57 protein-coding genes (2 of these 57 running past the window's edge) are annotated in these 57,671 nt (G+C 39.6%); 27 read left to right on the top strand and 30 right to left on the bottom strand.

Translation table 11 applies throughout. The features are described from left to right. The 5 genes from H8S90_RS13120 to H8S90_RS13100 form a co-directional block, all read left to right on the top strand. Positions 1–1,230: the 3' portion of a peptide MFS transporter gene (locus H8S90_RS13120; RefSeq protein WP_187338325.1), read on the top strand. 408 nt of this gene lie to the left of the window's left edge; the window shows 1,230 of its 1,638 coding nt (coding positions 409–1,638); its start codon lies off the left edge, out of view; the stop codon is at positions 1,228–1,230. 39 nt (positions 1,231–1,269) lie between these two features. After that, entirely contained in the window at positions 1,270–2,985 is a 1,716-nt protein-coding gene (locus tag H8S90_RS13115) for a peptide MFS transporter (protein ID WP_187338324.1), read from the top strand. A 155-nt stretch (positions 2,986–3,140) separates the two neighbouring features. Further along, positions 3,141–3,863, top strand: coding sequence for a polyprenol monophosphomannose synthase (locus H8S90_RS13110; protein ID WP_187338323.1), 723 nt, complete (start codon positions 3,141–3,143; stop codon positions 3,861–3,863). 139 nt (positions 3,864–4,002) lie between these two features. Further along, complete coding sequence (ruvB, locus tag H8S90_RS13105) at positions 4,003–5,025, top strand: Holliday junction branch migration DNA helicase RuvB (protein WP_187338322.1); 1,023 nt, start codon at positions 4,003–4,005, stop codon at positions 5,023–5,025. A gap of 95 nt (positions 5,026–5,120) precedes the next feature. Next, positions 5,121–6,635: a bifunctional GNAT family N-acetyltransferase/carbon-nitrogen hydrolase family protein gene (locus H8S90_RS13100; RefSeq protein WP_187338321.1), complete on the top strand. Its 1,515-nt coding sequence runs from the start codon at positions 5,121–5,123 to the stop codon at positions 6,633–6,635. A gap of 3 nt (positions 6,636–6,638) precedes the next feature. Here the strand turns inward: H8S90_RS13100 and H8S90_RS13095 are convergent, their stop codons facing one another. Continuing rightward, positions 6,639–7,208, bottom strand: coding sequence for a hypothetical protein (locus H8S90_RS13095; RefSeq protein WP_187338320.1), 570 nt, complete (start codon positions 7,206–7,208; stop codon positions 6,639–6,641). An 86-nt stretch (positions 7,209–7,294) separates the two neighbouring features. Here H8S90_RS13095 and H8S90_RS13090 point away from each other — a divergent pair, with 86 nt between their 5' ends. Further along, positions 7,295–8,917 (top strand): ABC-F family ATP-binding cassette domain-containing protein, encoded by a 1,623-nt coding sequence (locus tag H8S90_RS13090; RefSeq protein ID WP_187343040.1) that lies wholly within the window; start codon positions 7,295–7,297, stop codon positions 8,915–8,917. A 57-nt stretch (positions 8,918–8,974) separates the two neighbouring features. Here the strand turns inward: H8S90_RS13090 and H8S90_RS13085 are convergent, their stop codons facing one another. From H8S90_RS13085 to holA, 3 genes are all read right to left on the bottom strand, one after another. After that, on the bottom strand, positions 8,975–9,631 hold the full coding sequence (locus H8S90_RS13085; RefSeq protein ID WP_187338319.1) for a TetR/AcrR family transcriptional regulator: 657 nt from the start codon (positions 9,629–9,631) through the stop codon (positions 8,975–8,977). Between the two features lie 541 nt (positions 9,632–10,172). Then, a complete protein-coding gene (locus H8S90_RS13080) occupies positions 10,173–10,733 on the bottom strand; it encodes a hypothetical protein (RefSeq protein WP_187338318.1) in 561 nt (186 codons plus the stop codon). Positions 10,734–10,743: 10 nt separating this feature from the next. Beyond that, positions 10,744–11,751, bottom strand: coding sequence for a DNA polymerase III subunit delta (holA, locus tag H8S90_RS13075; RefSeq protein ID WP_187338317.1), 1,008 nt, complete (start codon positions 11,749–11,751; stop codon positions 10,744–10,746). A gap of 203 nt (positions 11,752–11,954) precedes the next feature. On the opposite strand from holA, the gene H8S90_RS13070 reads away from it, so the two are divergent. Then, positions 11,955–12,425, top strand: coding sequence for a type I restriction enzyme HsdR N-terminal domain-containing protein (locus H8S90_RS13070; protein ID WP_187338316.1), 471 nt, complete (start codon positions 11,955–11,957; stop codon positions 12,423–12,425). A 57-nt stretch (positions 12,426–12,482) separates the two neighbouring features. Here H8S90_RS13070 and H8S90_RS13065 read toward each other — a convergent pair whose 3' ends face one another. From H8S90_RS13065 to H8S90_RS13055, 3 genes are all read right to left on the bottom strand, one after another. Next, positions 12,483–13,130: a hypothetical protein gene (locus H8S90_RS13065; RefSeq protein WP_187338315.1), complete on the bottom strand. Its 648-nt coding sequence runs from the start codon at positions 13,128–13,130 to the stop codon at positions 12,483–12,485. 160 nt (positions 13,131–13,290) lie between these two features. Beyond that, the gene (locus H8S90_RS13060; RefSeq protein ID WP_187338314.1) at positions 13,291–15,960 is read right to left on the bottom strand and encodes a valine--tRNA ligase; all 2,670 of its coding nucleotides are present in this window, start codon (positions 15,958–15,960) and stop codon (positions 13,291–13,293) included. An 89-nt stretch (positions 15,961–16,049) separates the two neighbouring features. Then, complete coding sequence (locus H8S90_RS13055) at positions 16,050–16,418, bottom strand: hypothetical protein (RefSeq protein WP_187338313.1); 369 nt, start codon at positions 16,416–16,418, stop codon at positions 16,050–16,052. A gap of 309 nt (positions 16,419–16,727) precedes the next feature. On the opposite strand from H8S90_RS13055, the gene H8S90_RS13050 reads away from it, so the two are divergent. Further along, positions 16,728–18,014 carry a serine aminopeptidase domain-containing protein gene (locus tag H8S90_RS13050; protein ID WP_187338312.1) on the top strand — a complete coding sequence of 429 codons (1,287 nt, stop codon included), beginning with the start codon at positions 16,728–16,730 and terminating at the stop codon, positions 18,012–18,014. Positions 18,015–18,123: 109 nt separating this feature from the next. Here H8S90_RS13050 and gyrB read toward each other — a convergent pair whose 3' ends face one another. After that, positions 18,124–20,082 (bottom strand): DNA topoisomerase (ATP-hydrolyzing) subunit B, encoded by a 1,959-nt coding sequence (gene gyrB / locus H8S90_RS13045; RefSeq protein ID WP_187338311.1) that lies wholly within the window; start codon positions 20,080–20,082, stop codon positions 18,124–18,126. 153 nt (positions 20,083–20,235) lie between these two features. On the opposite strand from gyrB, the gene H8S90_RS13040 reads away from it, so the two are divergent. Further along, on the top strand, positions 20,236–20,841 hold the full coding sequence (locus H8S90_RS13040) for an OmpH family outer membrane protein (protein WP_187338310.1): 606 nt from the start codon (positions 20,236–20,238) through the stop codon (positions 20,839–20,841). A gap of 52 nt (positions 20,842–20,893) precedes the next feature. On the opposite strand, the gene H8S90_RS13035 is transcribed toward H8S90_RS13040, so the two are convergent. After that, positions 20,894–21,037, bottom strand: coding sequence for a 30S ribosomal protein THX (locus tag H8S90_RS13035; RefSeq protein WP_187338309.1), 144 nt, complete (start codon positions 21,035–21,037; stop codon positions 20,894–20,896). Positions 21,038–21,118: 81 nt separating this feature from the next. Beyond that, positions 21,119–21,550 (bottom strand): META domain-containing protein, encoded by a 432-nt coding sequence (locus H8S90_RS13030; protein ID WP_187338308.1) that lies wholly within the window; start codon positions 21,548–21,550, stop codon positions 21,119–21,121. 179 nt (positions 21,551–21,729) lie between these two features. On the opposite strand from H8S90_RS13030, the gene H8S90_RS13025 reads away from it, so the two are divergent. Further along, entirely contained in the window at positions 21,730–21,966 is a 237-nt protein-coding gene (locus H8S90_RS13025; protein WP_187338307.1) for a hypothetical protein, read from the top strand. Between the two features lie 20 nt (positions 21,967–21,986). Here the strand turns inward: H8S90_RS13025 and H8S90_RS13020 are convergent, their stop codons facing one another. Beyond that, complete coding sequence (locus tag H8S90_RS13020) at positions 21,987–22,679, bottom strand: sphingomyelin synthase family protein (protein WP_255501598.1); 693 nt, start codon at positions 22,677–22,679, stop codon at positions 21,987–21,989. Positions 22,680–23,176: 497 nt separating this feature from the next. On the opposite strand from H8S90_RS13020, the gene H8S90_RS13015 reads away from it, so the two are divergent. Genes H8S90_RS13015 through H8S90_RS13000 form a run of 4 tightly spaced genes read left to right on the top strand, consistent with a single transcriptional unit; the run spans position 23,177 to position 28,069 of the window. Further along, complete coding sequence (locus tag H8S90_RS13015) at positions 23,177–24,493, top strand: CDP-glycerol glycerophosphotransferase family protein (RefSeq protein WP_187338306.1); 1,317 nt, start codon at positions 23,177–23,179, stop codon at positions 24,491–24,493. Between the two features lie 11 nt (positions 24,494–24,504). Then, a complete protein-coding gene (aepX, locus tag H8S90_RS13010; RefSeq protein WP_187338305.1) occupies positions 24,505–25,806 on the top strand; it encodes a phosphoenolpyruvate mutase in 1,302 nt (433 codons plus the stop codon). 2 nt (positions 25,807–25,808) lie between these two features. Next, positions 25,809–26,936 carry a phosphonopyruvate decarboxylase gene (aepY, locus tag H8S90_RS13005; RefSeq protein ID WP_187338304.1) on the top strand — a complete coding sequence of 376 codons (1,128 nt, stop codon included), beginning with the start codon at positions 25,809–25,811 and terminating at the stop codon, positions 26,934–26,936. Beyond that, on the top strand, positions 26,933–28,069 hold the full coding sequence (locus H8S90_RS13000) for a phosphonoacetaldehyde reductase (RefSeq protein WP_187338303.1): 1,137 nt from the start codon (positions 26,933–26,935) through the stop codon (positions 28,067–28,069). The genes aepY and H8S90_RS13000 overlap by 4 nt, the downstream gene beginning before the upstream one ends. Before the next feature lie 5 nt (positions 28,070–28,074). Here the strand turns inward: H8S90_RS13000 and H8S90_RS12995 are convergent, their stop codons facing one another. The 7 genes from H8S90_RS12995 to H8S90_RS12965 all read right to left on the bottom strand — a co-directional run bounded on the left by H8S90_RS12995 (position 28,075) and on the right by H8S90_RS12965 (position 32,826). Further along, on the bottom strand, positions 28,075–28,950 hold the full coding sequence (locus H8S90_RS12995; RefSeq protein WP_187338302.1) for a glycosyltransferase: 876 nt from the start codon (positions 28,948–28,950) through the stop codon (positions 28,075–28,077). Further along, positions 28,950–30,047, bottom strand: a complete 1,098-nt coding sequence (locus tag H8S90_RS12990; RefSeq protein ID WP_187338301.1) for a DegT/DnrJ/EryC1/StrS aminotransferase family protein — start codon at positions 30,045–30,047, stop codon at positions 28,950–28,952. The genes H8S90_RS12995 and H8S90_RS12990 overlap by 1 nt, the downstream gene beginning before the upstream one ends. Then, entirely contained in the window at positions 30,044–30,595 is a 552-nt protein-coding gene (locus tag H8S90_RS12985) for an acyltransferase (RefSeq protein ID WP_187338300.1), read from the bottom strand. Before H8S90_RS12985 ends, H8S90_RS12990 begins: the two co-directional genes overlap by 4 nt. Before the next feature lie 3 nt (positions 30,596–30,598). After that, positions 30,599–31,030, bottom strand: a complete 432-nt coding sequence (locus H8S90_RS12980; RefSeq protein WP_187338299.1) for an FdtA/QdtA family cupin domain-containing protein — start codon at positions 31,028–31,030, stop codon at positions 30,599–30,601. A gap of 2 nt (positions 31,031–31,032) precedes the next feature. Continuing rightward, complete coding sequence (locus tag H8S90_RS12975; RefSeq protein ID WP_187338298.1) at positions 31,033–31,443, bottom strand: FdtA/QdtA family cupin domain-containing protein; 411 nt, start codon at positions 31,441–31,443, stop codon at positions 31,033–31,035. 203 nt (positions 31,444–31,646) lie between these two features. Then, on the bottom strand, positions 31,647–32,525 hold the full coding sequence (locus H8S90_RS12970; RefSeq protein WP_187338297.1) for a hypothetical protein: 879 nt from the start codon (positions 32,523–32,525) through the stop codon (positions 31,647–31,649). Between the two features lies 1 nt (position 32,526). Next, positions 32,527–32,826 carry a hypothetical protein gene (locus H8S90_RS12965; RefSeq protein ID WP_187338296.1) on the bottom strand — a complete coding sequence of 100 codons (300 nt, stop codon included), beginning with the start codon at positions 32,824–32,826 and terminating at the stop codon, positions 32,527–32,529. A gap of 210 nt (positions 32,827–33,036) precedes the next feature. Here H8S90_RS12965 and H8S90_RS25930 point away from each other — a divergent pair, with 210 nt between their 5' ends. The 3 genes from H8S90_RS25930 to H8S90_RS12955 all read left to right on the top strand — a co-directional run bounded on the left by H8S90_RS25930 (position 33,037) and on the right by H8S90_RS12955 (position 35,463). Beyond that, positions 33,037–33,303, top strand: coding sequence for a transposase (locus H8S90_RS25930; protein ID WP_222852088.1), 267 nt, complete (start codon positions 33,037–33,039; stop codon positions 33,301–33,303). A 26-nt stretch (positions 33,304–33,329) separates the two neighbouring features. Next, positions 33,330–34,145: an IS3 family transposase gene (locus H8S90_RS12960; protein WP_222852336.1), complete on the top strand. Its 816-nt coding sequence runs from the start codon at positions 33,330–33,332 to the stop codon at positions 34,143–34,145. A 181-nt stretch (positions 34,146–34,326) separates the two neighbouring features. Then, entirely contained in the window at positions 34,327–35,463 is a 1,137-nt protein-coding gene (locus H8S90_RS12955; protein WP_187338295.1) for a glycosyltransferase family 4 protein, read from the top strand. Here the strand turns inward: H8S90_RS12955 and H8S90_RS12950 are convergent. After that, entirely contained in the window at positions 35,446–36,471 is a 1,026-nt protein-coding gene (locus tag H8S90_RS12950; RefSeq protein WP_187338294.1) for a glycosyltransferase family 2 protein, read from the bottom strand. The genes H8S90_RS12955 and H8S90_RS12950 overlap by 18 nt on opposite strands. Positions 36,472–36,628: 157 nt before the next feature. Between H8S90_RS12950 and H8S90_RS12945 the strand changes: the two genes are divergently transcribed. Next, positions 36,629–37,519: a glycosyltransferase gene (locus H8S90_RS12945; RefSeq protein WP_187338293.1), complete on the top strand. Its 891-nt coding sequence runs from the start codon at positions 36,629–36,631 to the stop codon at positions 37,517–37,519. A 71-nt stretch (positions 37,520–37,590) separates the two neighbouring features. On the opposite strand, the gene H8S90_RS12940 is transcribed toward H8S90_RS12945, so the two are convergent. Beyond that, positions 37,591–38,415: a DUF5672 family protein gene (locus H8S90_RS12940; RefSeq protein WP_187338292.1), complete on the bottom strand. Its 825-nt coding sequence runs from the start codon at positions 38,413–38,415 to the stop codon at positions 37,591–37,593. Positions 38,416–38,444: 29 nt separating this feature from the next. Continuing rightward, positions 38,445–39,206, bottom strand: a complete 762-nt coding sequence (locus H8S90_RS12935) for a glycosyltransferase family 2 protein (RefSeq protein WP_187338291.1) — start codon at positions 39,204–39,206, stop codon at positions 38,445–38,447. A gap of 86 nt (positions 39,207–39,292) precedes the next feature. Here H8S90_RS12935 and H8S90_RS12930 point away from each other — a divergent pair, with 86 nt between their 5' ends. Beyond that, positions 39,293–40,408: a glycosyltransferase family 2 protein gene (locus H8S90_RS12930; RefSeq protein WP_187338290.1), complete on the top strand. Its 1,116-nt coding sequence runs from the start codon at positions 39,293–39,295 to the stop codon at positions 40,406–40,408. An 8-nt stretch (positions 40,409–40,416) separates the two neighbouring features. On the opposite strand, the gene H8S90_RS12925 is transcribed toward H8S90_RS12930, so the two are convergent. The 3 genes from H8S90_RS12925 to H8S90_RS12915 all read right to left on the bottom strand — a co-directional run bounded on the left by H8S90_RS12925 (position 40,417) and on the right by H8S90_RS12915 (position 42,665). Next, positions 40,417–41,220, bottom strand: a complete 804-nt coding sequence (locus H8S90_RS12925) for a glycosyltransferase family 2 protein (protein ID WP_222852087.1) — start codon at positions 41,218–41,220, stop codon at positions 40,417–40,419. Then, positions 41,213–42,073 (bottom strand): glycosyltransferase family 2 protein, encoded by an 861-nt coding sequence (locus tag H8S90_RS12920; RefSeq protein WP_187338289.1) that lies wholly within the window; start codon positions 42,071–42,073, stop codon positions 41,213–41,215. Before H8S90_RS12920 ends, H8S90_RS12925 begins: the two co-directional genes overlap by 8 nt. Positions 42,074–42,260: 187 nt before the next feature. Then, positions 42,261–42,665: an RNA-binding S4 domain-containing protein gene (locus H8S90_RS12915; RefSeq protein ID WP_187338288.1), complete on the bottom strand. Its 405-nt coding sequence runs from the start codon at positions 42,663–42,665 to the stop codon at positions 42,261–42,263. A gap of 198 nt (positions 42,666–42,863) precedes the next feature. Here H8S90_RS12915 and H8S90_RS12910 point away from each other — a divergent pair, with 198 nt between their 5' ends. The 7 genes from H8S90_RS12910 (at position 42,864) to H8S90_RS12880 (ending at position 50,372) form a co-directional block, all read left to right on the top strand. Further along, positions 42,864–43,682: a 2,3,4,5-tetrahydropyridine-2,6-dicarboxylate N-succinyltransferase gene (locus H8S90_RS12910; RefSeq protein WP_187338287.1), complete on the top strand. Its 819-nt coding sequence runs from the start codon at positions 42,864–42,866 to the stop codon at positions 43,680–43,682. Between the two features lie 33 nt (positions 43,683–43,715). Further along, entirely contained in the window at positions 43,716–44,834 is a 1,119-nt protein-coding gene (locus tag H8S90_RS12905) for a glycosyltransferase family 1 protein (RefSeq protein WP_187338286.1), read from the top strand. Beyond that, positions 44,831–45,394, top strand: a complete 564-nt coding sequence (locus tag H8S90_RS12900) for an L-threonylcarbamoyladenylate synthase (RefSeq protein WP_187338285.1) — start codon at positions 44,831–44,833, stop codon at positions 45,392–45,394. The genes H8S90_RS12905 and H8S90_RS12900 overlap by 4 nt, the downstream gene beginning before the upstream one ends. A 258-nt stretch (positions 45,395–45,652) precedes the next feature. Then, entirely contained in the window at positions 45,653–47,071 is a 1,419-nt protein-coding gene (locus tag H8S90_RS12895; protein WP_187338284.1) for a CCA tRNA nucleotidyltransferase, read from the top strand. A gap of 151 nt (positions 47,072–47,222) precedes the next feature. Further along, positions 47,223–47,843, top strand: a complete 621-nt coding sequence (locus tag H8S90_RS12890) for a hypothetical protein (protein WP_187338283.1) — start codon at positions 47,223–47,225, stop codon at positions 47,841–47,843. 144 nt (positions 47,844–47,987) lie between these two features. After that, positions 47,988–48,890, top strand: a complete 903-nt coding sequence (miaA, locus tag H8S90_RS12885; RefSeq protein WP_187343037.1) for a tRNA (adenosine(37)-N6)-dimethylallyltransferase MiaA — start codon at positions 47,988–47,990, stop codon at positions 48,888–48,890. A gap of 378 nt (positions 48,891–49,268) precedes the next feature. Beyond that, positions 49,269–50,372: an outer membrane beta-barrel protein gene (locus H8S90_RS12880; RefSeq protein WP_187338282.1), complete on the top strand. Its 1,104-nt coding sequence runs from the start codon at positions 49,269–49,271 to the stop codon at positions 50,370–50,372. A gap of 51 nt (positions 50,373–50,423) precedes the next feature. Here the strand turns inward: H8S90_RS12880 and H8S90_RS12875 are convergent, their stop codons facing one another. The 6 genes from H8S90_RS12875 to truA all read right to left on the bottom strand — a co-directional run bounded on the left by H8S90_RS12875 (position 50,424) and on the right by truA (position 57,533). After that, complete coding sequence (locus H8S90_RS12875; protein ID WP_187338281.1) at positions 50,424–50,807, bottom strand: septal ring lytic transglycosylase RlpA family protein; 384 nt, start codon at positions 50,805–50,807, stop codon at positions 50,424–50,426. After that, positions 50,807–53,065, bottom strand: coding sequence for a GH92 family glycosyl hydrolase (locus H8S90_RS12870; protein WP_187338280.1), 2,259 nt, complete (start codon positions 53,063–53,065; stop codon positions 50,807–50,809). The genes H8S90_RS12875 and H8S90_RS12870 overlap by 1 nt, the downstream gene beginning before the upstream one ends. A gap of 250 nt (positions 53,066–53,315) precedes the next feature. Further along, positions 53,316–53,729 (bottom strand): methionine-R-sulfoxide reductase, encoded by a 414-nt coding sequence (locus tag H8S90_RS12865; RefSeq protein ID WP_370525645.1) that lies wholly within the window; start codon positions 53,727–53,729, stop codon positions 53,316–53,318. A gap of 237 nt (positions 53,730–53,966) precedes the next feature. Then, a complete protein-coding gene (gene sucD / locus H8S90_RS12860; RefSeq protein ID WP_187338278.1) occupies positions 53,967–54,848 on the bottom strand; it encodes a succinate--CoA ligase subunit alpha in 882 nt (293 codons plus the stop codon). A gap of 92 nt (positions 54,849–54,940) precedes the next feature. Continuing rightward, complete coding sequence (locus tag H8S90_RS12855; protein ID WP_187338277.1) at positions 54,941–56,704, bottom strand: ABC transporter ATP-binding protein; 1,764 nt, start codon at positions 56,702–56,704, stop codon at positions 54,941–54,943. Between the two features lie 61 nt (positions 56,705–56,765). Continuing rightward, on the bottom strand, positions 56,766–57,533 hold the full coding sequence (truA, locus tag H8S90_RS12850; protein ID WP_187338276.1) for a tRNA pseudouridine(38-40) synthase TruA: 768 nt from the start codon (positions 57,531–57,533) through the stop codon (positions 56,766–56,768). A 128-nt stretch (positions 57,534–57,661) separates the two neighbouring features. Here truA and H8S90_RS12845 point away from each other — a divergent pair, with 128 nt between their 5' ends. After that, positions 57,662–57,671, top strand: partial view of a DUF4293 domain-containing protein gene (locus H8S90_RS12845; RefSeq protein ID WP_187338275.1) — the beginning only. It continues 470 nt past the right edge of the window; only the first 10 of its 480 coding nucleotides appear in the window; its start codon is at positions 57,662–57,664; its stop codon lies off the right edge, out of view.

Genomic DNA, 57,671 nt, shown 5'->3' with positions numbered 1-57,671 from the left:
AAACCTCTTAAAGACGACGGCTATAATATCTTTTACATGAGCATCAATGTAGGTGCTTTCGTCTGTAATTTTGTAGCAGCTTATATGCGTAATGCTTATGGTTGGGACTATGCATTTGCGGCAGCTGGCATAGGCATGTTGCTGGGCGTATTGGTTTTTATGGGCGGAAATAAACACATTAAGTTTGCCGACGTTATCAAACCCTCCAACCCAGAAGATACTCCGGTAAAAAAGGTAGTTTGGCTAGTGCTAATACCGATGCTATTATTTGGTGTTTTGGGATGGTTCATTCCGGGAAATATTTTCGGTTCAGACTCAACCGACGCTTTTATTGTGGCTTGTGTACCGGTCATTGGGTTCTACGTTAGTTTGCTACTCAAATCAAAAAAAGAAGATAAATCGCGCATTGCAGCATTATTATCAATTTTTGCCGTGGTTATTGTTTTCTGGGCTGTCTTTAAACAGAATGCCTCTGCACTTACGAATTATGCGGAGACTTATACCGATCGGCAGATATCACCTACCGCTTCAGATTACCTAAAACCTTTTGGTATGGTACAGGAAATTTCTACTACACCAGAGATTTTCCCCAATTACGATGGTTATTTTAGACCGATAAGAAACGAGGCCGGGGAGCTGGAAACCGTTCTCTCTCCTCACCCTTACTTTCAAAATCTGCCCAAGGAGAACTGGCCTCCAAACGACCAACCCATACAACTCATCTCTACAGAAATCTTTCAATCCATCAATCCCTTTTTTATTATACTTTTTACCCCCTTAGTGATCTCTTTTTTCTCGTTCTTGCGACGACGAGATAAAGAACCTTCTACACCGGCCAAAATCGCTTGGGGCTTACTGATTACAGGTTTATCTACTGCTGTAATGGCTTTCGCCATTTACACAACCGACATTACCGAAGATAAATCATCTACCTGGTGGCTCATCAGCTCTTACGCAGTTGTTACCATAGGAGAACTGTTCCTTTCTCCCATCGGTCTATCGCTGGTGTCAAAGGTAGCTCCCGCGAGACTCACCTCTTTATTAATGGGCGGATGGTTTCTGGCTACAGCGATTGGCAACAAGCTCTCGGGAGTATTATCTTCACTATGGGATAATTATGAACAAAAAGCAAATTTCTTCTGGGTAAATTTCTTGGCATGTATGCTAGCATCTCTCATCATATTCTCCATGCTCAAATGGTTAAGGGAAATTATCAGGAAACATGCATGATGAACGATACGAAATAATAAATACCAAATTGAATAAATAATGAGTGAATCACACACACTAACACAAGAACCACCACAAAACCAAAAAGGGCATCCTAAAGGTTTATATGTGCTGTTTACGACAGAAATGTGGGAGCGTTTCAACTTCTACGGAATGCGTGCCCTATTGGCCCTATTTCTAATCAATGCTTTAGCTTTTTCGGAAAAAGATGCTTCTATTGTTTATGGGGGATTTTTAGGGTTAAGCTACTTGACTCCTATGCTGGGGGGATACATTGCCGATCGCTACTTAGGTAATAGAAACTGTATTATCCTAGGAGGACTGACTATGGGGGTAGGACAACTTTTGCTCTTTTTCAGTGGTCACGTTTATACGTCAAGCATTGACATTGCCACCTTTGCCATGTGGGGAGCTCTGGCAGTGATCATCGTTGGTAACGGCTTTTTCAAACCCAACATTTCATCGATGGTGGGCCAACTTTATAACAAAGGCGACAGCAGGTTAGATTCGGCATTTACGATCTTTTATATGGGTATAAACGTAGGCGCTTTCCTTGGAATGTCTGTGTGTCCTTTTTTGGGTGATGTTAAAGTGGGTGAAGTAAGGGTGGTAGAAGCATTTAAATGGGGCTTTTTAGCTGCAGGTACGGCGATGTTTTTAGGAACATTGCTTTTTATCTTCCTAAAGAACAAATACGTAGTATCACCTGAAGGTAAACCAGTAGGCGCCAAACCGGAGTTTTCGGAAGAAAATATCGTTGATAAAGCCACCGAAGAGGCCGAAAAAGCAAAGTTTACCAAGGGTTCTATCATTGCCTCTGTCGTACTTTTGGGTATTTTATACACGGTATTTCATTTTCTTTCGCTCGATCCCAACCCGATCAAGAGTTGGGTTTACCCATTTATTTATGCTTCGGCATTGAGCTTAGCATTTTTGATTCTGACCGATAAATCTATTACCAAGATTGAACGTGATCGGATTATCGTCATGTATATCGTAGCTTTCTTTGTCATCTTTTTCTGGTCGGCCTTCGAACAGGCCGGATCTTCATTAACCTTTGTTGCAGATAAACAAACAGACCTCAACTTCCTCGGTTTTCAGCTTCCTCCCAGTTTTATACAAAACGCCAATTCTATTTTTATTGTGGTTTTTGCTCTTCCATTCAGTTGGTTATGGCTCAAACTTCAACGTAAAAACTTAGAGCCGATATCACCTGTGAAACAAGCTATTGGGCTGTTATTATTAGCCGTTGGTTATTATATTATCGCCGTACAAATAGCAAAAATAGGTACTACTGGTAAATTAGCCGTACATTGGTTATTTGTAATGTACCTCTTCCATACCCTGGGGGAGCTTTGTTTGTCACCTATCGGCTTATCGTTGGTTTCCAAACTTGCACCCAAACGCTTCTCTTCCCTTTTAATGGGCGTTTGGTTTATTGGAAATGCTGCAGGATATGCACTTGCCGGCACATTAGGTGCGCTGATTCCCCCTACTGGCGATAAATTCGAGTTTGCCACCTCGAAAGGCATTGATTTACAAGGCATTCTAGACGGATCGATTAATCCCACTACCGAGCAGATAGCTATTCTCGCACAAGAAAAAATCGATATTGTCTACCCAACCTTCGTTGGTGTCACAATCCACAACCTTTACGAGTTTTTTATGGTTTTTGTAACGCTTTCAGGAACTGCTGCTATCATTTTGTTCTTAATATCTGGTATTCTGAAAAAAATGATGCATGGTGTTAGATAACCTGTCATCTCATATTTAGTTAACTCCTAAGCCCCAGACTTTTTGGCCTGGGGCTTTTCTAATTAGCAACAGCATATAATCCGGAGCTCACCATTTGCTTCCCGAAACATTATTATTTACTTTCGTATTTTAATGTAGATATTTACTTTTAGATTGTGTCAGACAGTATAGTTATTATCCCTACCTATAACGAAAAGGAAAATATTGAGAAAATCATCCGCAAGGTATTCTCTCTTTCTTTCTCATACCATATTTTGATTATCGACGACGGGTCTCCGGATGGCACAGCGAGCATTGTAAAAGCTCTACAAAAAGAATTCAACGGACAACTATTTATTGAAGAACGTCGCGGAAAATTAGGATTAGGCACAGCATATATACATGGATTTAAATGGTGCTTAGCAAAAGATTACGAGTATATCTTTGAAATGGATGCCGACTTCTCGCATAATCCGAAAGATTTGATCAGGTTAAGGCAGGCCTGTGTCGATGGAGCCGACTTATCCATAGGTTCGCGCTATATAAAAGGTGTAAATGTAGTCAATTGGCCTATGAAGAGAGTATTGATGTCTTATTTTGCATCGGGTTACGTACGCCTGATTACCCGAACAGATATTAGAGATGCGACAGCAGGTTTTGTATGCTACAAGCGAAAGGTACTTGAAACTATCCCGCTGAATAAAATTAAATTTGTTGGTTATGCCTTTCAGATAGAAATGAAGTTCACGGCGATCAAATATGGCTTTAAAGTAGTAGAAGTTCCTATTATCTTCACAGATCGCACGGAAGGCACCTCTAAAATGAGTACAAAAATTTTTCGGGAAGCCTTTTTCGGCGTGATACAAATGAAAATCAATAGCTGGTTTCGGAAGTATTAGCATAAACACTTCCAGCGACCAAACATTCATCATATGTTAATTTGCCTTTTGCAGGCAATAATTTGGCATATTTTATATCTATCCGTTATTTAGTACCTTTACAGGCCATTCGGTTAATCAGTGACCGATAATTTCTAACATGAACGAAAACTTAAATCCAAATGCCGACCACTTGAGTAAGGTGGATCAAGAAGTAGAAAAGGTGTTGCGTCCGCAGGCTTTTGAAGATTTTACAGGTCAACATAAAATCCTGGAAAATCTTCAGATATTTGTGCAAGCAGCAAAACTTCGTGGAGAAGCGTTGGATCACGTATTGTTACATGGCCCTCCAGGACTGGGAAAAACAACGTTATCACATATCATAGCCAATGAAATGGGCGTAGGAATTAAGATTACTTCCGGTCCTGTATTAGATAAACCGGGTGATCTGGCAGGCTTGTTAACGAACTTAGAGGAGGGCGACATACTATTTATCGATGAGATTCATCGCCTAAGTCCATTGGTGGAAGAATACCTGTATTCTGCCATGGAAGACTTCAAGATCGACATCATGCTAGAAACGGGGCCTAATGCACGCTCCGTACAATTATCGCTAAGCCCCTTTACTTTAGTTGGCGCCACAACCCGATCCGGATTGCTAACAGCGCCCCTGCGTGCACGTTTTGGCATCAACGCACGGTTACAATATTATGATGCAAAATTGCTTACCACCATCGTACTCCGTTCGGCAAGTATCTTACGTACCCCAATTAGCGATGAAGGAGCCTATGAAATTGCCCGTCGCAGTCGAGGTACACCACGTATTGCAAATGCGTTGTTAAGACGTACCAGAGACTTTGCACAAATTAAAGGGAACGGAAATATTGATACGGAAATTGCACAATATGCATTAACCGCGTTAAATGTAGATGAACATGGTCTAGACGAGATGGACAACCGCATCTTAATGACAATTATCGATAAATTCAAAGGCGGACCTGTCGGACTGAAGACTATTGCTACAGCGGTAAGTGAAGACGAAGGCACCATCGAAGAAGTGTATGAACCCTTTCTTATTCAGGAAGGTTATATCATGCGCACCTCTCGAGGACGCGAATGCACTGAATTAGCTTATAAACACCTCGGAAAAACAAACTATCCTAAAGGAAATATGTTATTTTAAATAGCTGCAAGCTCCTTTCGGGCAATATCCGCAGATAAAAATAAATACCCTCCTCCTGATAGCTATCGGGACAATGAGGAATCACAACGCATTATATGAATATAAAAATCAGAGCTTTAAGCTTAACGGACTACAACGACCTAAAAACTTCGATGAAAGAAGCTTACCTTGGAAACGCTGGCGGAGTGTGGACAAAAACCAGCATTAAAGATTTGCTCACGCTATTTCCAGAAGGCCAATTATGCGTAGAAGTTGACGAGCACGTAGTAGCCTGCGCCTTATCTATTATTGTCGATTCAAAAAAAACCGATAGAACGCATACTTACGAGGAAATTACAGGAAAATACACCTTCAAAACACACGATCCGGATGGGGATGTACTATACGGCATTGAAATGTTTGTACACCCCGATTTTAGAGAACTGCGATTGGGTAGGCGACTTTATGATGCTAGAAAAGAACTGTGCGAGCAACTCAATCTAAAAAGTATCGTTGCTGGCGGACGTATTCCGAAATACCACGAACATGCGGATTCATTAAGCCCTAAACAATATATTGAGAAGGTCAAACAAAAGGAAATCTACGACCCCACACTCACCTTTCAGCTATCTAACGACTTTCACGTTAAAAAAATTCTAAAGAACTATCTCCCTGATGATAAGGAATCTTTAGAATACGCTACGCTGCTGGAGTGGAACAACATCTACTATGAGCCTAAAACCAGCTCTATTTCTCCCACCAAGAAAACAATCCGCTTAGGGTTAATTCAGTGGCAGATGCGCTTGTTCAGCAATATTGACGCCTTTTATGATCAAGTGGAATTTTTCGTAGATGTAGTAAGTGGGTATGGTGCTGATTTCGCTTTGTTTCCCGAATTTTTTAATACGCCGTTGATGGAACCATATAACCATCTACCAGAGCGGGAAGCTATGCACGTCCTGGCACAGCATACAAAGGAAATTAAAGAGAAAGTTCAAGAACTGGCGGTCTCTTACAATGTAAATATTATCGCTGGTTCTATGCCTTATTTAGACGACGATGAGAAGCTATATAACACCACCTACCTTTGCCACAGAAGTGGTAAGGTAGATGCTTATAACAAAGTGCATATAACCCCAAATGAGCTGAAGTATTATGGGATGTATGGAGGTGATCAGGTAAAAGTTTTTGATACCGATTGCGGGAAAATCGGTATTCTTATTTGTTATGACGTTGAGTTCCCGGAACTCAGCCGCATCCTAGCAGATCAAGGAATGAAAATCTTATTTGTACCTTTCTTAACCGATACTCAGAATGGTTATACTAGGGTACGTAATTGCGCACAGGCTCGTGCCATAGAAAACGAGTGTTATGTAGCTATCGCAGGCTCTGTAGGAAACTTACCCAAGGTGAACAATATGGATATACAATATGCGCAATCTGCAGTATTTACACCATCTGATTTTGCTTTTCCAACAAATGGCGTTAAATCAGAAGCAACGCCAAATACAGAAATGGTACTACTTACCGATGTAGACTTATACGCCTTGAAAGAACTCCATGAATATGGAACGGTGAAAACTATGAAAGACCGAAGAAAGGATCTATATAATATTAGTTTACTAAAGTAAATACTATCGGCGGTTACTTATCTCACGAAGTAGCCGCTTACCTCTACTTTGCATGGCAGCAGTTCCATCTTTCATATAAAAATGAATTTGCGCTAGTAACTCCTCTTTTATCCACGGAAAAAACGGAATCATATAGCTCAATATTTCCATACAATTCACTCTAACAGCTATTGGTGTTCGCGGGGCTATCAGCCATTCAAAAACGGTTTCCACTACCTTTTCCTGTCGCATAACAGTCAAATCATTAAATGCATACTTCCGCATTTCCTTAGCTTTGGGCTGGGTAAAACCGATCAATATTTTAGTGAAATGCCTTTGACAACTGTCATATTGTTGCTCGGAAAGTCGGCTTATGAAATCACTAAAAATTGGCAGGAAACGTTCCGGGTATCGGTGTTCAACAAACTCCAGTATCCATGCTGCACGAAAAGCGATAGTTTTCTCCCGATGATAACAAAAATCCAAGAGCTGTAGCAAAGAAAAATCAGTTGAAACCGCAATCTCAGCTAGGTTTACTGCTTTTACTTTGTTTAACGTTTTGGATATTTCAGCTAATAGTTCTTCTTTTGTCATATGTACTTATTCGCTTACAACCCTCGTATACCTTAAAACTGGCGTCCATTAGCCAATTGGCTAATTATTTTATATCTTTGCCCCCTATGATCAGTGTTTCCAATCTTTCTTTGCGTTTCGGTAAACGCGTTTTATTTGACGAAGTTAATTTAAAATTTACACCTGGCAATTGTTATGGTATAATTGGTGCCAATGGCGCCGGGAAATCAACTTTCCTTAAAATAGTCACGGGCGACGTAGATCCGACTACAGGATCGGTTAGTATCACCCCTGGTGAACGTATGGCAGTACTTAGCCAAAACCACTATGCATTTGATGATTTTTCGGTAATTGAAACCGTCATGATGGGACATAAAGAACTGTATGACATCATGAAAGAAAAGGATGCCATTTATGCTAAAGAGGATTTTACTGATGCTGATGGCGAACGGGCTGGCGAACTTGAAAATCTCTTCGCCGAGATGGATGGATGGAGTGCAGAAAACAACGCTGCAACTTTACTGAGCAACTTGGGTATAAAAGAAAATTTACATTACAAACTGGTAAAAGAGCTGGATGGTAATCAAAAAGTACGCGTATTATTAGCACAGGCTTTGTTCGGTGATCCAGATATTTTAGTATTGGATGAACCAACGAACGACCTTGATATAGACACCATTGCGTGGTTAGAGAACTTTTTGGCTGATTATCAGGGTTTAGTACTGGTTGTTTCCCACGATAGACACTTTCTAGACGCTGTATGTACACATATCGTAGATATTGACTTCAGTAAGATGACTATTTATACCGGTAACTACTCATTCTGGTACGAATCCAGTCAGCTAGCGTTAAAACAAAGATCAGATCAGAATAAAAAACTGGAAGACAAAGTCAAAGAATTACAAGAGTTTATTCGTCGTTTCAGCGCCAATGCTTCTAAGTCAAAGCAGGCCACCAGCCGTAAAAAAGCCTTGGACAAGATCAATCTTGATGAGATTAAACCTTCTAGCCGTAAATATCCTGCCATCATGTTTAACGACATGAACCGTGAGCCTGGTGATCAGATTCTGCAAGTGGAAAACCTGGGCAAAATCGAAAATGGGGAGGTTCTTTTTGACCAAGTGAACTTCATGATGAATAAAGGGGATAAAATTGCAGTGATCGCCGAGAACAGTCTAGCCACGACGGCGTTCTATGAAGTTCTAACGGGAAGAGATAAAGATTTCAAAGGAGAGTTCAAGTGGGGAGTAACTATTAGTATTGCTGATATTCCCATGGACAATGCATCCTATTTCGAAGGTAAAAACGAGAACCTCATTGATTGGCTGCGCGAGTATTCCGACACTGATCAGGATGACCAGTTCGTGAGAGGTTTTTTAGGAAAAATGCTGTTTAGCGGAGAAGAAGTATTAAAAAAATGTTCTGTGCTTTCTGGAGGAGAGAAAATGCGCTGTATGTTTTCTCGCATGATGTTGCAAAAAGCAAACCTACTATTGTTTGACGAACCAACAAACCACCTTGACCTGGAATCGATCACCGCTCTGAACAATGGAATGAAAGATTTCAGAGGCCCTATATTGTTTACCTCGCGAGATCATGAATTAACCCAAACGGTAGCTAACAGAATTATTGAGCTAACGCCTAATGGTGTCATCGATAAACTGATGACTTATGATGAATACATCAACAGTGAAGAAATAAAACAACAGCGCGAGCGAATGCTTAAATAAAATTAAAATATATAAAAAGACTACTATAAAGGCCAGTTGGTATACACCAACTGGCCTTTACTTTTTCTTCTTTCTTTTAGCTTCTTCAAAAGCCCAGCCATTAATCTGTTCAATAGCCTTCTTAAGGCGCGATTTTCCCTCTTCTGTATTAATATCTATTTCGCAGAAAGTACTCCCGTTATGTTTGGCATGTAATACCAAATAATATATACCAGCCACCTGTAACGCAACAATACTACGTAAATCTACTTCAGAACCGGAAAATAGCGGATCGGTAATTTTGAAGAGCTCACTTCCTAAATGTTCCCTGACTTCGGCCACTTCCCGCATTAAATTACTGTTCTCGCTGATTTCCCACAACACAATATTTTGCAGTTCTTCCGCTGATAGGAAAAAATCAAATTGTTCTTTTAATAGTTCAGGCAAACCTACCTGACCAAAATCATCTCTACTTGTTTCAGCAATCTGTGCGTTGTCTACAAAGCTTACCCAATAGTCTTTTTCGCGGACATATTTTTCAATAAGATTGTCAACTCCATCAAAATAACGATAAATAAGCTTTTTATTTACCCCCGCTTGATGGGCAATTTTATTTACACCTAAACCCTGATATCCCTCCGTCCGTATAATTTCACCGACCGCATGGAGCAATTTTAATTTGGTCCGCTCCTTATCCCTAAACTCGCCTTGAGGTCTCTTTCTTTCCTTTTTCATGAGCATAAAGTTGTTTATTCACATTTTGTCTATTTACAAGGGTGTTCATGCTGCCTTCGGCGGTTTTTAAGACAATAACGCTTGTCTGCCTATCAACAAACCTGAGCTTTGTCTTGTTTTTCTCTTTTTTTACTTTGAACGGTGTTCAGAACGTCATTTCGCTAAGTCCGTATTCTTTTGTAAACACATCCCATAACTCACCTTTTTTGCCACTAAACAATGGCGCAGGCGTATTGCTACTGTATAGCCGAAAAACCACAGCCATTGCATGCACATTTACGAATAAATAACCGTATAAGTACTAAGTTTATAGCAAATAGTATTCCCTAAAGTTTAATCCTCAACGACGATTAAGTTTATAGAAGTTTTTTATATCCGATCCAAATGTCGTAAATATCTTACATTATTGAAATTTTTACAAGAATTTATTGGCGAATTTAGATCAATGCATTTTTCTCACAGGTGTTGGCTTTTGTGTTCAAGCTAGTTTTATTGGTTTTCCATCATTTGAAGGCAACAGCTCAATGCAAAAATTTATACGTCAATTAATGAAGAGGCCCAAGGTAAGTGAAATCGTTTGTTGTTGGAGGTTATTAGATTGATAAGGTAAAACTATTTGCTGCAGACCATACCCCAGCGTTAAAAATAAATCCGGACCATTGAAAGAGAGCGGATAACCATAACTAATGCCACCGTGAGCCAAAGCCCCCCTAAACAGATCATTCCCTATGCGAGGAGCATAACCTGCATTCGCTACCACGCTCAAAGTACCTGAAAGAAAATTATGGTGAAGAGGTACCCGGAAATCAGCCAAAAAAGGTAATATACCAAAACGTGAGGAAAAAGGGCCTGCTGATTCTGATGCACGGTACACCTCATTTCCAAGGCCTAAACCAAAGTAAAAACGATCATTAAAATTACGTCCGAACATCAAATGAAACTTATATCCATTTAATGCCTGATCATTAGCTAATGAACTTTGTCTGTTCAATCCTAACATCCCTCCTGCTTCCACAGCTACATAAACCCCTCTTCCTTGACCATATAATGCCACGGGGGCCAAGAGAAAAATGATAAAACTCGAAAATAAAACTCTCTTCATATATTATATCTTAATGCAATATTTTGAACATCAACTCTTTCATTAAGTCTTCCGGTTCCAGATTAATGGCGTCTACCCCTTTAGACTTTAAATCATACTCCTTCAAGTAGCCAATAATATGAAATAATTTCCCTCGTGAATAATTACGCACGGCCATTTCATAGTCTTTCAAAAAGAATGGATGCACGCCTAACTCGCGGGCGGCTGCCTGTTGACTTTTATCGGGCAGGAAATGGTATTTTAACAATTTAGAGAAATAAGCGTACAAAGAACCCATCAGTACAGGAAGCGGATTAGACTTAGGATTGGCAGCAAAATAATCAATAATTTGATTTACTTTGAAAACATCTCGTTTTCCAAGGGCCGTGTTCAGCTCGAATACGTTGAAGTCTTTACTTATACCTATATTATGCTGAACGTCGTTAACATTAATTTCCCTATCTTTTGGAACGTTCAGCATCAACTTATCAAGCTCATTGGCTACTTTAGAGAGCTCTGTGCCCAGATACTCTCCGATCATTGCTGTTGCCTGCGGATGGATGGTCATACCCCGTTCTTTTACATACTCATCGATCCATGGAGCTAACTTATTATCGTAAATTTTAGCGGACTCCAATACCAAGCCGTTCTTTTCGATAGTTTTATAAATCTTCTTCCGTTTATCAAATTTTCCATATTTATACGCAAAAGCTAGCACCGTGGTTGATAAAGGGTTATTTGCATAGGATTCAAAGAGCTCGGCAGCTTTATCCCATTTGAGATGTTGGGCTTCTTTTACGAGGATTAATTGATAGTCGCTCATCATAGGATAACGTTTCGCTGCATTTACGATGGTTATCCAATCGGTGTCCTTACCATATAGAACGGTCTGGTTAAAACCTTTTTCAGCATCACTCAATACTTTGCCTTCTAAATAATGACTGACCAAATCTATATAATACGACTCCTCCCCATGCAAAAGGTAGATTGGTTTAAGCTTTCTCTTTGATATATCCGATAATACAGTTGCTACATTCATTACTCGCGTTGACTTATAAGTTATCATGGCCATTCCACACGCGATATCTCCGGCCATGCCAACTTAGCCTGCAAAATAACAATAAATTTTAGCCTCCGCCAAATAAGTTACCTACGTATCACATACCCGCAAACTAAATATAACGATTCCCTGAGCTTTTACTAAATTGCAAATGTTCGCAAAATACTTGGTAAATTTGTACCATGCTAACACCCATAGCCCTTAATTTGCCACACTTCCCTTTTAAACTCGTTAGAGAAAAAGACAAATTGTTGATTTTCGACGAACTGAGAAAAAAACACCTGGTGTTAACTCCAGAAGAATGGGTACGGCAACATTGGATACAGCATCTAATTAGAGACAAAGCGTTTCCTAAAACACTAATCCAATCCGAAGGCGGGCTCAAACTTAATTCATTACAAAAGAGAACGGATATTGTGGTATTCGACCATGGTGGAAGAAGAATGCTTATAGCAGAGTTAAAAGCTCCCTCAGTTAAAATAACACAGGCGGTATTTGATCAGATAGCTCGTTATAATATGGTTCATAAAGTTCCCTTTCTTGTAGTAAGCAACGGTTTACAACACTACTATTGTCAGATCGATTTTGAGAAAGAGTCTTATATTTTTTTAAAAGAACTCCCTTCATATACGGAATTAATTCATGTTAAATAAAAGGCTTGTCTTTTCCAATACAAAGACAAGCCTTTTATTTAACATTTTATAATGGTGTTACTCAGCTGAAATGCTCAGTTCAACCACGTTTGCATATATAAAGTTCATCGCTTTATGGTTTGATTTTGCGGGGTTTTCCAGTTTAAACTCTTCCAATAAGCTTGTCTCTAAATTGTCGGTTCTGTCAATATCCAATACACCTCCCAAACACGGATATTTTTGCGCAAGATCACCATCATTAAAGCTTTGGATATAGGCAAATCCATCTTCCCTTGCATAGAAATTGGTAAATGTTACCGGTAAAAAATTATTTGCCTGTACCAACTCTTTTATGGTAGACCCCACGCGGATGCCTTCCTCCAATTGATACGGCCCCATCTCATCAGAAACGCTTAGTTTAGCTGCTTTACTGAAAGGAGCGCTATCTTCTGTCCAAGCTACAACCACTTCTTCTGCTGTTCCGGGGAATACTTTTGTAATATTCACCTCTTTGCCATCAATTTCTTCGGTACCGTCTTCCAGATTATCTGCACCAAACTCAGTTTCCAGATCTTCGTGGCTATAACTCAGTCTAACTTTGCCTATACTTTCACAGGTAATCAGGTTAGGGTCTAGCTCTTGCTGTTGACTATCAGCATTTTCAGAAGAGCCCCCACAAGAGGCCAACACAAACCCAATCAGCGCTAAGCTTAAAATTTTTTTCATGTCAAATAATTTGTTTTATAATTAATAATACCCACGAATATAACTATTATAGTGCGGAGTACAAAGTATCGGCAAACAGACTTCCAGTGAACATATTAATCTATTATTCCCAGCCGGTAAACTTATTACGTGAGTTGCATTTCCTTTTAGTGGGCCATGTCTACAGTGCAGCTAAGCTTTCCTCCAAAATTTTAATTTTCGCTTCCGCATCCGCCTGTTTATTTCGCTCATTCTGAACAATTTCAGGCTTAGCATTTTGCACAAACCTTTCATTAGCAAGCTTGGCATTTACAGCCTTCAAAAATCCCAGTAAGTATTGAATCTCGCTCGCAATACGCGCCTTTTCTGCTTCTACATCAATGTTTTGTGTAATAGTAATAAAAAACTCATCTTTCCCCGCCATAAAAGAGACAGCACCCGATGGTTTTTCCTTTACGAAGCTTACATCTGATATATTCGCCAATTTCTTCACGTTATCCAAATAAGGTTTGTACAACGTTGAAGTATTAACTTTTACGGCGAGAGGCAATGCGTCTTTCGGCGATATTTGTTTGGTATTCCGTATATTCCGTATTTCCGAAATAACTTGTTTAATAATATCAAAATCTTTTAAGAGCGCATGATCTACTTCGCTGGAGATAGGATATTTTGCTACTATACAGCAATCCAATGCTTCTCTACTACCAAAAAGTTCATCATGCCACAGTTCCTCAGTGAGAAAAGGCATAAAGGGATGCGCCAAAGCTAAAAGCTGCTCAAAAAAGTGCTTAGTACGGTCATAAAGAACCGAGGCTATCGGCTGCTGATAAGCCGGCTTCACCAGCTCGAGGTACCACGAGCAAAAGTCGTCCCATATCAATTTATAAACTGCCATTAGTGCGTCAGAAAGACGATAAGCAGCGAAGTGCTCATCGATATCAACTATGGCTTGATTAAACCGGCTCTCAAACCATTCAACTGCTTTTAACTCTGCCTCAGTCGCATCTTTATCTGTCGCCTTCCAACCCTTAACAAGACGGAAGGCATTCCATATTTTATTCGCAAAATTACGGCCCTGTTCACAGTAGGCAACATCAAACATCAAATCATTTCCCGCAGGTGACGATAGCAACATGCCCACTCTAACGCCATCCGTACCATATTGTTCCATTAAGGCAATCGGATCCGGCGAATTACCTAAGGATTTAGACATCTTTCGGCCCAGTTTATCCCGAACGATACCTGTTAGGTAAACGTTCTTGAAAGGCGCTTCACCTCTGAATTCATGCCCTGATATCATCATACGGGCAACCCAGAAAAACAGAATTTCAGGCGCGGTAACTAAGTCATTTGTCGGGTAATAATAGTTGATATCTGCTCCATCTGGATTCTTAAAGCCATCGAAAACAGATATAGGCCACAAACCTGAAGAAAACCAAGTATCCAGCACATCCTCCTCTTGATAAATTCCCTTTATCGACAAACCGGCCTTTTCAAATTCTTCAACAGCTTCTTCCGTTGTTTTGGCTACCACCCATTCTTGATTTTCATTAAACCAAGCAGGAATACGTTGCCCCCACCAGAGCTGTCTGGAGATATTCCAATCTTTCACATTTTCCATCCAATGGCGGTAGCTATTAATAAATTTATCAGGTATTAACCTCACCTCACCACTGAGCACGTAATCCAAAGCCGGTTTGGAAAGCTCATCCATTTTACAGAACCACTGCATGGACAGCTTCGGTTCAATGGCAGCATCGGTACGCTCTGAAAAACCTACCTGCGACTTATAATCCTCCACTTTTTCCAATTGCCCGGCTTCTTCCAATAATTTAACCACTTTCTTTCGGGCAATGAAACGGTCCTCTCCCACTAAAATTTCAGCCTTTTCGTTCAACGTTCCGTCGTCGTTTAAAATATCAATGATTTCGAGTTTATGTTTTTGCCCCAGTTCATAATCATTTAAGTCGTGCGCCGGTGTCACCTTTAAGCAACCGGTGCCGAAATCCATCTCTACATATTGATCTTCGATTATCGGAATTTCCCTATTGATTAAAGGCACCATTACTTTCTTACCTTTGAGGTATTGATAGCGCTCATCGCTGGGGTTAATACAAACAGCCGTATCCGCCATAATGGTTTCCGGACGGGTAGTTGCTATTGTGATATATTCATGATGAATCTGATCTAGGGGAACCTCTTGCGTCTTACTACTAGTGCCGGGTATCGTTTCGGGAACTACCTGGTATTGCACGTAATACAGTTTTTGATTCACCTCCTTACGAATCACTTCTTCATCGGAAACGGCAGTTTTTCCCTGCGGGTCCCAGTTTACCATCCGTATCCCACGGTAGATATACCCCTTCTTATAGAGGTGGATGAAGGTATCGATCACCGCATCACTTAAATCAGGATCCATGGTAAAGCGTGTGCGGTCCCAATCGCAGGAAGCACCCAGTTTTTTTAACTGTTCTAGAATAATACCACCGTATTTCTCTTTCCACTCCCAAGCGTAGGTCAAAAATTCTTCACGCGAAAGATCTTTTTTACTCATCCCCCGCTCCTTGAGCATTGCTACAACTTTAGCCTCTGTTGCAATTGACGCATGATCGGTACCGGGCACCCAACAGGCATTTTTACCTTGCATACGGGCACGGCGGATCAATACGTCCTGTATCGTATTATTAAGCATATGTCCCATATGCAACACGCCGGTAACATTAGGCGGAGGCATGACGATGGTGTAGGGTTCCCGATCATCTGGAACGGACCGAAAAAATTTCTTTTCCAGCCAATAAGAGTACCATTTATCTTCAGCTTCTTTGGGATTATAGGTCTTCGCTATGCTCATTATAGTAAAATTCAGTATAATAGATAAAGAGCTGCAAACTTAGATAAAAAGCCTTTTATATGCAATTTATAAAACGGCATATATGGGCACTATAAAATTCGCTTATTTTGCAGCAACATATTTCCGATCAGCATTGTTTTATTGCTAATTTGCTTTGACGCTAACTTAATTAAAGTCAATCCTAAGTCAATTAAGTTGACCTTATTTTTAATCGGGTTTAAGATCACCTTAACCAGTTTCAACGCTATACTAATTAATATAGCGTCTAACCCGATCAAGTTGAACTTCAGTATAACCGGGTTGAGGTCTAAGTCAATTAAGTTGGCCTCCTTTTTAATTGGGTTTAAGATCGCCTTAACTGGTTTCATCGTGATACTGATCAAGATGAGGTTGAAACTAACTTGATTGAAGGCTAAGTCAATTAAAATGACGGTATTTCCAATAAGATCTGACCCCATGTTAACCGACTTAAGGGCTATGCCAATAAGAATGAACTTCAACCTAAATTGATTGGGCTTCAATTTAACTTGTTTACGTTCTAAGTTGATTAAGGAAAACATCAATTAAATATGGTCTGTCGCTATCTCAATTCGGTTCAGCGCGAATCCAATTAGCTTAGCCAGGGATTTTTAAGCTTTTTAGATACGCCACACAAATGTAACGCTCGCGCCACAAGCTTGCTTATGTACATCTAAAAAGCCCCTGATAGCTTTTGACCCTGTATTTATCTTCCATATTATTCTTATCTTACCGAAAAAAATTACGCTATGATCCGTATATATACTTTTATCATATTATTCCTTGCAATGGGCAGAGGCTCAGCAGTAAACGCACAAACCGCGAACCATGCGGCAACTGCGCAATCGTTCATTTCCAACCTTGCCGCGGCCGATTATGAACAAGCACTTGATCTGGCAGCTGCAGCGTTTAAAGCAAAAGTAAGCGCCGAATCCATCAGCAAGATCTGGCAACAGCTGAATCAGGCATATGGTCCTTACGAAAGTGTTAGCCTCCCTGATAGTATTGATCAAAACGCGTCGCCACTTACCATTCACACTACCTTCAGGGATTACGTAGTGCCTCTTACCTTTCACTTCAATAGCGAGCATGAAATTGTAGGTTTCTTTGTGCAGCAAAGTCCTAGAGTACGGGGAGACGTAAAAAAAAGCCCCGCCAATTTTCCAGAAGAAGAAATAAAGATAAAAGTGGATGGTGGGGTAATCAGCGGCAACTTAATGACCCCTAAAAACCCACAGACAGGTATGCCTATAGCATTGCTAATTGCGGGGAGCGGGCCTACCGACAGGGACGGCAATAACGCATATGGCCTTCAGGCGAACAGCTATTTATTGTTAGCGGAAGCATTGGCTGACAATGGCATTGCGACTTTCAGATACGATAAGCGTTTGATAGGCGAAAGTGTAAATTTTGAAACCAGTGCCAATAAAGTCGTTTTTAATGACTTCGTGCAAGATGCTGTTACCCTTGGTCAATTTTTAAAGGGACGGAAGGATTTCGGAAAATTCTATATAATTGGACATAGTGAAGGTTCCAATATCGGAATGGTTGCCGCCCAACAACTACACCCCGATGCTTTTGTTTCCATTGCCGGCCCTGGCGAAAACCTAGCTGAAATTTTAGAGACACAATTGCTACCCGATCCCAATTTAGCTAAACAGGCAAAGCCCATTATAGCCAAACTTGTCAAGGGCGAGTTTGTTGAAAATGTTCCCGAAGAATTAAATGGTCTATTTGATCCATCGATACAAGCCTTTATTATTTCGTCATTTCAAGTTGAACCTACGGAAGAAGTAAGTAAATTAAACGTGCCGGTGTTGTTAATCGGCGGAACTGCCGATTTGCAGGTTCCCACGATAAATGCAGAATTACTGAAAGAAGCCAATCCTAATGCTAGATTGTTACTCATAAAAGGTATGAACCATGTATTGAAGGCCGTAGGTAGTGGTAAAGAGGCAAATTTGGCAACTTACAAAAGCCCGGGGTTACCTTTGCACAGTGATCTTGTGATCGGCTTGGTGAATTTTTTAAAGTAAAAAATTTAAGCTGCGAGCATAATAATTCATATATAAAAAACGGCCCATTGGAGGCCGTTTTTTATTTTATATTTTCCATAATGGAAATCAGTATGCTACATAAATTATGTTATACATCTATGTTAGCGTATTTTGCATTGCGTTCGATAAACTCTCTACGTGGGGCAACTTCATCGCCCATTAGCATAGAAAATACTCGATCACATTCAGCAGCGTTTTCGATACTTACCTGACGTAAGGTACGTGTATCCGGATTCATCGTCGTATCCCAAAGTTGTTCAGCATTCATCTCCCCCAAACCTTTGTAACGCTGCACATGAACACTATCTTCTTTACCGCTGCCTTTTAAGCGCTGAATGGCAGCAAGGCGCTGGGTTTCATCCCACGCATATTCATGCTCTTTACCTTTTTTTACCAAATAAAGCGGAGGTGTGGCAATATATACATATCCTCGTTCAATCAGTTCTTTCATATAACGGAAGTAGAACGTCAGGATAAGTGTAGTAATATGCGAACCGTCAACGTCGGCATCCGTCATAATAATAATCCGGTGATAACGCAATTTATCCAAGTTAAGTGCTTTGGCGTCCTCGGGTGTACCAATACTTACACCAAGTGCTGTGAACATATTCTTGATCTCTTCATTTTCATAGATCTTATGTTCCATAGCCTTCTCAACATTCAATATTTTACCTCTTAGCGGTAAGATTGCCTGAAACTCACGGTTGCGCCCTTGTTTGGCTGTACCACCTGCAGAATCTCCCTCTACAAGGTATATTTCACATCTTGCCGGGTCATTGTTTGCACAATCTGCCAATTTACCTGGTAAACCGCTTCCTCCCATCACGGTTTTGCGCTGCACCATATCACGGGCCTTCCGTGCCGCTGCCCTTGCCTGAGCCGCAATAATAACTTTTTGCACGATAGCTTTCGCCTCACGAGGATTCTCCTCCAGGTAAATACCTAAGATTTCGCCTACCGCAACGTCAACAGCCCCCATAACCTCGTTATTTCCTAATTTCGTTTTTGTTTGCCCCTCGAATTGAGGCTCTCCTACTTTTACGGAAATTACAGCAGTTAATCCCTCTCTAAAATCATCACCAGTAATATCTACCTTTAAATTTTTAAGCAAGCCAGATTTATCGGCATAAGCCTTTAAAGTCCGTGTAAGTCCTCGGCGGAAACCGGCCACGTGCGTTCCTCCTTCAATAGTATTGATGTTATTGACATAAGAATGCACATTTTCAGAATATGTATCGTTGTACTGCAAAGCAAGTTCTACAGGAATACCCTGCTTCACTCCTTCTACATGTATTGGGTCTGGAATCAAGGCTTGACGATTGCCGTCCAAGAATTTTACAAATTCACTCAAACCACCTTCCGAGTAAAACTCGTCATGACGGAGCGAACCATCCGCTTGTTCTTCACGCTCATCCCTCAACGTTAATCGGATCCCTTTATTCAGATAACCGAGCTCACGGAGCCTACCTGCTAAGATATCATAACTGTAAACCGTTGTCATGGTGAAGATGCTGGTATCGGGATGGAAAGTTACCTTTGTCCCTGTCCGGTCGGTCTCACCGATAATCTTTACATCGTACATTGGTTTACCCTGCTCGTACTCCTGCTTGAAAATTTTCCCTTCTCGATGTACTTCTGCTATAAGTAAGGTAGAAAGCGCATTCACACAGGATACCCCAACGCCGTGTAAACCTCCAGAAACCTTATAGGTATCTTTGTCAAATTTACCTCCGGCATGCAGCATCGTCATCACCATTTCCAAGGCAGATTTATTTTCCTTTTTGTTGATACCGGTCGGAATTCCACGACCGTTATCTTCTACTGAAATGGAATTATCTTTATGAATAGTTACGTGGATGTCTGTACAGTAACCTGCTAGCGCTTCATCAATGGAGTTATCAACTACTTCATACACCAGGTGGTGCAACCCCTTAACTCCAACATCTCCGATATACATCGAAGGTCTTTTTCTTACAGCTTCTAACCCCTCTAGTACCTGTATATTATCTGCAGAGTAATTGGATTTGTTCTTGTTTTCTTCGCTCATGTATAATTTAGTTCCAAAATACAAAAATACGAATTTTTACTGACATTTCAGGCATACCGTTCATCACAAAACAGCCATTTGAAAAAAAATTATATTGTCTATGATTTTTATATTAGGTTTGCGTTTTATTGTTTAGGAATTAAATAGCATAAAATGAACAAACCATTCGCTTCTTTGGCAAAAATTGCTTTCGGCTTGGCGTTAGCCACAGTTGCCGTATCATGTAATAACGCCCAAAACACTACCGCTACTAAAACTAGTAACGACAGTACGGCTGCCGCTAGTACAGATGGAGATAAAATTGTGTATGTGAACTCTGATTCTTTATTGGCCAACTATGAGTACTTTAAAGATATGCAAACTGCATTGGAAGCTAAAGCTAAAAAAACACAAAGTGAACTTCAGGCAAAAGGTAATGCTTTTCAACGGGAAGTTGCAGATTATCAAAAAAATGCGGCTACCATGAGTGCTGAGCAGCGCCAAAGTACCGAAGAGCGTTTAGCACGTAAACAGGAAGAGCTTGGGAAGTTCAACCAAAATGCCAATCAATCTTTTGCTAATGATGAGGCCCAAGAACAGGAAAAACTTTATAATAAAGTATCTGATCACTTAAAAGGTTATGCAACAGAGAAAGGGTATAAATACGTACTGACCTATTCAAGGGGTAACCCGGGAGTACTATTTGCAGACACCACCCTCGAGGTAACTAAAGAGGTGGTAGATGGCTTAAATGCAGCATATAAGAAGGAAAAGAAATAAAGCTCAAAAGAAGCTTAGCTAACGTAAAAACAAAAAAGGAGTGATGCTAGCATCACTCCTTTTTTGTTACCTCTGCCTTTGTGGTCGACTTGTTTTGCGATAAAGCCTTCTTCTTTTTTATGTTATGAGGACGTGGTTTACCGAAAGATCCCTTTACAATTTTTCCTCTTTTCGTTTTTTTATCTCCTTTTCCCATAAAAATATGTGTTATTTAATGTGAATTGAACCCAAATTTCTAATATAGCGATTTCATAAAAAGAATCAAAATCATCACCGATCACTCCTGTCGTTTAAAACGCATCAATGCAATATCTCCCATAATAAGATTAAGCGTATTCCCGTCATCCGTTATATCATACCTATCAATTTTCTCTAAGGTTCGTAGAAACACAGACTCTCCCTCCCCCGGGCAAGCCATTTTGGTCATTCCTAAACCCTCTTTAAAACTAATATTTTGTCCGTCACGGTCCAGTTTACCAAAGAAATTATTGCAGCTGGTGTTCCCACTAACGCGGTTACTATCTACTTCTATTTTGAGAAAAGGTTTCTTGTTAGGATACAGGCCCTCGAAGGTTATACGCGGCCCACTAACATAGTCAAGTTGCCAGGTACCTGAGAGTTCATCGGTACCGTTAATTATATTTTTCTTTGCTGCGCAGGCCATAAACACCCCAGCTATTACTAAAAGCATAATGAATAATCTGTTCATCTTGTAATATATTAACTATTGGTGAAACAGCATCAAACTGTCTTATAATAAAGACTATTTTCAAGGTAACAGGTTTAACTGATAAAAGTTTTATACCAAATTGGTAACCAACAGACGATTCAGTCATCATTCCACTTCGTGCAATTTTCTTATATTTACCACATTTTAACACACAGCTTATGCAAACAAAAGAACCTTTTGACGTTACCTTTAACGATGTGGATTATGCAGTCTTCCCAGAAGAAGACAATACCTATACCATTTTTAAAGATGGGGTAGAGTATATTAAAATCATGAAAGATACAGAAAGCAGCTGGCTAAAGCTAGATCCAGAAACTGAACTACCTCGCTTCGAAGCAGATGACGAAATCAATGCCATAGGCAAAGAAATTATCGCTTATCAGTCGTCTCTTTAAATTAAAACAAGGTCAATACGTTATCTTACCCGCTGACGGATCAAGGTTGTCATCTGACCTTTATACCATCCGCTTAACGAAATCTGAACGCCAAGCCAGTAGCACCCATAAGTGAATACCGGCGCTGCAACCACATCTATGGTGTAATGAACATGTTGTATAAGCACCATTGACCCTACCAACACTGCCGCAATAAAAGCCCACATTTTGTCCTGCCTTTTGAGCAAACAGAGAGACATTAAAAACATTGCCGAAGTATGTCCTGAAAAGAAAAGGTCTTTGGTGATAAATTGCGCATTCCCGTAAGCCAAATTGCTTATAGGATCTATCAACGGGATCAAACCTTCAGGTGCATCCAAGGGCACAAGCGAAATCGTGAGCATCCGGGTAAATAGCACGAGTATAAACCCATACATAGCCGTTATCATGATAACTGGGTTAAAAAAACACCGATAGATTAACAAAGCGGTAGTACTCCATATACAAATAAAGATAGGTGTAGACAAATCCTTTGCAGGCAGTACCTGTAATAAAGGATCGTTTAAGAATACACCATCACGCAACTCGATATGATCAAAAAAATAAGGTAATACCAAAAAGATGGTAATCAGCAAAATATGTCCAATGATAAGCCAACTTCTAAAAGCCCAACTTTGCATGGCCTGCTTCCAAGTAATACCCATTGCTTGGTTAGCGCGTGATAAGGGGTACATTTTTTCTATAAAAAATCAATTGCAAATTTGGCTTAACATTTTGATAATAAAAAATTAATTTTTTCTAATGTTCAGCGTCTACGGGAATCTATAAAAGCGATAAAAATTTATCCGGATGGATTGTTCAGCAAGCCGTGCATCAAACAGTTTGGTGACGGCGAAATCGAGGAGATGTTTAAGCAATTCAAAAAAAACAGTAATCTCGGCTGTATACGGTCTCCTATTCTTGAAACATGAATGAAATATGTTTACTGCATGTACATGTATAATATTGTAGGTTATTATTCAATTCTTTATATTTTTTTCTTCTATGTTACAAAAAAGTGGTTTTTGTAAAAAGAAACTGATGGCCATTTTAACTGTTTATTAACAAAACGTAACTATACTGTTACTTTTTGGGTGACGCATTTTAAAAGTTTATTCCGTTATTAGTTATACCGTTTTCCTTTGGAAGATGAATCACCTAGATAAAACTGTATAAATTCAGCCATCAAACATTGATAGTCAGTATAAAAAATATATTACTAAAAAGGTTAATAAAAAAAATCAAACGACGCACAGTCGCCGTCCAACAAGGAGCAGGTCAGAAGCAGTTGCAATTATTGATAAAAGATCAAGAATTGCTCCATAAACGCTTAACAGAAAAGTTGAAGCGTCAAGAGAAAATAATTGTTGCCTTTTTCGCTGTACACGCCCCTGTATGGAAACTAGATCACGTATATCAATTGATGAAGGCTGATGAACGGTTTGATCCGATAATAGTGGTGATCCCTTATGTCGTTTTTGGAGAAAAACAATTACATGAGGATATGAACCTCGCTTATCATATGTTTGTTTCAAAAGGTTATCGGGTTGTAAAAAGCTTGAACGAAGAAACAGGAGAGTGGATGGACATCAGGCAAGCAATTAACCCTGATATTATTTTTTATACTAATCCGCATGAATTAACACGACCCGAATACTATATTCATCATTTTCCTGATGTACTTTCTTGCTATGTACAATACTCATTTCATATCACCCATCTTCATGAAATGCAGTACAACCAACTGTTTCATAACAAAATATGGAAAGCTTTTTACGAAACATCTATCCATAAAAAGTTTGCAGAAAAATATGCGGCTAATAAAGGGAACAATGTGACGGTTACTGGATATGCGGGAACAGATGTATTTTTAAAACCCAAAGACCCGTCCAATGATCCCTGGAAAATAAAGGATCGAAGGATAAAACGAATCATTTGGGCACCACACCACACAATTGATGATGATAAAAGTTTCTTGAGTTATTCGTCGTTTTTATTGTATGCCGACTTTTTTCTGGAACTGGCCAAGAAGTATCAAGATCAATTGCAATTTGCTTTTAAGCCCCATCCCATATTAAGACCCAAATTGAGTGATGATAAAATGTGGGGTAAAGCCAAAACGGATGCCTACTACGAACGGTGGGATACTCTTGATAATACACAGCTCTTCGAAGCTGATTATGTTGATCTATTTTTAACATCTGACGCACTGATTCATGACAGTGCTTCTTTTATGGTAGAATATCTGTATCTTGATAAGCCTATTTTATATACCCTACGGGATAAACAGGTTACTGATCGTTTTAACACGTTCGGTAAGATGGCCTTCGCCGTCCATCAACATGCTGAAAATAAAGAAGATATCTTAACATTCATACAAAACACGGTATTTGCCGGCCAAGACGACTCCAGACCTGAACGAAAGAAATTCTATGAAGCCTATCTGCTCCCGCCAAATCAGCAGACAGCTTCCGAAAATATTATAAAAGAACTTTATCGCTTTATCTAAAAAAGAAAAAAATGAAAAAGAAAGTGTATGTAGGGATGAGTGCAGACATTATACATCCCGGACATTTAAATATTATACAGGAAGCAGCCAAGCTTGGTGAAGTGACCGTTGGTGTGCTGACAGATAAGGCGATCGCAAGTTACAAGCGTTTACCTTACCTCGATTTCGAACAACGAAAAATCATTGTAGAAAATATCAAAGGAGTCGAAAGAGTAATTCCTCAGAAAACGCTCGACTATGTACCTAATTTGTTAATAGAAAAACCCGATTTTGTGGTGCATGGTGATGACTGGAAAGAAGGCATACAGAAACGTACACGGCAACGTGTGATCGATACCATTGTCCAGTGGGGAGGCAAAGTGATCGATATTCCGTATACCCACGGCATCTCGTCTACACAGCTCAATAAACGTATCAAATCAATTGGCACCACGCCCAATGTAAGACTTAAACGTTTACGTCGACTGATAGCAGCAAAACCTATTGTGCGCATCTTGGAATCACATAATGGTTTAACAGGTCTGATCATTGAAAATACAAAAGTAGAGATCAATGGTACGCTGCAAGAGTTTGACGGTATGTGGTCGAGCAGCCTGACAGACTCTACATCCAAGGGTAAACCCGATATTGAAGCCGTAGACATCACCACCCGCATGCTCAATTTAAATGATGCGTTGGAATGTACTACCAAACCTATTATTTTTGACGGTGATACAGGAGGTAAGATTGAACATTTCGCTTTTACCGTAAGAACTTTAGAACGCCATGGCGTGTCGGCGGTAATTATAGAAGATAAAATAGGGCTCAAAAAAAATTCGCTCTTTGGTACGTCTGTCCCCCAAAAACAAGATAGTATTGAAGATTTTTCGGCTAAAATAAAAGTTGGAAAACAAGCACAGGTAACAGATGATTTTATGATCATTGCCCGCTTGGAAAGCCTTATTCTAGGAAAAACGGTAGAACATGCTTTGGAAAGGGCCTTTGCTTATATCGATGCCGGTGCTGACGGCGTGATGATCCATAGTAAAGAAAAAACGGGAGATGATATTCGCGATTTCTGTGAGAAATTCCGGAAAACAGACAAGAACACGCCAATCGTGGTGGTACCTTCGACTTTTAACCACATAACCGAAGAAGAATTCAAACAGATGGGGGTGAATATTATCATATATGCCAACCATATGTTGAGAGCAGCCTATCCCGCTATGCTGGATGTAGCTAAATCTATTTTAACACATGGCCGCTCTTATGAAGCGAACGACAAATGTATGCCTATCAAGGAAATTTTAGAACTTATTCCGGGAACCAAATAATTATGATAAACTGTGAATCATTTCTAATCAAGCTCAACGACTTGGGGATTCGTTTTTATACCGGGGTACCCGATTCGCTGTTGAAAGATATCGGAGCCTATATAGCTGATCATGCCGATAGCAGTCAACATATCATCGCCGCCAACGAGGGGGCAGCTGTGGGACTTGCTGCTGGCTATCATCTGGCCACCGGGGCGGTTCCGATGGTTTACTTACAAAATTCCGGACTGGGAAATACGATCAACCCCCTTCTTTCGCTGGCAGATCAGGAGGTTTATAGCATCCCTATGCTAATGATGATCGGGTGGCGTGGTGAACCTGGCAAGAAAGATGAGCCTCAACATATCAAACAGGGCAGGGTGCAAAATGCATTGCTAGATGCTATGGAAATACCTTATAGGGTGATTGATCATAGCGATGCACAAACGATTGATCATACCCTGCAAGACTTGGTATCAATTGCCAAACGAGAAAATAGACCAGTGGCCTTGGTAGTGAGTGCAAATACCTTTGCTCCTTATAAACTACAGCACGACGTTAAAACAAACTTCCCATATAACCGGGAACAGGCCTTGGAAGTGATCTTGCAACAAATACCAGCAGAAGCGATTGTGGTTTCCACTACAGGAAAAACTTCTCGGGAGGTATTTGAAATCAGAAAAAAACAACAGCAGAGCGGAGCAACTGATTTTCTTACCGTAGGCTCCATGGGGCACGCCAATCAGATCGCTGTAGGCATTGCCCTGCATAGTAACAAACCTGTCTATTGCCTCGATGGAGATGGCGCCGTATTGATGCATATGGGAAGTTTAGCCATCGCGGGCTTAAGTAACGCCAACAATTTACATCATATTGTGTTAAATAATGGAGCACACGATTCGGTAGGTGGCCAGCCAACTGCAGGTTTCGAGGTAGACTTCAAGGCCATTGCCTTAGGCTGTGGTTACAGAGAAAGCTACAGCATGAGTATAGCAACGGATATTGAAGCGCACATCCGCTCATTGGACAAGGAAGTTGGGCCAACTTTTACTGAGATAAAGGTAAACAAAGGGGCACGTAAAGACCTGGGGCGCCCCACTTCTACGCCGTTGGAGAATAAGCAAAAGTTAATGCAATTGTTGCAATCATGAGAACAGGTAGTGTGGATTTCGGACGTGATGAGTTAAATAGTTTAAGTCGTATCCTCGAAAGATATCCGACAAGTAATGTGCTGCTCGTTACCGGAAGGGCTTCTTATAATGAACAACCTTTAAGATGCCATTTTGAATCACTCCTAGATAAACATGTTGTTTGGCGATATGACGATTTCAGCGTCAACCCTTCCCTGGACGACCTCCAGAAAGGTACAAAAATAGTTGCTGAATTAAAACCAGATCTTATCATAGGCATCGGCGGCGGGAGCGTACTGGACACTGCGAAACTCATACGCATTTTACCTAATCATACACAGCAGATCGAAGAAATTATCAAAGGGATGTCTCCCATCAAAGAGAGTAAGATTAAACTCATACTGATTCCCACAACTGCCGGTAGTGGTAGTGAAGCTACCCATTTTGCCGTTTCCTATATTGGAAAAGACAAATATTCAGTGGCATCACCATTTCTTGTGCCAGATCACGTTATTCTTGACCCAGCCTTGAGCGATTCCATGCCGTCCTATCTAACAGCCGTCACCGGGGCGGATGCACTTGCGCAAGCTATTGAGTCATACTGGGCCGTGGGAGCAACTGAAGAAAGTATAGATTATGCTGCAGAAAGCATAATCGAAATTCTGCAGCATTTTGAAGACGTGATACATAGGCCAAGTAAACAGGCTCGCGACAAAATGATGCTTGCCTCCTACCTCGCAGGTAAGGCCATTAACATTACCAAAACTACTGCGCCGCATGCCCTTTCTTACGGTTTCACCCAAAACCATGGTATCCCGCACGGACATGCGGTGATGCTGACTCTCCCTGAGCTCTTACGGCTCAACACTTTTACAGCACTTGAAGCATTAAGTGATAAGCTCTCTTACCGTGAATATCCTAAAAGAGTCAAACAGCTGTGTAAACTGTTTGGTAAAGATGAACCCGAAGACGTAGCGCAATATCTTGAGGTACTCTTAGACCACGTTGGCCTCAAGCGGAGACTGCGAGACTTTGATATCGCTTTCGACGATTTACCTATGTTGGCAAAAAGTGTCAATACCGAGCGCTTAAATAACAATCCCGTGCAACTGACCCAACGGCAATTACTCGAAGTTTTGGAGAAAATTTATTAACCAGCCTATTTTCTTTTGCGGAATTTCAGGAATAATCGTCTGAACGATTTACGAAAAGACTTGTATTTAAAGAATAAGTGCATATTAGGAAAGATCAGCTGTGCAGCGCGTTTTTTATTCGTGATGCAATTATCGGCAATTTCCAATAGCAAATGTTGTTCCCGCATCGGTTTAGCTGGAGGGTACAACTCTTCCCACTTGGCTAAAATATACCTTTCGGCATCCAACATTTTCGATCGGTTATGAGTAGCATTGCTACCATGCATCCGATAAAAGGCAAGCCGCTCGTTGATATACGCAAATGGATATTGATCAGCTATGCGCAGCCACATATCCCAATCCTCAATATAACACTTTTCGTCAAAATATCCCACATGATCAAAAACTTCTTTTTTAACCATGACCGTTAGCGCCGGCACCAAATTTCCTTTGATAAGATGTTCAAAATCGCAAGTCTGAATTAGCTCACCATGGAGTTCGCCGGTGACAATACCTGCGTCATCTACTAAATGTGCCCGGCTAAAAATAAAACCAAAATCCGGATATTGCTCATAAAAAGCCACCTGTTTTTCCACCTTTGTTTCTTCCCAATAATCATCAGAGGCGACGATACAGACATATTTACCCTTGGCATATTGTCTGATCCCTTTATTCAAAGTGGCAGATAATCCAATATTCTCGTGACTTTCAGCAAAAAAACCATATTTATCCGCTAAAGCGTTAATAATAGTAAAGGAGCTATCTTTGGAACCATCATCCAGCACAAAGATCTCCATATTTGTATAGGTTTGGCTCACTACACTCTGGATACATTGCGCAATGTATTTTTCATGGTTATAACAAGGAATAATAACGGATACTAAGGGATTATTTGTAGTCATCAATAAGCGTTCAATAGTGATATTAGCTGATCAATTTCTTCTTGCCTGAGCACTGGGCTCATTGGCAGGCTAAGCACTTCCCGGTGGATCTTTTCGGTTACAGGAAAGTGTAAATGATGCCATTCCGGATACGCCTCCTGCTTATGGGGGGGTATAGGATAATGTATTTGCGTCTGCACACCCGCTTGCTGCAGGTATTCTTGCAGCGCGTCCCTATTCGCTGTACGAATGACAAAAAGATGCCAAACGTGGCTTTCTGTTGCTTTATTTTCAGGTAAAATAACCTTGGGATTGTTTATTTCCATCAAGTAGCGCTTAGCCACTGCTCGCCGTTTAGCGGTATCGGCTTCCAGTTGCTGAAGCTTTACCCGTAAAAGCGCCGATTGAATTTCATCCAATCGACTATTAACACCTTTGTACTGAGTATGGTACTTTTCGCTGGATCCATAGTTTGCCAGCGTACGCACTATTTCAGCCAGCTGCGCATCGTTGGTTGTCACGGCCCCACCATCTCCCAAAGCTCCGAGATTTTTACCTGGATAGAAACTAAACCCAGCGGCATCACCAAGCTTACCTGCTCGCTGTTCAGACAGAACCGCTCCATGCGCCTGCGCAGCATCTTCAATCACCTTTAGTCCGTATTGCTTAGCTAAGCGATCTATTTTCTCCATATCGCATAACTGCCCATATAAATGTACAGGCATGATCGCTTTGGTTCGGGAAGTAATGTGCGCCTGGATAACATCGGCATTAATTAAATAGGTATGAATATCCGGCTCTACCAAAACGGGTATTAAATTATTAGTGGATATAGCCAATATACTCGCAATAAACGTATTTGCAGGCACTATAATCTCATCCCCATCGGTTAATATACCCAGTTCTTTGTACGCCCTTATAATTAAAGACAGTGCATCTAATCCATTGGCTACCCCTATACAATGCTGAACTCCGCAATAATGTGCAAATTCCGCTTCAAATGCGTCCACTTCCCTGCCCTGTATGAACCATCCGGAATCAATTACCCTTTCAAAGGCATTGATCAGCTCTTGCTTATGCCGCTGATTAATTTCATATAGATCTAAAAATTTAATCATATTGCTATAGGTACTCCCTCTATTAATTGGTAATGTTTCCCTGTTTCTTTATCTATTAGCTGAAGATCAAGTAATATCGCATCTTTTGTAATGTATCCTTTATGTACAGCTGGATTTCCATACCAAACGGTGTAATTTGGAATATCCTTTGTCACCACGCTTCCCGCACCTATAAAAGCGTATGCTCCAACGAAAATTCCAGCTACTAATGTCGTATTTGCTCCTATAGAGGCCCCCCTTTTTAATTTTGTATTCTTGAATGCGCCTGGATACACCTTAGATCTTGGCACTAAATCATTTGTGAAAGTTACATTCGGGCCAATAAAAACATCATCTTCTACCGTCACGCCATCCCATAACTGTACTCCTGATTTTATAGTTACATTATTTCCAATGCTTACCTCATTTTCAATAAAGCAATGACTACAGATATTACAATTTTCTCCAATCACCGCATTAGGCAGAACAATCGCGAACTGCCATATTTTAGTATCCTTACCAATATTGACGGCCTGCACATCGGCCAAGGGATGTTTAAAATAACTCATATATTACCCTGAATAATTTTGTTTAGCTATTAAAGATAGAAAAGTCTCATAATCACGGATGTAGTCATCTGCATTATATAATTCCGAGGCCAATACCAACAAAACGGCGCCCGACGAAAAATTCACCAAGTCTCGCCAGATACCCGGTGTAATCAATAAACCTACATTCGGTCGGTTTAAACTAACTGTCTTCCGCATACGGCCGTCATCCAAAATAACATCAAAGCTACCACTGGCAGCTACCAATAGCTGATATAATCGATAATGGGCATGCCCTCCCCTGCTTTCTCCACCCGGAATATCATACAGGTAATACACCCGTTTTATATCAAAAGGGATATCCAGTTCGCCATGTATGGGCGTAATATTACCCGATCGGTTGTGTATCTTTGGAAGATCTATTACATTACAGTTATAAACCGAGCTGCTAAACATAATTATGTTCCTTTCTTATATGTTAAAAATGCATCATAATCTCTTATGTAATCCGCTGTATCAAATACGGTTGAAGATGCTATAAATGCCAATGAGTTAGTCGAAAAATTATCCATATAACGCCATAAACCACTCGGTACGTATAATCCATAATAGGAACGGTTCAGGGAAAACACCTTTTTATCCACCCCATCATCCAATACAACGTCAAAACTTCCGGAAAGCGCTACAATAAATTCTTTATTATGCTTATAAGCATGGGCACCCCTATATTCACCACCGGGCACATCGTAAATCCAATATACTCTTTTTATCGCAAAGGGAATTTGATTTCCCTGTTGTAAAAAAGAGAGGTTACCTCTTTCATCTTCAATTTTCGGTAATTGGATAATTTGCGCATCGGCTAATTTCATAGTATTTATTTTAAACAGCTAAAATAGGAAGATTCTTGGAAGAAGGAGGGGATTGGAGTCGTTGATTTGTTATTTACACGTGGATACCATCAGAAGCCACAACAAAAAACCAGTCGTTCGAAATAATAATTTCGAACGACTGGTTTGACGATAAGAAATACACCTTACTAGGTGAAAAAACACCTTAGTAGTTAAAAGCTTTTCTACCTTCGTTCCCCCTGATAAGCATAAAACTCAATTCTTTCATAATAATACCCACCGTTATACCCACCTGGACTATAATGGGTAGTATAAAAATGGTTTTTCAGACTTGGGCTAAAATATCTGTAAACCGGAACAGTTCCAGGCTGCTGTGTTGCATATGCATAAAATTCTATCTTTTCAAAAGCATAATTAGGAAAGGTGGAATTATTTGACACAGTAGTATAAAAATGATCGATATTTTGAGAATCAAAGTATCGGTAGATCGGAACAGTTCCGGAGACCTGTGTTGTTAAAGCATAAAATTCTATGAACTCAAAAGTATAACCACCAGGAGTTATATTAGAAACCGTGTAAAAATGATTAGCTGAGTTTGAAGCACCATAATAATATCGATAAATAGATGCTGAATTTGCTACAGGAGGATTACCAGGGGGGTTGATTGCTCCATTAATAACATTTAGACTTTTGCTTATTTCCATATAAGGGCCGTACGATGGCGACCCTTGTGACCTTACTCGGTATTTTGCGCGCAATACCCCTCCGGCCTGACTAGTACCAAGAGCAATAAATCTCCTATCATTTCCTGTCCAAGTATCACCAAGAAAATTGGAATTGGTTATGTAGACCGGAGCAGATTCATAGTTCTGACCGTTTCTCTGAATGTAAAAGACCAATTGCATATCAACGTCCTCGTAAACACCATTTACTTGTTCACGAGTGAAGGTATATGAAATTCTAGGTGTTCCACCTTTGGCTAAATCCAAGTTCCCATTGGTCATATATGCGGCATCCGGAGCCCATCCCGTTACTTTTGGAACTGCATTGGATATGGTGGAAATAAGCAAAAAAGCAACGCTAAGTAAAAAGTTATGCTTCATATTATTTGGGTTGGAATTGAGTAAAAAAATCGGGGTTATTTTCTTTGACAAAATCCAAATGTTTTTGTACCGAATCAATATGATCCGAAATAGGCGTATTAGGCACAAAAACATGATTTGTTTTCGGGTTAAACTGAACATCTGCCCCTTTCACTCCCGCTGTAATAGAAATAAAATCACGCATTTCCTGAGTCAATAAGGCTTCCTTACCCTCATTGTTGGCCAGATCCTCTTGTTTACAAGAAGACACAGATAGTGCTAATACTATAAAAGCAACTACCATTTTTAGTTTATTTATCATTTGTAAAAACAAGTACTTTTAGGTGACTTAAATTCCGTTAACCATGAGAAATTGTTAGTTTAGGCATTAGGTCTTGTACTTAAGAGGCGAAATAATATAAATTGCCAATAATAACAAAATATTTTACACGAATAGGTTACTTTGTAGCCTTCCCCGGAAATAGGACAGTTATTTATCCAAAAAATGTTATTTTAGAACTTAACTGTTATCATGAGAAAACACACATTCAGCGAGAGCCAGATCGTCAAGGCATTAAAGGAGAACGAAGGAGGCCGCAGTGTCGGGGATATATCCCGGGAACTGGGCATAGACAAGAGCACGTTTTATTACTGGCGAAAAAAATACGGAGGCATGGAGAGCGGGGAACTGAAACGCCTGAAGGAACTTGAACAGGAAAACCAGCGTTTAAAGCAGATGTATGCGGATGTGAGTCTGGACAATAAAATGCTGAAAGACCTGTTGTCAAAAAAGTTCTAAAGCCCTCCGGCAAACGGCAGTGCGCCATGTATCTGATGAATTCATATAAAATCGGGATAAAGCGTGCGTGCGCAGTTGCGGGACTTACCAGATCCATGTGGTACTACAGCAGTAAGCGGGATGATAGTGAGTTGATCGGAAAACTTTCCCAGCTTGCGGTCGCATACCCCACCCGGGGTTTCGATGAATATTATTACAGGATCCGCCGTGAGGGCTTGAAATGGAACAGGAAACGGGTTCTGCGCGTATACCGCCAGATGAAACTGAAATTGAGGAGAAAACATAAAAAGCGCCTGCCCGGAAGGGAGAAATGCCCATTGGAGGTTCCCCTGGAACTAAATGAATGCTGGAGCATGGATTTCATGAGCGATTCGCTTACCGATGGCAGAAGGATACGGGTATTCAACGTGATCGATGACTGCAACCGGGAGGCACTGGCTTCCGATATTGGATTGTCTTTTCCGGCACGTACAGTTATTGAAACTCTGGAGAACTTAAGGGATGAGATCGGTACACCGAAATATATCAGGTGCGATAACGGGCCGGAATTTCTTTCGAAGCTTTTCATAAACTGGTGCCAGCGGCATCACATAGAGATCAGATATACGCAGCCCGGAAAACCAATGCAGAACGGATATGTGGAGCGTTTCAACCGTTTTTTCAGAGAGGATATACTGGACGCCTATTATTTCAACGATATATACCAGATGAGAGAAAAGGTATGGGAATGGACTGAGGACTACAACAATAACCATCCCCATAGTTCATTGGGCAATAAATCACCGAGGGAATTTAAACCCCGATTCAGCAAAGAATTAAAATTCTTCGCTGAATCGGGTTAATTAATTATTTTTTTCTGAATTTTATGCTGTCCTAAATTTGGTAAGCCTACAACTTCTTGTGACAGAAACATGCTGAGCTTACACCAATAAAAAACACATATTATTCCTTCATGCAGAAATTAGATTTCATATTTTAATCTTCTTAGTATATTTGTATTCCTTCGCATCAAAAACACAGCAGATGACAAAACTAAATTCTCCAAAAAAAATATTATTTATAACGCCTTTTTTTGGAAGAACCGGATCAGAAATATTATTACTAAATTTACTTAAAGGGCTTAATAGAGAAATAGTAAAGCCATATCTTTATAGTTTGCGAGATGGTGAATTATTAAGTGAGCTGCCTGCAGACATCCCCTATTTTTTACCATATAACGAAAAAAAAAACAAAAAAGAGAAATACCTCAAAAGTGCTCTAAAAAAAATCAAAATAGATCCCTTAGAATATCAATTAAAAAAAATACAAAAACACATTAAAGCCGATATTTGGTATCTCAATACAATCGAAGTTTCTCCTTTTTTCTTAAGACTAGCAAAAAAAATGGGCGTGACTTCAGTAACACATTTTCACGAACTTCCCCTAGCTTATCGATCTGTTACAAAAGATCATTTGAAGGATATTATTGATTACTCAACTATATGTATCGGTTGCTCAAAAATAGTGTGCGGAAAAATAAAGGAACTAGGTCATAAGAATGTGCTATTACAATATAGTTTCATTGATACCGATTTCATAGACAAAAAATTAGATTTATCTAAAAGAACTGAAATAAGAAAATACTTAAAGATATCTTCTGATGAGTTTGTATGGATAATTTCTGGCAGTGTTGTATATGAAAAAGGGCTTGACTATATCCCAGAGATCTTAGAATACTTAGAAAATGAAAAGTTAAAGATTATTTGGCTTGGAAAATTGTACGACAATGGATTGACTTATTATGTTCAAACTGTTCTAGAAAAAAAATGGCCAAGAAAGGTTTTGTTTTTGGACGCCTTAACGGATGATTATTATAACTATCTTTCCATTGGAGATGCTTTGTTAATGCCATCGAGACAAGATTCTTTTTCATTGGTGATGTTAGAAGCTGCTTATTTAGGGTTGCCCATATTATCTTTTAACTCAGGTGGAGTAAAGGAATTTGTTGATGAAGATAAAGGCATGGTAATTAATTCGTGGAATGCAGAAGATCTCGCTCTCTCGATAAAACGCCTTATGTCGACAAAAACAAAGAAAATTGGTCAAACAAATAATTTTGTATATGCGGCAAACCATCAACTAAAAAATTTTCACGACCTTATCTTAAATACTTTTTTTTGATCTTAATGTTGACTTAATATTATACCATATTTTCACACCATTTACTCCGAACAGATAATTCTTCCTTAAATAGCGCCCATGACTTATTTCTCCAAATGCATTATGAGCTTTCCTAATAAAAAGTAATCTTTTGTTAAAAAGAAAAAGTATTGCAAAAGTTATTGGTGTAAACCAGTATTTTAACCTTGACTTAAACCTAAAATAAAGTACACTAACGAACTTCGGGTACTTATTATATGCAAATTCGTAACACTTCTTTAGCCAAAGATATTGGAGTAATGCTGTTTCTTGCTTATTCTGGATCTTTTGTAAATATTTTCTTGCTTTGGTATCATGTCGTTCCATATCCGTTTCCTTCGATACCACACTCTCCTCATGTCTCCTATACCTAACTAAACATTCATCTATATATTTAATGGTTCCCAAATTAATACAAACATATGCAATCCACCAGTCATGGAAATGTTGGTCTGAAAACGGAAGTAATTTCTCAACTATACTGCTGGCGAACAAACAACTGTGCCCGCTGATGCAATTGAATAACAGGAAAGGAATAGGATCATCACCTTCATACATATTAAATACGTCAGACATTCTCACAGAGAGGGGCTTACCATGTTTGTCCATAAACGCGGAGTCATGATAAATGAGTAGGTTATCACCAATCCCACTCACAAGTTTATCGATCTTATCTAATGACCATATATCGTCTTGATCTGATAAAGCAATATACGCTCCGTTACAAAGCTTAATTGCCTTTTCAAAATTTTTTACATAACCTACATTGACCTCATTCCGGTAAAAAGAGCTTTTTACATTACTATCTTTAATAAAATCCTGTATAATTTGAACGGTGCCATCAGTAGAACAATCATCAACTATTATTAATTCAATATTTTTATACGACTGGCAAACAATACTTTCCAATTGCTCCTTTAAAAAATCAGCTCCATTAAATGTACATAACGCAATTGAAACAAGTGGAGAGTTTTCCATTATCTTCTGCATAATCCTAAAATCATCCCAATATAATGCTTTATAAGCTAAAAAAGATATTCTCTACTTCCTGAAAATTATATTTCCAAAATTTATTGAAGATCCAAAAAGAACAAACAACTTTAAAGGAAATAGACGACACTTCGAAGGCTTTTATTATATTCGTCGTATGCTTTCTATTGTCATTGTTTCCATTAATAAATCCTATTTGAATTCCCTCACGGAGAACATCCAGCAAACCATAGGCACAGTACCTTATGAACTGTTGGTAATTGACAACACACAAAACAAAAAGGGTATTTGCGAACGCTACAACCAAGCAGCAAAACAAGCGAAGTACGAAATTATATGTTATGTACATGAAGATATTGAGTTCATGACCGACGACTGGGGGGGTATTATTACCGATATTTTTAAAGACCATCCTGAAATCGGCCTATTAGGATTTGCAGGAGCAAGTTATAAGTCCATGTCGCCATCGGGCTGGTTTTGTTATGGTGGTTTAGAAAGCATACATCATAATAACGTTGTACAACATTATAAATTTTCCGACAAAGAAACCAGGCACACATATGTCAATAAAAAAAAAGTTAAACTGACAAATGTGGCTGTACTAGATGGTGTTTACTTATGTACGAAAAAAAGTATAGTGTTACAGTATCCTTTTGATGACCAACTTCTCAAAGGATTTCATTGCTATGACGTGGACATTTCACTCTCTATAGGTCAACATTACGATGTAGCTGTAACATTTGATGTATTGATAAATCATTTTTCTGAGGGAAATTATGGTAGCGAATGGATAAAAGAGACCATTAAGCTACAAAAAAAATGGCAACACCTCCTGCCGCTAAACAAGGCCAACCTCAACAAAAAAGAAATCCGCATTTGTGAGAAAAAGGCCATGCGCTACTTCTTATTCAAATTATCTCAATTAGACTTTCCGCTGAAAGAACGGTTATCGGTATTATGGCATTCCCAACTTTATAAGATAGTGGGCTGGCCGCTATTTCTTAAATTACACAAAGACCTTATATGGCCACGAGAACACAAAGAATAGCTGTTGATATAAAGCACGCTATCAGTTTCTTTTTTTTTGGTGCAGCAATACTTGCTTGGTTGAATATATTGTCAAATGGAATAACCATAGCGCTTGAAATGCTCCTTCCAAAATCCGATATTATTATCCCAAGCATGACATCCAAAAGGTAACTTGCCCCTTGTGATTTCTAAAGCCTTCTCGGGACGTGTTTCAAATGCAAAATAAGCACTCTTTTTATATGGCGGTGTTTTGATGTTTATTTGCTTACGATTTACTTCTATACTCCAAAAAATATCTTCATGATAGGCCATATCATAGTTATTCCTATATAAGCTAGCTTTATCTTTAAAACGCTCCAAACAAGTTAAAAAGGAGCTTATCTTCCTCATAGAAAAACCGCCATTACCTACCCGATAGTCCATTATCTTTTTTATGGCAGGAAGCCCGTTTTTCCTTTTTATATCATACCGTACATAAAAAAAAGATCGAAGCTGATAGAATAATTTAGTAAAAAACGTGCTTTTATAAGGTATCCAAGGCGCTCCGATATAGTCGTAACCTTGGGAGCACCAGTAACGAAGTTGATCACTAAAAACAAAAGCATCTAGCTGATAAACAAGCATATAATCGTATCTGCTAAATTTCTTATAAAAAAAGTCCGATAACATCAACCTATTGTAACCCCAAATATTTTCGAAGTACCTGTCATCAAAGTATACTGTAGCTACAGGTTTTTCAGACACGCCTTTTATGATAGTATTCTTCAGCTTATCGGGCTGAATAAAGCAGATATCATAGCTCGTTAGCACTTTAAAGCACTGTGCTAAGGCAATTTGCTCATAACGAGTTAATTTACTTTTATATATAGGAATAATTACGACAACCGTTATATGGTCTTCTCCTATTTTCATCATATTTCCTTTAAAGACCCGTATTTACAACCTCAAAAAAACTTAGAGTCAACTTTCTTTTTTTCTTTAAATTTCTTTAAACGATACCTCAAATATGTCAAAAAGCCAAGATATTTTCTTACCAAGAATGGTTTATCCCGTCTAAAAGCCTCGTCAGCAGTATAAGAAGAATAACCATCCATATTGTAATAAGAGATATCAACAGGCAGATATTCCTTTCGAAAGGTTTTATCTCCCCAACATTGCATATTTAATAAATAATCCGCAAAAACCTTATATTTCAGATCATAGGTATACTTACTAAAAACACTTGAAGGATAAATTATGGCTTGATGACATGGATTGCGTTTTGCCAACTTATAATTGGTAAAAGCACCCCCCAATACTTCACTATCGCTCACACAATTACCATAGTATATACTCTTTTTATCAACAAGCTGCTCTACAAACGAAGCAAACGTTGGGAGAAGCCGATCATCTGCTCCCAAAAACAACACCCAATTTCCTTTTAAAAACTTAATAGATTTATTCATCGCGTCGTAAATGCCTTGATCAGGCTCACTTATCAATACATCTATATATTTCCCAAAAGCCTCAACTTTATTGACAGTCTCGTCCGTACTCCCACCGTCAACTATTATTAATTGCAGATTGCCTCCTCCATGATCTACAATACTCTGCAAACACGGCGTAATATCGGTTTCGGCATTATAAGTAACTATTACAATACTTAAGCGGTAAGACTCCACATAGTCTTTCTGATTCAAGTCTAAAGCTTCAATCATTCCTTCCATAAACACACTGTTCCATTACTAGTTAATATATTATAGCAATTCCAATATTGAGAAAAACTCTTATCAGACTCGTATATTTGTCCACTATGTATACGCATCGTTCCATCGACATCGTCATTCCTTCATTTAGATTAGATGAAAATATCCTAGCTAATATCATCAATCTTGAAAAACCTGCAGGATATGATGTACATATCTATATCGTGGCCGACAATCCAAATGCTACAATTCCTCAAAAAATAACTGACCTGTCGAAACAAGGCAAAGCCCATTTAATAAAAAACGATGTAAACTTAGGGTTTTCTGCAACAAGAAACAAAGGGATATTGGTAGGAAAAAGCCGATGGATACTGTTATTGGACGATGATATTATTCCTGCCGATCGTTTACTGCTTGCCTATGCCCGTGCCATCGAAAGCTACCCACATGCTATCGGCTTTATGGGTGTGACCAATTTCCCCGAGCCATTTAACAACATAACGAAAGCCTTAAAAATCAATGGCTCGATTGGCCATTTTGAGAGTGCCAAATACCACAACAAACTGCTTTGGGCGCCAACGGCAAACATCGTGCTCAACAGAGAGAGACTGACGATGCCTCTATTTAATGAAGAACTAAAAAAAGGAGGCGAAGACATCGAATTCTTATTAAGAAATGCCTTAAAAAATAAAGAAACATATGTTGCTTGTCCAGAAGCACTAGTCACGCACCCCTGGTGGAATGAAGGTAATATACAAACTAAGCGAATGTTTCGCTACGGTATCGGAGCATCAGAAATTTCGACTTTACCTGTAATAAAGAAATATACTTATTACGACTTTACCAATACCTCGGAGACACTTTTGCTGCTAATTTTGGCTTTACCATTTGCTGCAATCGCCAAAACAGCTGATATTATTTTCCTACTCATCCTGATCACACTTTTGAGTGAATTCATCACGAATTTAATCAAAGTGGCAAAAACAACCGGAAAAAACTCATTTAGCATTACTTGGCATCTTTTCTGGGTAAAAAACATGTATGAGCTCGGTTATTTAGTCAGCAACTTGATGCGAGGGAATATTAGAGGGTTTGCAAAACGAATAGACATGAGTTTTAGAAAAGAAAATCCTTCTTGGTTCAGGTTAAATCGGTGGAAAATTATTAAATCATTATTACTGATACTATTTACGCTACTAGCTATTTCCCTCGTAAAAGGATAGAGAGGCGACTATAAGGCATCGTTATTAAGTCCATTTTGGCATCTCACAACACCGCTATCCACAACTTCTTTATATTTGCCATAATTCCCTCTTTCATTATTACGCTCATTAAAAGTATGATGTAAGTGATAACAGACAGCCTGTAACTTTACACTTTTTTGTAATAACCCTAAATTAATGAATCGGGCTGCAAGCTCAATATCTTCATGTCCCCATCCGACTAGGTCATTATTATAACCGTTAACGGCTACAAAATCCTTTTTCCAAAAAGCACAATTGCACCCCCTTAAATCATGCGATCGCTTCCTTCTTTTTGTAAAGAAGTCAGCCAAAAAAAGTGATCTTAACGCATTGATTCTATTGGTAATACCTATAGAATAAGGCTTTATTGGCGTTAAGTGTTCAGCCGCTAAAAAGGCCTTCGACTTTTTTTCAGAAAGTAACACCCGGCTTCCTTTGATATAATAGCCATCTTCGGCGATAGAAAGATGGTCTTCAATAAAACGTTCGTGTAAGGTAATATCGCCATCGATCTGGATAATATAGTCGCAGGAAGTAGCAGCAATGGCCTGGTTCATGATGATGGTTTTTCTAAAGCCGCCATCTGGATGCCAAAAGTGCCTCAATGGAACAGGAAACTCTTTTTGAAAGGCGCGTACTAGTTTAGCAGTTTTTTCATCTGAACCATCGTCAGCTATTAACACTTCACTTGGTAAAATCTGCTGACAGCGTACAGAACTCAAGACCTTAGTCAACGCCCCAGGCCAATTATAGGTAGAAATAAGTAACGCAGCTTTTATATTTCTATGCATTCTCCAGTACCAGCGATTCTTCCAACCGCTCCAACGCAGATGTGGCAGTAATCCCTTTTTTGCACCAAATATACTTTTTCTCTTTTGTTTCTTTAAATGCTTTCTCGTTAACGGCCAAAAACTTCCTTGAGCTTTCTCTATGGTAAATATGAAAAGCTATCGCCCCCATCTTCAAAAATCGCTTCTGCAAACCTTTATTCAGTAACCTAGCTACAAATTCCTTGTCTTCTGGTCCCCATCCATAAAACTCCTGATTATAACCGTTTACCGCAAATGCATCCTTACGCCAAAAGGCCATATTACATCCATGAATTTCATAAAGCTCTTCCCCCTTATTTTTATAGTTATTCTCGAAAAATCGCCACAAAAAAGGCATCCGGATTGCACTAAAAAAATTCTTCACTCCCCTACTCCAAGCGTTTATTTTGCTGTTCCCCCTATTTAACATGTGTTTTGACTGTTCTTCGTCGATATAAATTCGGCTTGCCCGAACGAAAGAACGCGGTTTAGCAAAACGTAAATGGTCACTCACAAAATGCGGATGTAAAATAATATCACCATCAATCTGAATAATGTATTCGCCGCTCGCAATATTAATAGCCTTATTCCGAATTTCGGCCAACCGGAATCCCTTATCTTGATGCCAAACATGTTTTAAGGGAATGGGAAATTTGTTTCGAAAGAAATCGACAACACGTTTAGTTTCGGTAGTAGATCCATCATCTGCAATTATGACCTCTGTTGGTAAAATTTTTTGATCTAGCACGCTTTTTAAAGACAGACTTAACGCTTCTGGCCAATTATATGTGGATATTATCAAGGTGGATGTCGGACTCAAATTTAAGCTACTCATAAAATTACTGCGTCTTATCAAAACAAATCGTTTCTTTATTACAAAAACGATACCATTCTTCAAAACGCTACATTTTTCATTTAATTGAACGTTTTTCTGTACTATTTATTGGATTATTTATACATAACCGTACATATTTATACCTGTTTTTTTTTATAAATTGATTTGTTTCACAAATAAATGCCAATTAATCTTCCTCAGAAAACCACTCGTCTTTTAGATCATCAATCTCTCTTCTATCACGCTTTGTTGGCCTACCGGTCCCCCTATCTCTTCTTAATACTGGTGCGTGAAAAACTGACTTATACCTGTAAGTTTCCTCAACTGGTGTTAAGTCGTCATAGAAAGTTACCGCGGCTTTTGCATCTACTCGTCGCTCTAATAAAGCCACTACTTTTATTACCTTCTTCTCTATGCCTTTCTGTATTTGGTATGTTTCGCCAATTTTTACAATATAGGAAGGCTTTATATTCTGACCATTTAATTTTACCCTGCCTGCTTTACATGCCTCAGTTGCCAAACTACGCGTTTTGAAGACCCTAATGGCCCACAGATATTTATCTATACGGAGCTTCTCTATTTCTTTAGCCATTTTACAAACTTAGCTAAAATGCGTGTATACACAAAAAGCATTCATCTATCGCTTATTGCTTCCATTAATTCGTTAATATATTAAAAACAATCTTTTTAAGCAAAAGCTTTACTTAATTTATCAATAGCTGATGACCAATAACTAGCACCTATTTCAATAAATTTTACTTTCTTTGTTGTTCATTATTATTGTTTTGACATGACTGCAGAATTAAAAAAACTGATTGAAGAGGCCTGGGAGGAGAGGCATTTAGTAGAATTTAAAGAATATAGAGAAGCTATCGAGACTACGATCTTACAACTTGATCAAGGTATCTTAAGAGTAGCTGAAAAAGTTGCTGGTCGCTGGCACATCAACGACTGGATAAAAAAGGCGGTAATTCTGTATTTCCCTATCCGCAATATGACGGAAATCACCGTTGGGCCTTTTGTATTTCATGATAAAATGAAATTAAAAACCAACTACAAAGAGCAGGGCGTCCGCGTGGTTCCACACGGTCTTGCGCGTTATGGTGCTTACTTGGCCAAAGGGGTTATCATGATGCCCTCTTATGTAAATATCGGTGCTTACGTGGATGAAGGAACAATGGTTGATACCTGGGCAACTGTTGGCTCTTGTGCGCAGATTGGAAAGAATGTACACTTAAGTGGAGGAGTTGGCATTGGTGGTGTCCTAGAACCAGTACAGGCCGCGCCGGTAATTATTGAAAACAATTGTTTCTTAGGCTCGCGAGCGATAGTAGTAGAGGGTGTACACTTGGAAGAAGATGTTGTGCTGGGAGCAAACGTTGTACTTACCGCATCGACAAAGATCATTGATGTTACTGGTGATATCCCGAAAGAATACAAAGGGGTTGTTCCGGCAAGGTCTGTGGTAATCCCCGGATCTTATAGCAAAAAGTTCCCTGCAGGTGAATACCAGGTTCCTTGCGCGTTGATTATTGGTCAACGTAAAGAATCTACAGATAAGAAAACATCGTTAAACGATGCCTTAAGAGATCATAATGTAGCCGTATAATTATAATAATTACGCAAAAGTAATGCATGAAAGATGAAGATAGGATATGATGCTAAACGTGCCTTTCACAACAAAACGGGTTTGGGCAATTATAGCCGGTCACTCATCGAAAATATATGGCGCTGTTTTCCGGAAAACCACTATTATTTATTTAACCCCAAACCCTCTGCATGGTATCATCCAGAGGGTTTGCACCTAACGGAAATACAACCTATTGGCTTTTACAAAAAATTAAGCTCGTACTGGAGAAGTTTTGTCTTAAACGCGCTTGCTTCCAATAAATATCAGCTAGATATTTTCCATGGCCTAAGTCATGAACTCCCTTTGGGTAAAAAAGTCGGCACAACAAAATGGGTACTAACGGTGCACGACCTGATTTTTATTCGCTACCCACAGTATTTTAATCGCATCGATCGAAAAATATATCTATATAAAGTAAAAAAAGCCTGCAAAAAGGCTGATAAAATTGTTGCTATCAGCGAACAGACGAAACTAGATATTGTTAATTTCTTAGACATACCTGCTCATAAAATAGTGGTTATTTATCAGGATTGCCACCCGGATTTCAAGAAAGAGGTTTCGCAGGCAAAAAAAACAGCAACTGCTTACAAATTTCAACTGCCCTCTTCATACCTTTTACAAGTGGGCACCATCGAAAATCGCAAAAATCTCTTGCTTACCGTAAATGCGTTGAAGAAAACTACTTCCACCTTGAAACTGGTGGTAGTAGGCAAACCTACACCGTACCTGGCCGAAGTAAAAGCAGAAATCAGCAAACATCAACTACAAGAACGAGTAATCTTTTTGCACAATGTGCCGTTTGAAGACTTACCTGCGATATACCAAATGGCTGCCATTTTCATCTATCCATCACGTTTTGAAGGCTTCGGCATCCCTATTATTGAGGCACTCCATAGTAAAGTTCCTGTTATTGCAGCAACCGGCTCTTGTCTAGAAGAGTCCGGCGGACCAAACAGTATATACGTTAATCCGGATAATTCAGCTGAACTTGCCAATGCCATTCAAAATGTTCTAGCGGATCCGGAAAGCCGCCAGAAACAAATCGATAGTGGGGTGCTATTTGCTGAAAAATTTAACCCAGATAGACTAGCCTCACAATTGATGAATCTTTACAAAAGCGTTTTATTATGAATGAAGATCTATTAAAAGCACTCCAAATACTGAGGTCAGGAGGCATCATACTTTATCCTACAGATACTATTTGGGGTATAGGATGCGATGCTACTAACCCAGAAGCTGTGGAGAAGATTTACCAGCTGAAAGCTCGTCAAAAAGACAAAAGCTTGATTGTTTTGCTTGAAAGCGACTATAAACTTCAAAGTTACGTAAATGACATCCCTGAGGTCGCTTATCAATTAATTGAATGCACTGACAAACCGCTTACGATCGTCTATTCAAATGCTAAGAACTTAGCTCCTAACCTCCTGGCAAACGATGGGAGTGTCGGTATCCGGATCGTGAAACACCGCTTCTGTGAGCAGCTGCTACAACGCTTTCGCAAACCCATTGTTTCCACGTCAGCCAATATCAGCGGTGATCCGCCACCGAAAAACTTTCAGGAGATCAGCCAACAGATCAAAAATGGGGTCGACTATGTGGTACAGTATGAACAGGAAAATATCGGACCGAAACAAGCATCGACTATTCTGAAACTTGATCCCAGTGGCGCATTTACGTTTATTCGGAAATAGTTTAACCTATAGCACCAACCTCAACACATACACCTTCTTCTCCAGTGTAAGAGCTATTTTTGTGTTTTTCATTCAAGTAAATTGGTCTTTAATGGCAATGAAGCTGCATGGGCTATCCATTCATACACTTTGTGAGCGATCGATAATTGCAAAAATCATGAGCCGTGAAGAAAGCAAAGGTGCCGCGAATAACTTGCCTTTTATAAGCCGTTGCATATATTGCATATAAAAAGCAATTTATCTAAGTTTGCCGGATACATGAAAGAACACCTGGAACTTCCGATTTTTGAGCTTTTAAGCAAAATTGCCCACCAACATCACACGGAGATATACGTTATAGGCGGTTTTGTCCGTGATCGAATGATGAATAGATCTTTTAAGGGTGATATTGATATACTGGTCATCGGTAGCGGCATTGACTTTGCTCAACACGTAAGTGAATACCTAGGTGTAAAACTTTCGGTGTTTAAAAATTTTGGCACAGCGATGCTCCGCCATGAACATATCGAAATTGAATTTGTAGGTGCCCGCAAAGAATCATATCGCAGAGATTCCCGCAAACCTATCGTAGAAAACGGCACCCTAGAGGATGATCAAAAGCGCCGGGACTTCACGGTTAATGCCATGGCTTTTAGTCTTAATAAAGCGGATTACGGCGAGCTGCTTGATCCGTTTAATGGTATGCAAGATATACAGATACGTACCATCCGTACACCACTAAATCCGGAAGAGACCTTTTCTGATGACCCCCTGCGTATGATGCGGGCCATACGCTTTGCTGCCCAGCTGCAATTTAAAATAAGCACCGAAACTTTTAAAGCAATAAAATCCCAAAGGGAGAGGATCAAAATAATATCCAAAGAGCGTATTACCGACGAACTCAATAAAATTATTCTTTCCAAAAAACCTAGCATTGGATTTAATTACCTCTTTGATACCGGTCTCCTACCATACATCTTTCCTTTAATGACGCAACTATATGGCGTAGAAATTGTTAACGGTAAAGGACATAAAGACAATTTTTACCATACGCTTGAAGTGCTGGATAATATTGCCGAGCTGAGCGACGACCTATGGTTAAGGTGGGCAGCGATTTTACACGATATCGCGAAACCGGCAACTAAACGTTTCGATAAAAAACAGGGATGGACTTTCCATGGCCACGAAGACAGAGGCGCGAGAATGGTACCCAAGATATTTGCTGAACTGAAGCTGCCGCTCAATGAGAAGATGAAATTTGTACAGAAGCTGGTACTATTGCATCTTAGACCTATCGTATTGGCACAGGATATTGTAACTGACTCCGCCGTACGCCGTCTTTTATATGAAGCAGGAGATGACATTGAAAGCCTTATGAAACTCTGCCATGCCGACGTTACCACTAAAAATGAGTATAAAAAGAAAAAATACCGCAACAACTTTGAACTCGTCAAACAAAAACTAAGAGATGTAGAAGAACGCGACCAGATTCGCAACTGGCAGCCACCGGTTTCTGGCGAAGACATCATGAAAGCTTTTGACATTAAGCCCGGCCGTGAAGTTGGTATCATAAAAAAAGCCATACGCGAAGCTATCTTGGAAGGTGACATCAAAAACAACCGGGAGGAAGCACTCGTCTTCATGAAAAAAAAGGGAGAGGCATTGGGACTAATAGCTCACCCTAAGCGGTTGGGATAATTGTATTTATACTATCTTTATTTACCCTTTGACATACGCAAACGGTTTATCTTCCACATGTAAGGCGAGCTTTTTACCTTTTTAGTTTTTAGTTTTTTAGTTTTTTAGTGATATTAGCGGTTTAAACAGAAAAAAATAGGAAAACTCCACTATGGCTATTTACAGGTTCAGGGTAACTTTTGAAGATTACGATGATATCATTCGCGAAATTGATGTCTTGTCTACGCATACATTTTTGGATCTACACCATGCAATTCAACAATCTACCGGTTATAATCCTGACTTACCTTCGTCTTTTTTTATTAGTAACGATCAATGGATGAAGGGCGAAGAGATTGCTTATCTACCAAATGCCCGTAAACAAGAAAGGGGGATAGCACTAATGGAAAACTCAAAGCTTAATAAATTCATTGATGATCCTCACCAGAAATTCTATTATACCTATAACTTTGAGAGGCCTTACGACTTCCACGTTCAATTGATAAAAATACTAAAGGAAGAGAGTGGAAAAAAGTATCCACTGACTTTTAAAACCGTCGGCGCAGCACCTAAGCCTTTTGGTGCTGCAGCCATTCCCACAGAAGAGAATGGTGACAAAAAAGCAGAAAAGGACGATTACGATTTTTTAAATGAAACCGAATACGGAATTGACGATGCAGAGGAATTGGATCTAGATCTAATGGACGACGAGGAAACACAGGGCGGTGAAGACGATAAAGATGAGTTTTCAACAGGTTTTTCCGACAATGAAAATTATGAAGACGATTATTAACTTTTCATCCATAAATAACGGCACTCAATGGCAGATGAGAGATAAATTGTTAATAAGCAGTATATAGTATAGCGGTAGCTTATTTCTCAGTGCAAGGCTACTTTACGCTTAACTGCTCTACTACTTAACTACTTTGACTTAACGATTATCAAAACACTCATTACCATAGTAGGTCCAACAGCGATAGGAAAAACCGCCTTATCCATTAAAATAGCACAAAAGTTTAAAACGGCTATTATTTCTGCAGATTCCAGGCAGTTTTATCGTGAAATGAATATTGGCACTGCTAAGCCCAGCAGTGAAGAACTTGCAGCGGCTCCTCATTTCTTTATTAATTCACTAAGTATACATGATGACTATAGTGCTGGCGATTTCGAAAAAGAAGCCTTAGCAAAAATTGAGGAACTATTTCAGGAAAAAGATCAATTGGTTTTAGTAGGTGGTAGTGGCCTTTTTATAAAAGCTATTTGTGAAGGTCTTGACGAGTTGCCAAAACCTTTACCCGGGATACGCGAAAAACTGAATAAGCTACATCAGGAAAAAGGCCTCGGACACCTACAAGAAGAACTGAAGAAAAAAGATCCACTCTACTACAAATCGGTTGACATCAATAACCCACAACGCGTAATCCGTGCTTTGGAAGTATATGAAAGTACAGGAAAACCATTTTCTTCTTTTCATCAACGGAAAACTAATGTTCGCCCATTTGAAATACTCAAGATTGGATTAAACACTGATCGCGAACAGCTATATCAACGCATTAATAGACGCGTTGACCAAATGATGGAAGAGGGTTTACTGGAAGAAGTAACGGCTCTTTCGCCGCAACACCCCTTACCACCACTTCTCACCGTTGGGTATAATGAATTGTTTGATTACCTCCAGGGAAAATATGGTTTGGAAGTAGCAACCGAAAAAATTAAACAACATACCCGGCAATTTGCAAAACGGCAGATAACCTGGTTTAAAAAAGACCATAAGACCTATTGGTTTGATCCTCAGCACGAAACAGACATTATGAGCTTTATCGAGGCAAATATTTATTAATTTAAGCCATTTTTTTATTATTTTTTTTTGCAGCATTGAAATAAAAAAATTACATTTGGAAACGAACAATAAGAAACTAGCTAACTCGTTATAAACTTAAAATTTTTTGGAGGAAGTGTATGAAAAACCATACGCTTCCCCAAAAAATGCTGAATCTGGCATAATCTTGTAAGCAAGAAACGTATTTCCTCTCAACCAGTAAATTTTACAAAAACTTGCATTTCACGCAAACCTTTTATACATTCGCTTGTATTACTATGCAAGCATAGTAATTAAATACAGATAACCAATTTTTGAATCGAAAACACATAAAAGATTATGCCTGGCAACATATTTAGGCAGTCTTATTTTTAAACTACCTATTTTAAACTTTGCACTATGAAGAAGACGATTATTATGGCTTTTGTTTTAGCCTCCATTAGCCCTTCCCTTGTAAGAGCTCAAGAAAACAACAAAGGTTTTTATATCAAACCCTATGCAAGTTATTTCTTTTCAGTAACACCCGTTGAATACCCATCAATTGGAGGCTTACCATCAAGAGATAGAGTATTTTCGATTAATCCCGTAACCGGACAACAATCAACACAAAGCGAAGATATTATGAAGGGATCTTTTGGAGCGGGTTATCGTCTTGGTCTAACGGGCGGGTATCGGTTCAATGATATTTTGGGAGTAGAGCTTGCACTTAATTATTATAAAAGTGATGTTCAGGATATGTCAAGACAGCAAGCCACTTTCACAGGAACGAACGCGACGGCATTATCGTTAGAAGCTACAGGACAAGCGAGAGCTTATGATATTGCCCCAGCATTGGCTTTCTTTATTCCAACAAAAAGCGAAGTGTTCAAACCTTATGCTAAGGTTGGGATCATTATTCCTTTAGGTGGTTATTCAGAAAACATAACAAAAATAACAGACAATACGGGTAATGTGGCAATTTCACAGGGCCTATTTCCCAACGCTTTACGAAACCAGGTTATACAACAGGCAGAACAAGCTTATGCCGCCGCGGGCATGACAGATCATAACCCCGTGAACCCAGTGATGTTACTGGCAGATGTAGAGCGCGTAGACCGAACAAAATCTAACCCAACCGTAGGTTTTCAATCTGCACTGGGAGCAGATTTCTGGCTCAGCAAAATGGTAGCAATCAATGTTGAATTGGAATATAGAAATGTTACAGTGGCAAGTAATAGAAGGGATATGCAATCGGTTAGCGGGACATACACTATTATTGACAGAGGAAACAACCACCCACAAACCGGCGCACCTTTTCCACTGGGAGAAGGAAACCTATCAATTGAGGCGGCTTCTGAGTCTTCCAAAAGAATAAACTATCACGATCATATTAACGTAAATGAACACAATATTGTAGCTAGTGGGGAGTTTGATCCAAACCAACCAGCTGATGAAGTTTCGAACCGACTTACTTTTGGAGGCCTCGGTGTCTCCCTAGGAGTTAAAATATTTTTAGGAAGATAGTTTGACATCCGGAGCAATGATTTACAAGCGTTGAGTGTTTGAAGTAATCACTCAACGTTTTCTTTTTTTTCTATAACTAATCTCTACTTTTGCAACGCCGGCTTGCACCATACCTAATCTTCGAGCAGCCTTTTTCGATAAATCGATGATCCTACCTGAAACAAAGGGCCCTCTATCATTTATTCTCACGCGTACCGAACGACCATTTGTGAGATTTTTTACTCTTACCTTCGTTCCAAATGGTAAAGTCTTATGAGCGGCTGTCATTTTGTATTGCCTGAATTTTTCGCCATTCGCTGTTCGCCTGCCCTTAAACTTGTCTGCATAGAAAGAAGCACCACCATGTTCCCGTAGTTTCGGCGCACATGAGGCCAACAAAAATAAGCAGGCACTAATTATTAGTACCTGCTTAATTATTTTATGTAAAAAAATCATTATTCACTATCAATTACCGATTGAGGCCAAGCCGCTTTTTTCTTTCCCCATTTCTTATTGGGCCTGTTACCCATTATAAACTCGATATCACCACCATTTATTATATCATCATGTGTAAAATATACTTTATCGTATTTTTTTCCATTAAATTTTACTTCCTGTATATAAATGTTCTCTTTGCTATTATTGGTTGCTCTAAATCTCAATTCTTTGCCTCCACCTGGCCTAAATATTACTTCGTCTGCGGCAGGACTGCCGATGATATATTCACCACTAGCAGGGTTAGCAGGATATAAACCCGCAATACTCCAAACGGCCCAAGCACTCATCTGCCCGCAGTCTTCATTGCCGGAATAACCATCTGGTTGATCATGGTACATAGAATCTACTATGAGACGTACTTTTTCCTGTGTCTTCCAAGGTTCGCCCAAAAAACTGTACATATAAGCGATATGATGACTAGGTTCATTGCCATGTGCGTATTGGCCTATCAACCCACTTACATCAGGAGATGTGTTTTCTCCGGTAAGCGCTGAACTTATCGCAAATAATGAATCAAGCTTTTGACTTAATTTCGCGTGGCCTCCGTACAGCTTCGCTAAACCTCTCACATCATGTGGCACGAAGAAAGAGTGTTGCCACGCATTTCCTTCTACGTACTGTGCTTTCATCTCATCATGCTCTGAAAGATAGGGGTCGAAAGGCGTAGCAAAAGCACCATCACTGTTCTTCGCACGCATAAAGCCGGTTTCTTTATCAAAGATATGCTGATAGGCCTGTGCTCGCTTACTAAATTTTTCGTAATCATCGGTTTTACCCAATTTCTTGGCTACTTGTGCGATACACCAATCGTCGTAACCATATTCTAAGGTCACACTCGCACTATGTCCCATCTTGTCTTGTGGCATATATCCATGTTTGATATAGTGCGGCACTCCTCTACCTTCCTGATAAGCGGAAGCTAACATAGCCTCATAGGCTCTTTCGGCATCTACACCAGGCCAATCTTTCAAAACAGCATCTGCTATTACCGGTATCGCATGATAACCTGTCATCGTATTGGTTTCCCAAGTACTTAAATCCCATACTGGCAACAAGCCGTTTTCATCGTAGAAGGCCAACATGCTATTTAACATACCTGTATATTTTTCGGGTTGTGTGATGGTAAACAACGGATTTAACGCCCTGAAAGTGTCCCACAATGAATACAAGGTATATCGCTGACCACCATCAGCCATTTTTAGCACATCTCCCTGCGCATTTTTATAGCCGCCGTCAGCATCCGAAAACAATGCCGGTGCGATACTGGTATGGTACAAAGCCGAATAAAACACCCGCTTTAACTGTTCATCGCCAGACGATACCTGCACTTTCTGTAACTCCTGTTCCCATTTTGCGGAAGCTTCATTCTTAACGCGTTCAAAGTCCCAATCATCAATTTCTTTCAACGCATCTAATGCTTTTTCGTAATCAGTCATCGACAACGCAACTTTCATATCAATCTGCTTTTGCGGATCATCAAAAACAAGCTGTGCGGAAATACCTGTTCCCTTTTCTTCCGTCTTTGCCGCCTTGATCTGTGCCGATTGAACACCATGGCCCGATAGAATGGCATCTTTAAATGGTTTGGAAGTACGGGCAGCAAAATACACACGTTGCACCTTCGCCCAACCCGTCGAATAGCGGTAGCCTACCAATGTAGAGTCGTCCAACACTTCGATATAGGTTTCTGTCGGACTATCCCAGTTCTGGTGAAAGGCCAAATCAAATCGGATAACAGGCGTACTCTGATTAGGAAAAGAATACCGATGATACCCCACACGCTCGGTGGTCGTCAATTCTGCTTTTATCTGATTATCTAATTGTACCGTATAATATCCCGGATAAGCAGATTCGTTATCATGGCTAAAAGTTGCCTTAATATCTTCAGCTTCATCTCGCAATGGGTACAGCAAGGGCATCACTGAAATATCGAGCCAGTCGCCTATACCCGTCCCACTCAGATGGGTATGACTAAAACCAGCAATATGATTGTCGCTATAATGATAACCGCTACACCAATCCCAATCGCTCCTACCATTATCTGGACTCAGTTGTACCATTCCAAAAGGCACCACCGCTCCGGGGAAAGTATGACCGTGTCCTCCTGTACCTATAAAAGGGTCTACATAGTCTGTTAACTTCTTTTCTTGCGCACTTACCATAGCTGGTATGGTGAGTAATGCTGCAAAACATAAACGAGCAATAGGTTTGTTCATCTTTAGCATCTATTAAATTATTAGATCGGTTCTTAAAAACGCTAAATTTAAAAGAATATTTTCATAACACAGAAACTAAAACGTTTTATTACAACTTGTTTTTGTCCTAACCGGTTATTATACCATGCTCTCCAATTTTGTTAATAAGTCACTGTAAAATGCGAGTACCTACATAACATACAGCATATCAAGCTAAGCTTAACAATGCCAAGCCAATTGTCTCCCCGTTGATTATGATGTTGAGTCCGCTTTACTCGTCTTGTTCCAAGGGCACAAACTTCATAGAAACAGAATTAACGCAATGTCTCGTATCTTTTGAAGTAAATCCTTCACCGATAAAAACATGCCCTAAATGCCCTCCACAATTGGCACACACAATTTCTGTGCGCATACCATCAGGATCCTGAATACGCCGAACGGCATCTTTAATCTCGTCATCAAAACTTGGCCAACCACAGTGCGATTCAAATTTGTCGTCCGAGCGGTATAAAGGAGCATTACATTTTTTACATAGGTACACTCCTTTGGCTTTGTTATCCAATAAATCCCCAGTAAAGGGCCGTTCAGTACCTTTTCTTTCTATTACCCAAGCCTCGTCGGCAGTTAGCTTATTGTAATTTCCTTCACTCTTTACCGTAGTGTCTATTTTATCCTGCGTATTCATAATCTGATGATGTTTTGATGAAGTGGATATTGCGGTCTTATCTTTGGATGTCTGCGCACATGAATGAAGCGTAATGTTCAAACAAACTAACAATATCCCCCATTTATTGTATAAACCCATGGTTTAATTCTCCTCGAAGCAATATACGAAAAAAGCCCGCAAATTCTTACGGGCTTTTTCTTTTATATGTCAACCAACGGTAATTTAACCGCCGGCACTGGATCGTCATAAAGGTGACTAAGCTTTTACATTTGCAAGCTCTTCTGCTATGGCTGCACCTATCTCCGCAGGTGATTCTACTACACGAATTCCACATTCTCGCATAATTTTCATTTTTGCTGCGGCTGTATCGTCTGCTCCCCCAACAATAGCACCGGCATGTCCCATTCTACGACCTGGAGGCGCCGTCTGTCCAGCAATAAACCCTACTACAGGCTTTGTTCCATGCTCTTTGATCCAACGAGCGGCTTCTGCTTCCATACCTCCCCCAATCTCGCCAATCATAATGATGCCTTCAGTTTCGGGATCATTCATTAATAACTCAACAGCTTCTTTTGTAGTTGTACCGATAATAGGATCGCCACCAATACCAATCGCCGTTGTTATACCTAGACCAGCCTTAACTGTTTGGTCAACTGCTTCGTAAGTTAATGTTCCTGACTTCGAAACAACGCCTACATTACCCTTTTTAAAAATGAAGCCGGGCATGATACCGATTTTAGCCTCATCCGCAGTAATGATGCCAGGGCAATTAGGTCCAATTAATCTAGATTTTTTATCTTTCAAATAGTCCTTTACCAAGATCATATCTTTGGTAGGAATACCTTCTGTAATACAAACAATAACTTCAACTCCAGCACTCGCTGCTTCCATTATAGCATCTGCTGCAAAAGCAGGGGGCACAAAAATAATGGATACATTAGCGCCTGTGGCATCTACAGCGTCCTGAACGGTATTGAAAACCGGCCGATCCAGATGAGACTGCCCTCCCTTACCCGGAGTAACACCACCTACTACATTTGTGCCATACTCTATCATCTGCGAAGCATGGAAAGAGCCCTCATTTCCAGTAAAGCCCTGAACAATAACTTTTGAATCTTTATTTACAAGTACACTCATTGGTCTATTTTTTGTAGCGCAAACTTACTAAAATCATTTGAAAACAAGGGAAAGAGATTTAAAATAGCTATCATCTGAATAAGGATAGCTCATCAAATTCCGGTAGAATGGAATTGCAAATCATATAAACGTTTATAATAGCCATTTAAATGCAACAATTCCTGATGATTGCCGATCTCTTTGATTTCGCCCTGATCTAGCACTATAATTTTATCCGCCTTCTGGATGGTGGATAGACGATGTGCTATAACAATAGAAGTTCTATCAGTCATCAATGTATCGATCGCCTGCTGGATTAATAACTCGGTTTCTGTGTCAACAGAAGAGGTAGCTTCATCCAATACCAAGATCCTCGGATCGTGTACCAAGGCACGGATAAACGAAATAAGTTGTGCCTGCCCGGCAGACAAAGTAGCTCCCCGCTCTTTCACTTCGTAATCATACCCTCCAGGTAGATGCGCTATAAACGTATCAGCCCCAACTTTTTTCGCAGCTTTAATAACTTCTTCACGTGTAATCGCTGAATCGTCCAACGTGATATTACTCATTATAGAATTGGAAAAAAGGAATACATCCTGCAATACTGTGGCTATTGTCTGTCTTAAATAATTAATATCATATTCACGAATATCAACACCATCTAACTGAATCGTCCCTCGGTTGATTTCATAAAACCTACTTAAGATATTTATAGTAGACGATTTTCCCGCACCCGTTGCTCCAACCAACGCCAATGTTTCCCCAGGCTTTACGGTAAAGCTTACATCTTTTAATACCCATTTCTCTTCATCATAGGCAAACCATACCCGATCGAATATAATTTCACCTTTTATTTTTTCTGGCCGATACTTACCGTTATTTGGTGTCTGTTCATCAGTATCTAGTACACTAAATATACGTTCGGCACCTACCATCCCCATCTGCAACGTGTTAAATTTGTCCACGAGTTCTCTAATAGGCCTGAATATCATATTAATATACATGATGAAAGCGACCACTACCCCCGGAGAGATACGCTCTGCTAAAATAGATTTCGAGCCATACCATACCAACAGCCCTAACGCAATCGCCATAATGATCTCTATAAGTGGAAAGAAAATAGAAAAATACCAATTAGAACGTATGTGTGCATTTCGATGCTGTGCGTTAATCGCCTTGAATTTATTCATTTCCTGTTTTTCCCGAGCGAAATATTGGATAAGGCTAACCCCAGAGATATGCTCTTGAAGAAATGTATTTAGGTTTGACACCCAATATCGAACATCCTGAAAAGCTGATTTCATTGCCTCCTTAAAGAAATAAGTGGCAATAATCATGAAAGGCATAGGCACCAACACGATGAGGGTCAACTGCCAATCGGTGTAAAACATTACGGAAATAATAACTACAAGCTGCAAGATATCACCGATAATCTGAATCAATCCTTCAGAAAAAATATCGGCAATGGTTTCTAAATCTGAGACAGTTCTTGTTATCAACCTTCCAATAGGCGTCTTATCGAAATATTTTAGGCGCAAACTGGTAATATGATTAAAGGTAGCCACCCTTAGATCCCTTATAACGGACTGACCTAAAGTATTTGTTAATAAGGTGTGATAATACCTAACAACAGTTTGAAAAAACAATATTCCCAACATCAATGCTGCCATTAATGTCAGTCCATCAAAATCGTTTTTGAGAATATAATGATCTAAAGTGTACTCCACTAACATCGGCATCAGCGGTGAAATAGCTGCTATAACTATCGTCAACAGTACAGACCAAAAAAAATAGCCCTTATAAGGCCTTAAGTAGCTTCCTAATCTACGTAACAATTGCAGATCGTAGGTCTTACCCGTTACTTTCGTTTCACTCATAATGCTCAAGCTATCAGCTTCTCCTATTGCCGTACCTCTTTTATGGTACGCCGTCTCTTATCTATGTCAAATCCCATGGATACAATACTTCCGTCAGATAAAGGCCACATGCAGGTACAGAAACACCTGCCTTACTTCTATTTTTACTTTCAATAACGTTACGTATATAACCTACAGGTTGTTTACCAGACCCTATTTCCATTAGCGTTCCTACAATCGCCCGTACCATATTACGCAAAAACCGATCAGCAGATATGTAAAAAACCAGCTGATCGGTATTTAACCACTGCCACGCCGCATGCGTGATTACGCAGTTGTTGGTGAATACCTGTGTATGTGATTTACTGAAACAACTAAAGTCCTTGTACGCCATCATAAGCTGTGCTGCTTCATTCATGGCCTCCACATTAGGTTTATCTCTTATCTGCCAAGACCGACCATATAAAAATGGGTCTTTATTAAAATGTACATGGTATTCATATGAACGCTTTACCGCATCAAATCGGGCATGTGCACTTTGATCCACTGCAAATAGTCGCTTCACTGCGATGTCGCGCGGTAACAATGCGTTCATTCCTGTCAATATACGGTCTTCGTTATCGGCAATCATTCCGTGGTTATCGTCAAAATGAGCATACAACTGCTTGGCATGTACGCCGGTATCGGTCCTCCCACAGCCAACCGTTTCAACAGCCCCCCTTAATAACTTACTCAACGCGATGTTGAGCATTTCCTGAACAGTATTGGCGTTATGTTGAATCTGCCACCCATGGTAAGCTTCACCGTTGAAAGCTAATTCAATAAAGTATCTTTTCGATTGTAAGTTCACTATTTGCAAACTTAGATAAAATCGATTTCATGTGCAATTACTTCAAACTAACGATAACCATTATTAAATCTAAGTATTTGTGTCTTATGTCTGATATCCTATCTTTGCAATAAACAATTAAAAATCCGATGATACAGC

The sequence above is a fragment of the Olivibacter sp. SDN3 genome (assembly GCF_014334135.1).
Taxonomy (GTDB): domain Bacteria; phylum Bacteroidota; class Bacteroidia; order Sphingobacteriales; family Sphingobacteriaceae; genus Olivibacter.
The sequence above is the reverse complement of the archived record's forward strand: the minus strand, read 5'-3'. Positions and strand labels throughout refer to the sequence as shown.

Bases quoted from the DNA above. Each gene is read 5' to 3' on its own strand.
- H8S90_RS13115 (WP_187338324.1), top strand. From the start codon at position 1,270: ATGAGTGAATCACACACACTAACACAAGAACCACCACAAAACCAAAAA.
- ruvB (WP_187338322.1), top strand. From the start codon at position 4,003: ATGAACGAAAACTTAAATCCAAATGCCGACCACTTGAGTAAGGTGGAT.
- H8S90_RS13100 (WP_187338321.1), top strand. From the start codon at position 5,121: ATGAATATAAAAATCAGAGCTTTAAGCTTAACGGACTACAACGACCTA.
- H8S90_RS13095 (WP_187338320.1), bottom strand. From the start codon at position 7,208: ATGACAAAAGAAGAACTATTAGCTGAAATATCCAAAACGTTAAACAAA.
- H8S90_RS13090 (WP_187343040.1), top strand. From the start codon at position 7,295: ATGATCAGTGTTTCCAATCTTTCTTTGCGTTTCGGTAAACGCGTTTTA.
- H8S90_RS13085 (WP_187338319.1), bottom strand. From the start codon at position 9,631: ATGAAAAAGGAAAGAAAGAGACCTCAAGGCGAGTTTAGGGATAAGGAG.
- H8S90_RS13080 (WP_187338318.1), bottom strand. From the start codon at position 10,733: ATGAAGAGAGTTTTATTTTCGAGTTTTATCATTTTTCTCTTGGCCCCC.
- holA (WP_187338317.1), bottom strand. From the start codon at position 11,751: ATGAATGTAGCAACTGTATTATCGGATATATCAAAGAGAAAGCTTAAA.
- H8S90_RS13070 (WP_187338316.1), top strand. From the start codon at position 11,955: ATGCTAACACCCATAGCCCTTAATTTGCCACACTTCCCTTTTAAACTC.
- H8S90_RS13065 (WP_187338315.1), bottom strand. From the start codon at position 13,130: ATGAAAAAAATTTTAAGCTTAGCGCTGATTGGGTTTGTGTTGGCCTCT.
- H8S90_RS13060 (WP_187338314.1), bottom strand. From the start codon at position 15,960: ATGAGCATAGCGAAGACCTATAATCCCAAAGAAGCTGAAGATAAATGG.
- H8S90_RS13055 (WP_187338313.1), bottom strand. From the start codon at position 16,418: ATGGGGTCAGATCTTATTGGAAATACCGTCATTTTAATTGACTTAGCC.
- H8S90_RS13050 (WP_187338312.1), top strand. From the start codon at position 16,728: ATGATCCGTATATATACTTTTATCATATTATTCCTTGCAATGGGCAGA.
- gyrB (WP_187338311.1), bottom strand. From the start codon at position 20,082: ATGAGCGAAGAAAACAAGAACAAATCCAATTACTCTGCAGATAATATA.
- H8S90_RS13040 (WP_187338310.1), top strand. From the start codon at position 20,236: ATGAACAAACCATTCGCTTCTTTGGCAAAAATTGCTTTCGGCTTGGCG.
- H8S90_RS13035 (WP_187338309.1), bottom strand. From the start codon at position 21,037: ATGGGAAAAGGAGATAAAAAAACGAAAAGAGGAAAAATTGTAAAGGGA.
- H8S90_RS13030 (WP_187338308.1), bottom strand. From the start codon at position 21,550: ATGAACAGATTATTCATTATGCTTTTAGTAATAGCTGGGGTGTTTATG.
- H8S90_RS13025 (WP_187338307.1), top strand. From the start codon at position 21,730: ATGCAAACAAAAGAACCTTTTGACGTTACCTTTAACGATGTGGATTAT.
- H8S90_RS13020 (WP_255501598.1), bottom strand. From the start codon at position 22,679: ATGTACCCCTTATCACGCGCTAACCAAGCAATGGGTATTACTTGGAAG.
- aepX (WP_187338305.1), top strand. From the start codon at position 24,505: ATGAAAAAGAAAGTGTATGTAGGGATGAGTGCAGACATTATACATCCC.
- aepY (WP_187338304.1), top strand. From the start codon at position 25,809: ATGATAAACTGTGAATCATTTCTAATCAAGCTCAACGACTTGGGGATT.
- H8S90_RS13000 (WP_187338303.1), top strand. From the start codon at position 26,933: ATGAGAACAGGTAGTGTGGATTTCGGACGTGATGAGTTAAATAGTTTA.
- H8S90_RS12995 (WP_187338302.1), bottom strand. From the start codon at position 28,950: ATGACTACAAATAATCCCTTAGTATCCGTTATTATTCCTTGTTATAAC.
- H8S90_RS12990 (WP_187338301.1), bottom strand. From the start codon at position 30,047: ATGATTAAATTTTTAGATCTATATGAAATTAATCAGCGGCATAAGCAA.
- H8S90_RS12985 (WP_187338300.1), bottom strand. From the start codon at position 30,595: ATGAGTTATTTTAAACATCCCTTGGCCGATGTGCAGGCCGTCAATATT.
- H8S90_RS12980 (WP_187338299.1), bottom strand. From the start codon at position 31,030: ATGTTTAGCAGCTCGGTTTATAACTGTAATGTAATAGATCTTCCAAAG.
- H8S90_RS12975 (WP_187338298.1), bottom strand. From the start codon at position 31,443: ATGAAATTAGCCGATGCGCAAATTATCCAATTACCGAAAATTGAAGAT.
- H8S90_RS12970 (WP_187338297.1), bottom strand. From the start codon at position 32,525: ATGAAGCATAACTTTTTACTTAGCGTTGCTTTTTTGCTTATTTCCACC.
- H8S90_RS12965 (WP_187338296.1), bottom strand. From the start codon at position 32,826: ATGATAAATAAACTAAAAATGGTAGTTGCTTTTATAGTATTAGCACTA.
- H8S90_RS25930 (WP_222852088.1), top strand. From the start codon at position 33,037: ATGAGAAAACACACATTCAGCGAGAGCCAGATCGTCAAGGCATTAAAG.
- H8S90_RS12960 (WP_222852336.1), top strand. From the start codon at position 33,330: ATGTATCTGATGAATTCATATAAAATCGGGATAAAGCGTGCGTGCGCA.
- H8S90_RS12955 (WP_187338295.1), top strand. From the start codon at position 34,327: ATGACAAAACTAAATTCTCCAAAAAAAATATTATTTATAACGCCTTTT.
- H8S90_RS12950 (WP_187338294.1), bottom strand. From the start codon at position 36,471: ATGCAGAAGATAATGGAAAACTCTCCACTTGTTTCAATTGCGTTATGT.
- H8S90_RS12945 (WP_187338293.1), top strand. From the start codon at position 36,629: ATGCTTTCTATTGTCATTGTTTCCATTAATAAATCCTATTTGAATTCC.
- H8S90_RS12940 (WP_187338292.1), bottom strand. From the start codon at position 38,415: ATGATGAAAATAGGAGAAGACCATATAACGGTTGTCGTAATTATTCCT.
- H8S90_RS12935 (WP_187338291.1), bottom strand. From the start codon at position 39,206: ATGGAAGGAATGATTGAAGCTTTAGACTTGAATCAGAAAGACTATGTG.
- H8S90_RS12930 (WP_187338290.1), top strand. From the start codon at position 39,293: ATGTATACGCATCGTTCCATCGACATCGTCATTCCTTCATTTAGATTA.
- H8S90_RS12925 (WP_222852087.1), bottom strand. From the start codon at position 41,220: ATGCATAGAAATATAAAAGCTGCGTTACTTATTTCTACCTATAATTGG.
- H8S90_RS12920 (WP_187338289.1), bottom strand. From the start codon at position 42,073: ATGAGTAGCTTAAATTTGAGTCCGACATCCACCTTGATAATATCCACA.
- H8S90_RS12915 (WP_187338288.1), bottom strand. From the start codon at position 42,665: ATGGCTAAAGAAATAGAGAAGCTCCGTATAGATAAATATCTGTGGGCC.
- H8S90_RS12910 (WP_187338287.1), top strand. From the start codon at position 42,864: ATGACTGCAGAATTAAAAAAACTGATTGAAGAGGCCTGGGAGGAGAGG.
- H8S90_RS12905 (WP_187338286.1), top strand. From the start codon at position 43,716: ATGAAGATAGGATATGATGCTAAACGTGCCTTTCACAACAAAACGGGT.
- H8S90_RS12900 (WP_187338285.1), top strand. From the start codon at position 44,831: ATGAATGAAGATCTATTAAAAGCACTCCAAATACTGAGGTCAGGAGGC.
- H8S90_RS12895 (WP_187338284.1), top strand. From the start codon at position 45,653: ATGAAAGAACACCTGGAACTTCCGATTTTTGAGCTTTTAAGCAAAATT.
- H8S90_RS12890 (WP_187338283.1), top strand. From the start codon at position 47,223: ATGGCTATTTACAGGTTCAGGGTAACTTTTGAAGATTACGATGATATC.
- H8S90_RS12880 (WP_187338282.1), top strand. From the start codon at position 49,269: ATGAAGAAGACGATTATTATGGCTTTTGTTTTAGCCTCCATTAGCCCT.
- H8S90_RS12875 (WP_187338281.1), bottom strand. From the start codon at position 50,807: ATGATTTTTTTACATAAAATAATTAAGCAGGTACTAATAATTAGTGCC.
- H8S90_RS12870 (WP_187338280.1), bottom strand. From the start codon at position 53,065: ATGAACAAACCTATTGCTCGTTTATGTTTTGCAGCATTACTCACCATA.
- H8S90_RS12865 (WP_370525645.1), bottom strand. From the start codon at position 53,729: ATGAATACGCAGGATAAAATAGACACTACGGTAAAGAGTGAAGGAAAT.
- sucD (WP_187338278.1), bottom strand. From the start codon at position 54,848: ATGAGTGTACTTGTAAATAAAGATTCAAAAGTTATTGTTCAGGGCTTT.
- H8S90_RS12855 (WP_187338277.1), bottom strand. From the start codon at position 56,704: ATGAGTGAAACGAAAGTAACGGGTAAGACCTACGATCTGCAATTGTTA.